The sequence below is a fragment of the Cupriavidus sp. MEYA8 genome (genome assembly GCF_059278825.1).
In genome coordinates this window covers 113166-170836 of record NZ_JCAEMD010000003.1, presented here as the reverse complement: position 1 = coordinate 170836, position 57671 = coordinate 113166, and the positions used below count along the sequence as shown (strand labels likewise).

The following is a 57671-nucleotide window of genomic DNA, read 5'->3' as shown; positions in this document are numbered from 1 at the left end:
CGAAAGCGTATAGACGATGTCGAAACCATGGTGGAGTCGTTCCCATGGGATAAGCGCAGGGGGCGACCTGCTTACTGCCTGCGCGGCATCCGGCATGAAAGCGGCGTGAAGTCGATCCAGGCTCTTGTGGGGAACGTGGGAACCTGTCACCCCGATGTTAAGGGAGAAGCGCAAGTGGAGGCCCCATGAGCGCCAGAGTACCAATGCGGGGTACAGGGGCGGAGCAAGCCGTAGTAGCGATGAAGGGTCGTAGTGGATCCGGAGCGAAGGGCTTGCCCCATTGTGCTGACGACGTGGCAGCAACCAGAGGCGGGGACGCTGACGGGAGGACTGCAACGAAACCGGCAAAGCCGCTTCCCATAGGCAAACGCCAAGTATGGGAAGCCTATAAACGAGTCAAAGCAAATCGCGGGGCGGCAGGAGTTGACGGACAGACGCTGACCGAGTTTGAGGAGAGTGTCTCAGACAATCTCTACAAGCTGTGGAACAGGCTGGCCTCCGGCAGCTATATGCCGCCAGCGGTTCGGCGTGTGGAAATTCCCAAATCGGATGGCGGTGTGCGCCCGCTCGGTATCCCTACCGTATCGGACCGAATCGCTCAGATGGTCGTCAAGCAAGTGCTCGAGCCTGTTCTGGAGCCCATGTTCCATGAAGACTCATATGGCTATCGACCGGGAAAATCCGCGCATCATGCTATTGCGCAGGCGAGGAAGCGCTGCTGGAGGTTTGCGTGGGCCGTGGAGATTGATATTAAAGGCTTCTTTGATAGCATCGATCACGCCTTGCTGCTGAAGGCGGTGCGACATCACACTCAAGAACGCTGGGTGGTGATGTACATAGAACGCTGGCTAAAGGCGCCAGTGCAAATGCTGGATGGAACAATGGTGACGCGAACGCGGGGAACGCCGCAGGGCGGTGTCATCAGCCCGTTGTTGGCCAATCTGTTCCTGCACTACGTCTTTGACATGTGGATGCAGCGTCAGTTTGCCGGAGTACCCTTCGAAAGGTACGCCGATGATGTTGTGTGCCATTGTCGTAGTCAATCGCAGGCCGAAGCACTGATTGGTGATTTGAGTCGGCGGTTCGCGCAATGTGGACTGGAATTGCATCCGCTGGAAACCCGAGTGGTCTACTGCAAGGATGCGGATCGGCGGGGGAACTACGCCGAAACGAGCTTTGACTTTCTGGCTCGTCAGCGAAATCTGTGGGTGAATCGAGGCGCGGTCAGGCGTTCGGCGACCGATTCAGATACTGGTAGAGCTTTCGGCAGGTTGCATCAAACGAATTCTGCTCAGACTCGGAGATACGTGGCCAGATGAGGGGGCCGCCGTCCTCCTCGATGAGGTTGTGCAAGAGGGTCACCACGGGCATGGCAAGCGCGTCGGGATCCTCGTAGCGTCGCCGGATCATTTCGCCGCCGAGCATCCAGAGGTGATCGCGGTGGCGAAGAAGTGTCTTGCGTGCGTATCCCAGGGTCAGCAGATGCTCGAGGAAAGGCGTGAATATGGCCACGATTGCCTGTCCTGGCGGGATATCCCTGTCTTCGACGCGCCACGATGCAGGCCATTCCTGCAGGTCGGGCACATATCGCACCAGCGTGTCTGGATCCTGCGCGACAATGGCCGGTTTGCCCTTGCCGCTCGCGGCCTTGCTAGCCATGTTGCTGACCCGCCTGCTCAATGCCTGCCATCATGTACCCGGTTTTGTTTACGAAGGTGCGCGGCTGTGCGAGCTCACCCAGTCCATCGAAATCGACGTACGTCCGCGCAAGGGTTCAAAGGCGATCTGCTCATGCTGTAGTCGGCCCGCCCGGGGCTACGACACGCTCGCACAGCGCAGGTTCGAGTTTATCCCGGTGTGGGGCTTTGCGGTGTTTCTGCTCTATGCCATGCGCCGCGTTGACTGCCGCGATTGCGGCGTGAAGGTTGAAGAGGTGCCGTGGGCCAGCGGCAAGCACACGTTGACGAAGGCTTACATGCTGTTCCTGGCGCAATGGGCTCGCAAGCTGTCCTGGAAAGAAACGGCACGAAGCTTCCGGACCAGTTGGGAGAAGGTCTTCAATGCAGTGGAATGGGTGGTGCAGTGGGGACTGGCCCATCGTGAGTTGGGCACGATCCGCGCCTTTGGGGTCGACGAGATCCAGTATGGCCGTGGACACCAGTACCTCACGCTGGTCTACCAGATCGAGGCCGGCTGCACGCGGCTGCTCTGGGTCGGGCAGGAGCGCACGAAGGAAAGCTTCGCTCGATTCTTCGGCCTGATCGGCGAACGGCTATGCGAAAGCGTCGAGTTTGTCTGCTCCGACATGTGGCAGCCCTATCTCGACATGGTTGCAAAACACTGCCCCAATGCGCTGAACATCCTCGACCGTTTCCACATCGTGGCGAAGATGAACAAGGCGATCGACGAGGTCCGTGCTGACGAAGCCCGCCGCATGAACCGCGACGGCTATGAACCGGTACTCAAGAAGACTCGCTGGTGCCTGCTCAAGCGGCAGGAAAACCTCACCGGCAAACAGCGGCTGCGCCTGCGTGAGCTGTTGCAGTACAACCTGCGTACCGTGCGCGCCTGGCTGCTCAAGGAGGAATTCCAGCAGCTATGGGAATACGTCTCGCCGGTCTGGGCCGAGAGATTCCTCGATCAGTGGTGCACCCGGGTCATGCGCTCGCGCATCGAGCCGATGAAGAAGTTCGCCCGTACTGTACGCGTGCACCGGCAACTGATCCTCAACTACTTCCGGAGATAAAGTCAAATCTGGTGTATGAAGGTTGATCGTGGCCGGTCGTCAGGCGGCGAGTTTCTGCTGAACCGGCGGATTGTCTTGCGCCGGGGCACCGTCCTTGAAGGGGACGCCCTTCAAGAGCAGTTCGATGTGTTCGGCACCTTTGATGCGGCGCCATGTTTTCTCGGCTTCCTCGATCAGCTTGAAGGCCAGGCCAAGGAAAGTCGCTCGTGACACGCAATTGCGCGTGCGCGTCGTGCGGTGACGCACGGTCGCGAAGGTCGACTCAATCGCGTTGGTCGTGCGGATGTGCTGCCAGTGCTCGGCCGGGAAGTCGTAGAAGGTCAGCAGGCTGTCTCGGTCCTTGGTGAGCACGCCGGTGGCCTTGGGGTACTTGGCGCCGTAGATCGTCGCAAAGCGATCGAAGGCAGCATAGGCATCTGCCCTGGTGGCCGCCATCCAAATCGCCTGCAGATCTGCCTTGGCGCGGCCGTGCTGGGACTTGGGCAAGGCGTTCAGGACATTGCCCATCTTGTGGAACCAGCAACGCTGGGCGCGCGTGGCCGGGAACACCTCCTCCAGGGCAGCCCAGAATCCCATGGCGCCATCGCCGACCGCCGCCAGCGGGCCAGCCTGCAGGCCGCGGGATTTCAGGTCCAACAGTACTTCCACCCACGATGCCTTCGATTCCCGATAGCCGTCACCGATCGCCACGCGCTCCTTCCTGCCGTCTGGCGTAACGCCGATGATGACCAGCAGGCATTGCCCGTCCGATCCCTCGCTACGCAGACCCGTGTGGATGCCGTCCACCCACCAATACACATGGCGCGCCGCCGACAGATCACGCTGATTCCAGCTCGCATGCTCGTCTGCCCACTGCGCCTTCAATCGGCTCACCACGTTGGCCGATAGCCCTTTGGCATCCTCACCAAGCAGCACCGACAACGCCTCGCTCATGTCGCCTGTCGATACTCCCTTCAGATACAGCCAGGGCAGCGCTGCACTCACCCGCGGCGACTTCCTCACATACGGCGGCACGATCGCCGAGTTGAACTTCACGCCAGACCCGGACCGATCGCGCACCTTGGGCACCTTCACGGCAATCGGGCCGGCCCCGTCAGCACCTCGCGCTCCGGGAGGTAGCCATTGCGAACCACGGCGCGCTGCCCGCTCAACGTCTTGACGTTACTGAACTGCTCAAGCAGCTCTGCCAGCTCCACTTCAATCGCCTCCTGGATGACCCGCCGAGCCCCGCGCCTGATCAGCTCCTCGAGCCCAAGCCCGATTTCCGATAGACCGACTGCTTCTTTCCCTTTATCCTTGCTCATGGTGGACCTTTCTTGTGCTGGTTTCCGATCTCGACAATCAGATTCTCAGCGGAAAGCTCCACCGCCCTCTACTCCGCGCCTCAAATTCCCCGCCCGTACACCAGTTTCGACTTTAGCTCCTACTTCCGCGCGCGCGGGCAGTTCTCCAGCGGCATCGTTGAGGGCTTGAACAACAAGGCCAAAGTCACCATGAGAAAAGCCTATGGATTCAAGACCTTCAAAGCGACGGAAATCGCGCTATATCATGCACTTGGCAAACTCCCTGAGCCGCCGACAACCCACACTTTTTACTGACGAACCGACTTTCTTGGCTATACGTTTCGGCCTCGCCTGTCAAAGAATCGATGGGGTAAAACCTTCGTTAACTTCAGTCCGGCGATGAGTGCCAAGGCGGGGAAAGCGATACGTCAGGAGGTCAGGAGCTGGAATCTGCAAAATCGCAGTGACAAGTCCCTGTACGACCTGGCGCATATGTTCAACGCCAAAATCAGAGGTTGGGTAAATTATTACGGTGCATTCTACAAATCCGCGCTGTACCCAACGCTGAGGCAGATTGATCGCAAACTCGTGTTGTGGCTAACTCGTAAACACAAGCGTCTTCAGGGGCATCGCCGACGAGCCAGTCACTGGCTAGCACGCGTAGCACGCAAAGAGATGCATCTGTTTGCACATTGGTCGCTGTTATGGGGACAGGCTTCAATGGGAAGAGCCGGATGAGCGGAGACGTTCACGTCCGGTTCCGTGAGCGCCTTGGGGGGAAGTTCCCCGGGGCGACTCGACTTGTGATCGTGGTCAAGGGAACCCGTGAACATGCTGAGGCAGTACGCGAAGCGTGCCGTGGGTTCCTTGAAGGCGACCTGAAGCTCACGCTAAATATGGAGAAAACCCATATCACGCATGTGAACGACGGCTTTGTCTTCCTCGGTCACCGGATTATTCGCAAGCGTGGGCCACGCGGTCGCATGCGGCCTGTGACGACCATACCGTGGGAGAAGTATCGAGGCTTTGCTGGGAGGCTCGTAAAGCAATTGTCGGGCAACTACGGATGAACAGGATGGACCTGATGGAAAGCCTGAATCGGCAGATCGCTGGCTGGGCTGCCTTCTATCAATACACCGACTATACGGCCACCATGTTCAAGAAAATAGACCGAACGGTCTTCTGGAAATTCGGATACTGGCTCGCGCGCAAGTACCGGCGCGGGTTCAGGTCGCTGATGCGCGACTGCATCCGGGCGCCGGAACCGGGACAGGCTACAACATGGGTGTTACAAGGCCAGAACAGTCGGGGGTGGTATGGGGTGGTGGCGCTTCGGCGTCTCGTTACCAGTCGCAAAGGTCGTTTTACTTGGCGGACCCTGACAGAAAATCCGTTCATCCTGCGCGATGAGACACGCCGTACCATCGAGTCGCGCTACCCCGATGTCGCCTTTGCTATGAGCAACACTTGAACGGAGAGCCGGATGCGCTGAGAGGCGCAAGTCCGGTTCGGAGAGGAGAGACAGGGAAATAGTCCGACTACGCCCTGTCTCTTACTCTACTCTCGACTTGGCAGGGGGGTGTTTCGTCTGCTGTTGCGCACACTGTAGGGATTTCTCTGCAGCCTTCGCGAGCTCGCCTTCGCCGACTTGCCAGTGCCGAACTACACAACGCTGAGTCGGCGCCGGCAGGATCTGAACGTGGTGCTGCCGGAGCAGCGTCCCGGTAGGCGCTGCATCTGGTCGTCTACAGCACGGCCCTGAAGGTCTTCGGCGAGGGCGAGTGGTGGTGTGCAAGCAAGGCTATTCGAAGCGGCGCACCTGGCGCAAGGTGCATCTGGCGATGGACGCGGAGACCAGCCAGGTATGCGCGGCTCTGATGACGCATCAGCCGATCATGCCGCCAGCCCCCGGGCGGTTGTCCACCACAACCGGTTTGCCCCAGGCCTTGGACAGGCCATCGGCCAGCACGCGGAACGCCACGTCACTGGAGCCGCCCGCCGAAAACGGCAACACCACCCGGACCGCATTCTTGGGATTCGCGCTTTCCTGTGCGACGGACGTTCCAAGCCCGATACCGCCAAAGGAGCTCGCGGCCACCCCGAGTCCGAGTTGCTTCAATACGCGACGCCTGCCTTGATGCATGTTTCAGTCTCCTGTATCAATGGCAGCGACTAACGCCAGTCGCTGGCTATTCTCCGGACAGCATACGACTTCGACACAACTGTTGTTGTCGTCGGATTGGACGAATCGCGGTGGCCATGTACCCGGCGACAGGAGCGCCGACCTGGGACGCTCAAGGCAGTTGCCGAGTGCATCGCGCAGAATGGCCACGGCTCTTCGGCCTTGTTCGATCTCGCATGAATTCCTCGATGAGCCCTATACCTCCGCAGCCATCCGTGTCGCCAGGTCGATTGCCCGCTTGGCATCGAGTTCGGCGGCCTCGTCCGCACCACCGACCATCCGGGCTCGCACGCTATCAATTGGGGGGCCAACGCCTGAGAAGCGTGACCGTTGCGCAAGCTGCTGCGACGCACTCGAATAAGTTCGCCTCGCTCCTGCATCAAGATGGAATGTGGCCGGCGAAGGGAAAGCCCCCTCCTCCGAGATGACGGCGCCCCCCTTTCCGCGCCTCAGTACGTAATCGTGACGGTGAGGGTATCCACATAGGCGCCGGCGACCGGCGTCGGCTGCGCCGGAACGCGCCCGTATACGATATAGGCCTGACTGAGGCCGGTCCCGGTGCCCGTCACAGTGGACGTGCCGCTTGTGCCATCTCCCCAGGGAAACGCATAGGCGGCGTCGCGATAGAGCTGATAGGCAACCTGGCTGCTGCCGCCAGTTCGCTGCATGCGTCGGCTCGCCACGCCAGCTCCCGTCGACGTACCCGCGCCGAGCGCAATGGCGTAATTGCTGCCATTGGTGCAACGTGCCGTGAGGCTGCCGGTGGCGGTAAGCGCGGACACGAGGACACCAACCGTGCCGAAATCCACATCGGATGCAGTGATTGTGCAATCGGGAATTACGGTCGCGCTGACAGTGAACGGAAAACGTGCCACCGGCGAGGTCAGTGTAGAGCAGCCAGGGGCAATCAGCGTATAGCTTGCATAGTTCATTTCCGTGTGCGCGCCATCGAAGCTGGATAGGTAGGTGCCGGCCCTGAGTCCGGTCTGCCCCGCGGCAATCCTTCCGTAGATGCTGACTGTTGTGCTACCCGCGCCAAGCAACATCGGGATATCGACCTGAACCACGCTGGTTGAAGGGACAGCGCGGGTGCCCCAAATAGGCGACATGCTGCTGGACTGCGACAGGTTGAAGTTGAGCAGATCGCTGCCCTGCGACAGCGTCCGCGGAACGAGGCCCGTTCCGCCACTGCCGGTACCGATGCTCAGGCAGACACGCGCGGTCGACAGGATAAAGCCGGTGCACGAGATGGAGATAGTGCTGCTGGCATTGACCTCGGCCGCGACCACGGGACTCACATTACCGAAGTTGACGGCAGTGGCCGTGGCCGTGCAGGTCTGCGCGTGCCCCGCGGCGCCATGCGTGGCCACGGCGAGCAAGGTGACAAAATACATCACCGTCTTCATGGTGCCACTCCCCGGCAAACGATACGTCCCAGCGACGGAATCGGCGAGGCCGACGCCTCCGGGTATGGAAAGCTGGCCCGGCAACGCTTGTCCGGCTCGCCGGCGACCACGTGGTTGTCTGAGACCAGGCTGTCGAAGAACACCATGCCATCGTAGCCAACCACGGACGTTGCGCCGGATTCCTCGTGTCTCACCAGCGTACCTGCTGCGATCGGTGCGCCAGACTCCGTGACCAGCGACAGTTGCGCACCCCGGAAGCGCGCGATATCGAACCGCGCCAGCGCGCCGGCGTGCCAGGACGGCGCGATGTATCGCGATGACTGATCGATGCGGGTGTTCGCCGGCAGCACGAGCGGGTCGATGGCGATGAGGTTGGCCTGGTAGGGCATCAAGTCTGGCACCAGATAGTGACCATTGGCGTCGGTAGTGCCGATGCGGCGGTTCTCCACAAGGACCGGAACATCCGGCACACCAGTAGATACCAGCGCAAAGCTATCGTTGATGCGGCGCGCGGGTAGCACGGCTGCGTCCATCACCACGACCGAACCGGTCAGGCCGAGGGCACCGGTGACATTGCGCTCGTCTGACTGCGCCGCAGCGACCAGCTCGCCATATCGCCCGCGGTATCTGGCCTGGGCAAGGTTGCGGCGCTCGCCGCCAGTCTGGCTTACCTGCGCCTGCCAACCCCAGCCCCCCTCGTACGGCGCGCTTTGCGACGCGCTGGCGTGCACGCTGGCCTTGCCGCCGTCTGCGCCGGCGGCCACGCTGGCCGAGGCGTTCGGCCCCAGCACGGCGGTCAGCGTCAGCAGTACACCGGACACGCCCCCGCGCGCAAAGTCCCTGTAGGCGCTGAGATTGACCGAGTGCCGGCTGCCGAATTGCGCGGTCCAGGCGACCGAGGCGATTTTCGAGCCAGCGGTCCCGGCATCGTCCAGCTGCACATAGGCGAGCGCGAGGCTGCCGTTGCGCGACATCGGCCACGAGAGCGTGGCCCGGTACAGGCCGTCGGGATGGCGCGCACCGCTTCGCGCGGCAAGGTCCTGGTAGGTGGCTTCGGTGCGGATGCCTTGCAGATCGACCGTGATGGCGGGCGTGCGCAACTGGTAGCCGAGGGAGAACATCGCCCCCTGTTCGCGGCCTTTCCCTAGTGAGGCTGCAGCGCTGACCACGCCCAGCCCACCAGCGCTCGCCAGTAGCCCGGCGCCAACGGTATAGGTGCCGGGCATGGCTTCGGCATGCCCCTCCAGGGTCAGGGTTTCCCCGAGCCCGTGACGGACCGACGCGCTGGCGGCAGGCTGCTTGTCATACGTTGCGGAGCGCAGGCCGTAGTCCTTGCGCAGCAAGCCCGCTTCCACCGAGAAGTCAGTCAAGCCGGCAGTCAGCAGTCGCGTATCGATATAGAGCGGTATCGTCGTCGACACATCGCGCCCGAGAGCATCGCGCACCACAATCACGGCCTGCCCGGCGCCGTTGACAGCCGGGGTGTTGCTGAGGACGAACGGTCCCGAAGGCACTTCCGCGCTGTACTGGCGCACATTGTTGACGTAGAGATCGACCGCGCTGGGGACCGAGGCCGTGGCGCTGAGCAGCGGTACGGGATAGGTGACCAGGTCGGGTCTGACGGAGAAATTCCGGCGGTACTGCAGCCCGCCCAGGCGGACCGCGCGGGACCAGTTCAGCGCTCCGGAAATCGTATCGCCCAACTGTACCGACGATAGCTGGCCGGGGTTGGTGTATGTCCATGCTGTATCCAGCCGGACATAGCGGTTCGCCACACCGCTCCATGTGGCTACCCCGCTGTTGGACAGCACGCCCCCCTGATCGTGGAATACGCGCTGCGCGCTGTACAGGCCAAGATGCTGCGTGCGGCCCGTCTCACCGTAGAGATCGTAGGTAAGGACCAGCCCGGTCCCCGCCGACAGCTTTACCTCCGGGCGCGCCATGCCTGCAAGAACCGTGGGGATCAGCAGGCCGTCCGCGGCGTCGACGGCTACTTCCTGGGCGGCAGCGCGGTAACTGATGCGAAGTCCCGGGACGTTGTCGAGCCACACCAGGCCCGTCTCATCCGCGGGCAAGCCATCAGCTCGCAAACCGATCTGCCGCAGTTCTTCCACAGTGGTGCCCAGCATGCCGTTGCGAGCTTCAAAGCGCGCGATCAAGCCACGCGGAACGCCGTTGAGCGTCACGGCGAGGTACATGGCCTGTGCGGAGCCCGCCTGTGAAGAAGATGATGCGGACTTTGGCGCGGATATCGGTGGCGATGCCTGCATCGGTGACTGTGGCATCGCCACCGGCGAGACCAGCAGCAGGCACGCTGCCTTCAGTGTGCCATGGCGGGTTCGGCGTGCAGCCCCCTGGTGCGCCGGTGCAAACACCCCAGCCTGGAACAACGTCTCCCTCACAGGCCGCTTTGCCGTGCATCTCCACCGGTCGCCAATTGCAACAGCACCAGATCGCCGTTGACCGTCGCGCGCAAGGTCAGCCCACCCGGGCGCTTCGACCCGCTTGCGACCAGGCGCTGCACCTGCGCTGCCTGCGCGCCTTCGAGCCGCCAGGACCGTTTGCTGTCGCGCAGGGCATAGCCAAGCAGGCCCTCGGCCAGCGTCAGCGCCTGTCCATCCGCGCCGACAAGCTGCACCTGGCTGATCTGCGCGTGACGGCGGCCCGCATTGCGCGCCGACAGGATCCACGCCTCATTCTCGCGCTTCAGCGAGAAGTGCAATTCCGGGCGGGCATTGCCCGGCGTGCCGGCGAAGACGGGCACGGAGTAACGCAACTGCACCCGTACGCCGGACGTTCGAGGCGCCGCGGCCGGATCCGGCAGTTCGTCGATCAGCAGGCGGTAGGTCGTCTCCCCGTCGGACATCGCTGGCCCGAGCCGCACAATGCGCACCAGTTGGTCGCCCCCCGATTCGATCCGCACAATCGGCGGACTGGCGACTACCTCGTCAGTTGCGTCCAGCAAGTCATCACCGTCCGCCTGCGTCCAGTGGAACACTCGCACTTGCGCATGGATCGGCGTGTCGCCCCGGTTGCGCAGCGTCAGGGCGGCAGCACCCGGTCCGGCGGGCAGTTCGGCGCGGATCGGCGTGATCTGTAGCGACCTGGCCAGCGCAGCGCCGTGCGGCGCGCCCAGGGCAAGTATGGCTGCAATTAGCCACCCACGCGCTAGCAATGGCCCCGCCATCCTAGAAGTTGATGGTCGCGGTAACGGTGGAAGTGTAGTTACCTGCTGCTGGTGTGGTCTGCGGTGGCACGCGGCCGTAAACCGGAATGGTCTGCGACGTGCCGTTCCCCGTACCGCTGACGGTGTCCGTGCCCTGCGTGTTGCCCCATACCTGGGAGCGCTGGGTATTGCTGTATAGCTGGTACCCGACAGTAGCGCCGCCCGGACCTACCAGCAAGCGGTTGGTGATCGTCGACCCGGCAGCGCTGCCAGCATCGAGCCCCACGGCATATGCAGCGCCGCTGGTGCACGTCACGGTAAGGGTGCTGGACTGGTCGACATTGGTGGACAACACCCCGTGCGAGCCGAAATCCAAATCCGCCGCTGATATGGCGCAATCATTCGCAAGCGTAAGACGTACCTGGAAAGTGGTAGTCGCGGTCGCAGCTTCCAGGCCTAATGGAAGCATGGCAATAAGGGCGCACGCCGCCCGGCGCAGGATAGCGACTTGTTGCATGGGATGACTCGCTAATTTCCAACAGGGAGAAGTCAGGTTATCAGGGTGCAGTGCTTTAATCAGCCTGCCAATGTCACAACAGAGACCGTTGCGTCAATTGCGCTCCGGTCAGGGTGCTGCATCCATGAGTTCCTGTCGGGTCATGGACTTGCCTTCTCGCAACGTTTTGAGAATTCGTTGCGCGCATTCCCGGGTCGTGATCTCTGCTGTCATCGTCTCAATCCACTCTTCGGCGCGACCACGGGCGCCTGCTGCACGCCTGCAAGTTGCGGTGCCATCTCAAACCGCCACTCCCGGGATGGTATTCATACCGGATGAAGGCGCGCAACCGCACGCCAGCCTTGCTCGTGCCACATCGAGCTGACTGCCCATCGGCGCCAAACGCCGCTCACCGAAGGCACTGGAAGCATATGGACTTGCAGGAGCGATGCGAGATCCGGGCGGCCTTCCCCGGAAATCGGTGAAGAACCAAAAAAAGAGCCAGACAGCGAGCGGTCTGGCGAACTCGGATCAGCAATACGCACGGGGAATACGTATTTTGCATCGATTGGTAAGTTAGCAGGTCCCGGACGCCAGGAATCTGAGGAATTCTGAATATGGCCGGCGCGCGGCGGATGCCCACATTTGTTCAGGTCTTTAACTCCCAGGAGACGCACACCCGAACGAGCAGGCAGCCAGGTGGCTGAGCCGCCACGTCCGGCAAGACCTTCAAGCCGTCCGCCTGCTATGCGTGCCACGGCGACGTGACGACCTGACGTCGATCTGCACAATGTGCACACCTGAGGCCTGTGTACTTGTCGCCGCCCTCGCGATGGGCTTGAATGGCTCCGCCTTCCGGTACAGGAAGCATGGAGACCAAGATGACCCTTTCCGCTACGGCGAGCGCCCCGGCGCGCGCCGCCCTGTCACATCTGCTTGAACCCACCTCGATCGCCATTGTCGGCGCCTCGCGCGATACCAGCCGTATCGGCGGTGTGGCGCTGGATCACCTGCAGCGTCTTGGCTATCAAGGGACGATCTATCCGGTCAATCCACGCTACCACGAGATCGCCGGGCTGGCGTGCTATCCCGATATCGAATCCTTGCCGCGAGTGCCTGACCTGGCCGTATTGGCGCTGGGCGCGGATGACGTGCTGCCGCAACTGCGTCGCTGCCATGCCTTCGGCATTCGCGCGGCCATCGTCTATGCATCGGGCTTTGCCGAAGCCGGCGAAGCCGGCGTAGAGCGCCAGGCCGCGCTATCAGCCTTCGCCCGGGAGAGCGGCATGGCCATCGCCGGGCCCAACTGCATGGGGCTGGCCAACCTGACCACGCGCGCCATCACCGCCTTCGCTACCACCTTTCGCGCCTTCCCGCCGCAGGATGGCCCCGGCACGGTCAGCCTGCTGACGCAGAGCGGCAATGTCTGCGCTATCGTCTACGCCACCGGCCGGCAGATGGATGTGGGCTTTCACCAGTTCATCAACACCGGCAATGAGGCCTGCCTCGACTACGCTGACTACCTCGACTATCTCGGCGACGATCCGCAGACCGGGGCCGTGGTCGGCTACGTGGAAGGCCTGCGCAACGGCAACCGCTTCGTGGATGCGGCGGCGCGGCTACGCGCGGCGGACAAGCCGCTGATCCTGCTGAAAGCGGGCGAGAGCGAGGCGGGTTCGGAAGCCACGCAATCTCATACCGCCGTGCTCGCCGGCAACCAGACCATCTACCGCGCGGCGTTCGCCCAACTCGGTGCCATGCAGGCGGGCGACCCGACCCACCTCACCGATCTCGCCTATCTGGCTGGGTTCCGCCATCGCAGCGCCGGGCGCCGCGTGGTGGTGGCCTCAGTGTCGGGCGCGATGGGAGCGCTGTCCGCCGACCTGCTCAGCGCGGCCGGGCTGGAAGTTCCGCGGCTTTCCGCGGCGCTGCAGCAACGCCTGCTGGCGGCGGTGCCGGAGATCGGCGGCGTGGCCAACCCAGTGGACATGACTGGCCAGCTGTTCAACCGCAACGGACTTGCCTACGCCGTGCTCGACAACCTTGCCGCCGACGACAGCCTGGATGTCATCTTCCTCTACGCCACTGCCTACCTGCTCGACCGCGTGGCCGAGGAACTGATCGAAGTGGCGGGCAAGACCGATCGCCTGATCGTGGTCGCCACAACCGGCGAGCCGGCCAGCCGCGCAAGATTGACCGACGCCGGCGTGGCGCTCTTCCCTGATTGCGCCCGCGCGGCCAGGGCCCTGGGCACCTATGTGGGCTGGCTCGGCACGGCGGCGCCGACCGCGCGCTGGATGGCGCTGCGCGCGCAGGTGGGCTACGGCGCGTCCGGCAGCGTTACGCCCGAATCGATGGACGAGTACCAGGCCAAGCAATGGCTGGCAGGCTTCGGCGTACCAATCGGTGCGGAGGCAGCCGCGGCAACGCCTGAGGACGCCGCCCGCGCTGCCGCCGCCATCGGCTTCCCGGTCGCAGTGAAAGTGCTGAGCCCCGACATCGCCCACAAGACGGAAGTGGGCGGCGTGCAGCTTGGGCTGACGGACGCTTCCCAGGTGGAAGCCGCGGCCGTGGAAGTGGTGGATGCCTCCAGGCGTGCTTTGCCCGACGCACGCCAGCGCGGCGTGCTGGTGCAGCAGATGGCACGTGGTGTGTGCGAGCTGATCGTGGGCGTAACGCGTGATCCAGTCTTCGGTCCGGCCATGACAGTGGGCCTGGGCGGGATCTTCACCGAGATCTTCCACGACGTGGCGCACCGCCTGCTGCCGGTGGACCGCATCATGGCGCGAGAAATGCTCGCCAGCCTGCGCGGCTACCCGTTGATGACCGGCTTCCGCGGCAAGCCCGTCGCCGACATTGAGGCTGCGGCGCAGGCAATTGCCGCGCTGTCCGATGCCGCCATGACCCTGGGCGACTCCCTCGTCGAAATGGAAGTCAATCCCCTGCTGGTGCGCGAGGCCGGGTCCGGTGCGGTCGCCCTTGACGCGCTGGTCCTGATGCAGCACCCAAACCAAAGCCGAGGTATGCAATGAGACAAGACACCACCGAGATTGCTGACACCATCGACCGCCGGCGTCGCGACACGCTCGCACTGCTGGTCGCGCTGGCGGCGCCCGGAGCACTCGCATCAGGCGCGGCGCTGGCCAGCAGCTTCCCTACGCGGCCGCTCACGCTGATCGTACCCTTCGCGGCCGGCGGCGCCACCGATACGCTCGCGCGCACGCTGGCCGACGGCGCCAGCAAGACGCTGGGTCAGACCGTCGTCGTGGAAAACCGGCCGGGTGCGGCTGGCGTGCTCGGTGCCAACGTGGTGGCGCGCGCCAAGCCGGACGGCTACACGCTGAGCGTGATTCCGGAGCCCGTTTTCCGCCTGCCGCACCTGCAGAAAACGCAATTCGACCCGATGCAGGACTTCACCTACATCATCCACCTGACCGGCTATGCGCTGGGCGTGGCGGTGCGCTCCGACGCGCCGTGGAAGTCCTGGCAGGACATGGTCGAAGACGCGCGGCGTCGTCCCGGCAAGATCAGCTACGGCACCACCGGCACCAACGGCACCATGCATGTGACGATGGAAGAGATCAGCCAGAAGCTCGGCATTCAATTCAATCACGTGCCGTACAAGGGCGAGTCCGAGATCATTACAGCAATGATGGGGGGCCATATTGACCTGGCGGTCACCGCCGGCGGCATCGGCCCATACGTGGACAGCGGCAAGGCGCGCTGGCTCGTGCTCTGGACCGCCGCGCACTCGCGGCGCTGGCCCCGCGTGCCGACGCTGCGCGATGTCGGCATCGATATGGTGTCGACGTCGCCGTTCGGCATCGCCGGGCCGCACGGTATGGACCCGCAGGTCGTTCAGGTGCTGCACGACGCGTTCCGCAAGGCCCTGAACGAACCCGCTATGCAGAAAATGCTGCTGCAACTCGACCAGGAAACCTCCTACCTGAACAGCGCCGACTACGCCGCTTTCGCGCGCCAGCGCTATGACAGTCAGGGCAAGCTGGTGAAGCGCCTCGGGCTGACTGCCAATCCATGATCGCCGGAGACTGACATGCAATATCGTTCTGTATTCCAAGATGGGCTGTTCGTCGGCCGCACCGTCCTTGTAACCGGCGCCGGCAGCGGCATCGGCCGGTGCACGGCACACGAGCTGGCCAGACTTGGCGCGCGTCTCGCGCTGGCTGGCCGCAAGCTGGAGAAGCTCGAACAGGTGAAGGCCGAGCTCATTGCCGCCGAGCCTGACGTCGCCAGCCGCATTACGCTACATACCTGTGACATCCGCGACGAGGCGCAGGTGCGCGACACCGTAGCCGCCGTGCTGGCCGCGCATGGCAGCATCGACGGCCTCTTCAACAACGCCGGCGGGCAGTTTCCGTCGCCGCTGCGCGACATCAGCCTGAAGGGCTGGGAAGCCGTGGTGCGCAACAACCTCACCGGTGGCTTTCTGGTGGCGCGCGAATGCTTCACGCAATGGATGGAAGCCAACGGCGGCGCCATCGTAAACATCATTGCCGATATGTGGAATGGCATGCCGGGGATGGGCCATTCGGGCGCGGCGCGTGCTGGCATGCTGTCTTTCACCGAAACGGCGGCCTGCGAATGGGCCGCCGCCGGCGTGCGCGTCAACGCCGTGGCGCCGGGCTGGATCGCTTCAAGCGGCTTCGACACCTATCCAACTGAATTCCAAACCAAAATCCGCCAGTTGGCGCGCAAGGTCCCGCTGCAGCGCCTGGGCACCGAAGCGGAAGTCTCCGCGGCGGTGGTGTTCTTGCTCTCGCCGGCAGCGGCCTTTATTACCGGCTCGACGATCCGCGTCGACGGCGGCGTGCCGAACGCCAAACATACCTGGCCGCAGCCCGAGCACCAGCGCTCGGAGCCCTTCAACGGCTTCCCGCTCTACACGCTGCCGCAGTGCCTCACGCCGTCCGACGAATGAGCGACATCATGATCCTGCAACCGCCAAATCCGCGCTACTACAGCGCCGACCACGAAGCCTTCCGAGCCAGTGTACGGCGCTTCTTCGAAAAAGAGGTGGCGCCCTATGCCGACGCCTGGGACGAAGCCGGCAGCTTTCCGCGCGAACTGTACTACAAGGCTTCTGAGGCTGGCCTGCTGCAGCCTGGTTTTCCCGAGGAATACGGTGGCGCGCCGTGCGACCCGTTCTACCGCATGATTCTCTTCGAAGAGCGAGCCTGGGGCGGCTCTGGCGGGATTGCATCAGGGCTGTTCTCGCACACCATCGGTGCGCCGCCAATCGCAGCGGTGGGAAGCGAGGCGCTGAAGGCGCGCGTGCTGCCGCACATCCTGTCCGGTGAAAAAATTTCCGCGCTGGCCATCACTGAGCCAGACGCCGGCTCCGACGTGGCGCAGCTGTCCACCAGCGCGCGGCGCGAGGGCGACCACTACGTGGTCAACGGCACCAAGCTCTACATCACCTCGGGCATGCGCGCGGACTACTTCACAGTGGCGGTCCGCACCGGCGGCCCGGGCGCGAGCGGCGTATCGCTGCTGCTGATCGAGGGCGATACACCGGGCCTCACGCGCACGCCGCTGAAGAAGATGGGCTGGTGGGCATCCGACACCGCGCAGCTGTTCTTCGACGATTGCCGCGTGCCGGTGGAAAACCTGATCGGCGAGGAAGGCAAGGGTTTTGCCGCCATCACCAAAAACTTCAACCACGAACGCCTGGCACTCGCTGCAGCCGCCTGCGGCTACGCACAGGTCTGCTTCCACGACGCACTGGCCTGGGCACGCGAGCGCCGCACCTTCGGCAAGCGGCTGGCCGACCACCAGGTGGTTCGCCACCAGTTGGTCGACATGGCCACGCGCATCGAGGCCACGCGCGCCTTGCTGGACGACCTGGCGGCGCGCCTGGACGACGGCGCCGCGCCGGTAGCACAGATCGCCATGGCCAAGAACATGGCCACGCGTACGTTCCAGTTCTGCGCGGACCGCTCGGTGCAGTTGCTGGGCGGGATGGGCTATATGCGCGGCAACCGTGTGGAACGGCTGTATCGCGAGGTCAAGGTAATGATGATCGGCGGGGGCGCCGAAGAAATCATGAAGGACCTGGCTGCGAAGCAACTGGCTCTGTAAGAGCGGATATCCAGGAGATTGCCGACTGGGTTCGGCTTTCACCTGCGCCTGTTTCGCATGAATGCGCACAGCCGTGCGTGCTCACCAAGAACCGCGCACGGCTGATCCAGCAAGATGCAATGACCACGTTGTCCTGTTCCGTCGTTGACGGATCTATGCCTCTTGCATTGATGCGCCCGGCTGCTCAGAAGCCCTGGGTTGTTGAAAGAAGACAAGGGGGATTGGCCTGACTAGTGAATTAAGGGTTGTTTGTTACAGCACTTCGCAACTTCCCAGGAAGTTTGACGCGCGGGGGATGGAGACCAACAGGAGGTTCTCCCGGGTCGTCACCAATAATTTTTATCGTGGAGATCAATGAGCATGAAGAAATCACTTCTGGCGCTGGCAGCGCTTGGCGCATTGGCTGGGGCGGCACAGGCCCAATCGAGCGTGACCCTGTATGGCGTGGTCGATGCGAACCTCGAATACGTCAGCAATATGTCGACGACAAACCCGACCAACGCCAGCGCCGCTAACCCGTTCCCGGGCCCGGCGCACAACCTGTTCCGGATGTCTTCCGGCGGCCTGTCCGGCTCGCGCTGGGGCCTGCGTGGCGTGGAAGACCTGGGCGGCGGCCTGAAGGCACTGTTCGTGCTGGAAAGCGGTTTCGGCCTTGACAATGGCGCCATGCAGCAAGGCAGCCGTCTCTTCGGTCGTCAGGCGTACGTCGGCCTGGAAAGCGACCAGGTGGGCCGCTTCACCTTCGGTCGCCAGTACACCACGCTGTTCGACCTGCTCGCCAACTTCTCCCCGTCCGGCTATGCCACCCAGTATGAACCGGTGGTCGCGCAGCTGGGCCTGAACTTCCGCTCGGACAACACCGCCAAGTACACCGGCAAGTTCGGTCCGGTCACCGCGATCGCCCACTGGACATTCGGTAACGGCGTTGCCGGCAACGGCGAAGTCCCGGGCCAATTCCGCCGCGACACAGGCTACGGTGCCGGCCTGGCCTATGCTGCCGGTCCGTTCGCCATTACCGCCGCCTACGACCAGTACAACCCGACGCTGAGCGCCGTCACCGGCGCGACCGGCACCTTCAAGAAGGCTGCCGCCGCTGCCAGCTACGCCTTCGGCCCGGCCAAGATCATGGGCGGCTACCGCTGGGGCCAGTCGAAGTCGGCCACCGACGCGACCATCCTGCGCGACGACTACTACTGGATCGGCGCCAACTACCAGGCCACCACGGCGCTGGGCCTGATGCTGCAGTACAACTACGACGACGTTAAGAACTTGGCCGGCGTCAACGTCAAGAACCCGTGGCAGGTGTCGTTCATCGCCGACTACAACCTGTCCAAGCGTACCGACGTGTACCTGACCGCGGCCTACGCCAAGAACGCAGGCCTGAACTTCGATACCTCGGCCATCGGCTTTGCCAATGCCTACTTCCTGGGCCAGGGCAAGGACAACCAGGTCGGCGCCGCCGTGGGTATCCGCCACAAGTTCTGATCGCCAGTCGCAAGGCTGAGCCTGAAAGGCACCTTCGGGTGAATGCCGTTCAGTTAAGAGCTGAACGGCATTTTTGTATGTAGCGTCAGAGGAAGTTGTAAACGTTGCGCCGAGGTGTTAACTTTCGGGCGCGATGCTCTCCAGTCACCTGACCTTCCTGCTCGAAGCGCAACAGCCGGCCGACTTAAGTCGGCTGGCCGAGCATCTTCCGTACGAGTGGATCGAGCGCGCGGTAGAGGCGACGGGAACGGCAAGTATCCGTCCCGTCGGTTGCCCGCTGAACAGGTGGTATGGCTGGTGATTGCGCTGGCGATGTACCGCCATTGGTCGATCAGCGAAGTACTCGACAATCTGGAACTGGCACTGCCTGACGAGGTGGCGCCGTTCGTCAGCAAAAGCGCGGCAGCACAAGCCCGCCAGCGCGTTGGCGAGGCGCCGCTGGCCTGGCTGTTCGAACGAACTGCGCGCGCCTGGAGTCTGCAGGACGCCAGCGACTACGCCTTCAAGGGACTCAGCTTGTGGGCGATGGATGGCACCACGCTACGCACGACCGACAGCCCCGCCAACCGCGAGCACTTCGGCGCCCAAGCTTACGCTCGCAGGGTCTCCAGCTATCCGCAGGTGCGCGTGGTGACGCTGACTGCGATCCCCACTCATCTGGTCGCGGGCGCCAGCTTCGGTCGCTATGACAGCAATGAGATGGTGTACGCCAAAGGCTTGTTGCCGCAGATACCGGATGATTCGCTGACGGTATTCGACAAAGGCTTCCTGGCTGCCGAGATCCTTTGCGGCCTGACGATGGGCGGGCACAACCGCCACTTCCTGATTCCGGCCAAATCCAACACGTGCTGGGAGGTTACGGCCGGTACGGCCGAGGACGCCACGGTACGCATGCGTGTTTCGCCGCAGGCACGCAAGAAGTGTCCGGCGCTGCCGGAATTCTGGCAGGCGCGGGCGATCCGCACGATCGATGCACGCGGACGTTGTCGAATTCTGCTGACGTCGCTGCTCGATCGCCGACGCTTCAAACCTGCTGACATCGTCGCCTGTTACGAACGTCGCTGGCAGATCGAAACGAGCTACCGGGAACTGAAGCAGTCGATGCTCGGCATGGAGCTGACCTTGCGCAGCCGAACCGTCGATGGGTATGCCAGGAAATCTGGGGCGCCTTGATCGCCTACAACCTGATTCGCCGCGAGATGGCCAGCGCCGCCCGAGAAGCGAAGCTCGCGCCGACCGACATGAGCTTCGTGCGCGCCTTCCATGTCATCCAGCACGAGATGATGTGGGCGGCCGTCACGCCAGCCTATGCCAAATTGCCTGCCTGCCTGCGGCGCCTACGCGAGCGCCTAAAGTCGCTGCCCAATGTGAAACGACCCGGCCGCTCATGCGACCGGGTCGTCAAGTCCCGCCCTTCACGCTACGCCGTTCGCTTCCTCAACAGGAACCATAACTGAACGGCATTACACCTTCGGGTGCCTTTTTTCATTGGCGCGGCGCTGCAGCCCCATAGGGCATCACCTCATCGGCGCCACGGCGGACGCCGGAATCAGGTCGAACGCTTTTTCTTGATCATCACCGCCAAGGCCATCTGTCGGGGCTCCTTCACCTCGGTCAAGGAGCTTGTGCAAAAATCGATCACTTCGTCGCTCCCTACAACCAGAATTGCAAGCCATTCAACTGGACGGCCATCGCGGATTCAATTCTCGCCAAGCTGAAGAGATTTTGCGAACGAATCAGCGGAACAGGACACTACCAGGTTCTGGCCATAGCACTGCGGAGTGCGGAAAACAGCGCGACGCGGGCCCCTTAGGCCAGCGCCGGCGATGGGAGGGCGAGTCATCGCCCCAGGGGCAGGCACTGCGAGCGCGAGCGAGAACCCGGGAAATGAACCGCCCCGGGGTTTTGAGGAGGCTCTAGTTCCTGAAAGGATGGAACAGCCATGAAGAGTTCAACAAGTTCTCGCCCTGAGGTTCGTGAGCGCGCAAGCGGGGGCGATACAAAATGCCTGATTACGATAGCCCCAGGCGTTCCTCTGACGAGGCGCTGGTTATGAAGGCCGCCAGACGCAGACTCGCTGGGCTGAAGCTCCTGGCCGTCCTATTTCGACGCCGATCCGGCAGCGTCATGGCGGACGCTGCATAGGTAAGACACCTATCGGCGCAGTCCCACGGCGGCGTATCGACAAGGAAAACAAACGCTCCCACCCGATCAGGTGGGAGCAAATCCAACTCACTTGTTGGGGAGACAGCTCAGGTCAGAATTTCCTTTAACTCAGACTTGAGCCAAAAAAATGATACCGTATGGCAGCGCGCGGAAATCTCAACAATTGCAACAATGTTACGTCCAACTGACTTATACACGCACGCGCAATCACGGGCAGATCCTAAATTTGACGCGGCAGCATAGGCGGCGGGCGCTGGCCAGCGAAAGGCCGAACCTCTACACTTAAAAAGTCATTTTATTAAAGCTAATAAGTGGAACTGATTCTCATATATGGATCAAAAGCAGGTCGGATTGTCTTGTGCCGGTGCACAGTCCTTGGAGGGGACGGCCTTCAGGAGCAGTTTGATATGTTCGGCACTTGATGCGGCGCCATGTTTTCTCGGCCTCCTCAATCGGCTTGAAGGGCGGGCCCGTGCGGTGACGCACGGTCGCGAAGGTCGACTCAATCGCGTTGGTCATGCGAATGTTCTGTCAGCGCTCGGCCGGGAAGTTGTAGAAGGTCAGCAGGTTGTCTCGGTCCTTGGTGAGCACGCCAGTCGCCTTGGGGTACTTGGCGCCGTAGATCGTCACAACGCGATCGAAGGCAGCATAGGCATCGGCCCTGGTGGCCGCCATGGGGTTTCCTTGGTTGTGAACGGGGGCAGGCGATGTGCCCTTCTACTGTTCTTGTACCAAGATGGGCACCGGATGTGGAACAGAATAGGATGCAGCTTGTGAGTTGCCCGTTACCTTCTGTCACACAGCCAAGTCAACAAATTGCACGCAGGATGACGCAACTTTTCGTATCCAAAGGGCTTTGTCAACTTGCCAATATCGAGGCGAGGCCGCGGTGAGCGTGGCCACTGTTCAGGAAGCGGTTGACGGATTTTGGGCCACGTCAGTGAATTCGTACCAGGTAGCGAATCTCGCAGCGAGGTGTTTGCGGTAGAGCGAAGCGCGCAGCAGATGCCGTTTCAGCGCGAAATGCTGCCGGATCGGCCCGAAGCTCGACAGGAAGTCCTGCGTGCGCTTCGGGTCGCGGAATCCACGCATGCGCCGCTCGCGTTCGCGGGTCGGCTGGTGGCTGTTCTCGGCGCTATTGTTCACGCGGGCGGCGGCCTTCACAAACACGTGCCTGACGCCTGCCAGCTCCGCGATGTCGGCCTTTGCGGCCGGATAGCTGCGCAACTGGTCGGTGACGATCTTGCGCGGTGCCGGGCAGGAACGCAGCACGCGCAGGAAGAAGCGTTTGGCCGCGGCCTTGTCGCGCCGCTTCTGCAGCAGGATGTCGAGTTCGGCGCCATGTTCGTCGACCGCACGCCACAGCAGGTAGGGCTCGCCGCGAACATCACGTCGAGGTGCCAGGTGGTGCCCGCCTTGCGCCGTGCGGCTTTCACACGATGGGCGTAGCCCGCGCCGAATTTGTCGCACCAGCGGCGGATGGTCTCGTAGGTCACGACGACACCGCGCTCGAACAGCAGCTCCTCGATATCGCGCAGGCTCAGGTTGAACCGGAAGTACCAGCGTACCGCGCAACTGATGATCGCCGCCGGAAACCGGTGGCCGTGATAGAGCGAGTTCCTCTTCATCGCTCCATCTTACGCGACCGGCCTCCCCACGTGACAAAGCCCGGCGAGGAAGCTCGCGCTCCTGCCCCACCACCATCAGGCTGCGGCGACGGGTATGGCGCGCCGTAGGGCAGAACGGACGTACCAAGAGTCTTGCATTATTTCAAGGTCTAGAACCGGCGCGTGACGAAAGTTTACATTTCGTTGTGTCAACGCAAAAAACCAAAAAGGGACTGGGGCTTGGTTCTGCCTTTTTCCGTTGCTCGGAATTGCCTCGTAGGGCATTAATGGCAGACACGTACCGGCAAGGCCGCGCGGGCTGGAAACCAGCCCGCGCGGCTGCCAGATAAGCATTTTCGCCACAGAGCAAGATTTTTGACATTCTCCGGGTGTCGATTTGAGTAAAATGGCGCCCGCCCAAATCCCGCCCCTCTGCCGTCCATTTTTCCAGCCATCATCATGAATCGCCCCGCCCTCCCTTTCGCTTTCGGCAGCCATTGCGGCGCGTCGTTGGCCCGCGGGTGCCCGGCCGGCGCGCAAGGCGGTCTGGCATGAGCGGCAATACCGGCGCAGTGGGGCACGACATGGCGCTCGCCTTCGGCATTCGCGCGTGGTCGGCCTGGGCCGGCGGCCTGCACGCCGCGGACGACTGGCGCGCATGGAGCGCCGCCCCGCACTTGCCAGCGGCGCCGGCAGAGGCGCCCGCGCTGCCGCAGATGGCCGCGATGCTGCGCCGGCGCCTGCCCGGCCTGGGGCGCGTGGCGCTGGCCTCGGCCTATGGCTGCGCAACCGGCGATAGTGCGGCCGAAGTGCCCGCGGTCTTTGCCTCGCGCCATGGCGATACCAGCCGGCTGGTGACGATGCTGACGGAACTGGCGGCCGGCGAGGCGCTGTCGCCGACCGCGTTCGGGCTGTCGGTGCACAACGCTATCGGCGCGCTGCGCTCGATCGACCTGGCCGATACGGGCAACCTGCTGGCCTTGTCCGCCGGGCGCGACACCGTGGAGGCGGCCGTGCTCGAAGCCTGCAGCCTGCTGGCCGACGGCGCGCCCGAAGTGCTGCTGGTCCACTATGACGAGCCTGTGGCGGCGCCCTACGCGGCGTTTGCCGACGAGACCGCCTGCCCCTATAGCTGGTGCTGGCGTATCGCCGCGCCGCGCGCGGGCGAACCTTTCTATACGCTGGCGCTCACGGATGAACCCGTGGCGGCAGTGCCGCACCTGCCCCATCTCCCGCATGGGCTGGACGTGCTGCGCTTTATGCTGGCCGGCGACGCGCAGCTGCGCTATCGCGGCGAGCATGCCAGCTGGCAGTGGCAGCGTCATGGTTGAATGCTATGGTTGAGCGCCTCGATCGCGCCTGGCGCGTCTGCGCCACCGGGCTGTGCTTTTCCGGCTTCGGGCTGGGCGGGCTGGTGCTGCGCGTGCTGGTGTTCCCGCTACTCGCACTCGCGCCGTGGAGCGCGGCGCGGCGCCAGCGCATCTGCAAGAATGTGATCCACTACGCTTTCCGGCTGTTCTTGTGGCTGATGTGCGCAGTGGGCGTGATCCGCTATGAGGTGCGCAACGCGCAGCGGCTGCAACGCGAAGGGCTGTTGATCGTGGCCAACCACCCGTCGCTGATCGACGTGGTATTCCTGATCGCGCTGACGCGCTGCGCCGATTGCGTGGTCAAGGCGGAGCTGGCGCGCAACCCGTTTACGCGCGGGCCGGTGCTGGCCACGGGCTACGTGCAGAACAATTCCGGCGCGGCCATGGTGCAGGGCTGCATCGACTCGCTGCGCGCGGGCAACAACCTCGTGATCTTTCCGGAGGGCACGCGCACCTCGGCCGACGGCAGCCTGCGGCTGCAGCGCGGCGCCGCCAATATCGCGGTGCGCGGCGGCTTTGCGCTGACGCCGGTGATCATCCGTTGCGAGCCGCCCACGCTGCGCAAGGGCGAGAAGTGGTTCCGCGTACCGGTACGCAGGCCGCGCTACGTCATCGACGTGCGTGAGGATATAGACACCCGGCAGCTCGCAACCGCGGGCGCCGACGACGCCATGGCTGTACGCGAGGTCACGCTGGCGCTCGCCGATTATTTTTCCAAGGAGATTTGCCGTGCAGGCGCTTGAACAAGAAATCAAAGAACTGATCGTTTCGTCGCTGTCGCTGGAGGAAGTGGCGCCCGCAGACATCGACAGCGAAGCGCCGCTGTTCGTCGAAGGCCTGGGCCTGGATTCGATCGATGCGCTCGAACTCGGCCTGGCGCTGCAGAAGCGCTTCGGCGTCTCCATGAGCGGCGACAAGGAGGTGGTGCGCGCCCGTTTTGCCAGCGTTGCCACGCTGGCAGCGTTCGTCACCGCGCATCGCGCCGAACAGGCTTCGGCCTGAGTACGCCCCTGGTATCCGATTGTTTCAAGCTGGTAGGCATGACCATGACCCACGACGAAATCTTTGCGCGCGTTTCGGCAGTCCTGCAGGACTCCTTTGAAATCGACGCCGACCGCATCCGTCCGGAAGCCCGGCTTTATGAAGACCTGGACATCGACAGCATCGACGCGGTCGACCTGCTGGTCAAGCTCAAGCCGATGCTGGACAAGCCGCTCAAGCCCGAGCAATTCAAATCCGTGCGCACCATTCAGGACGTGGTGCAGGCGCTGGCGCTGCTGATCGACTCCGATTCCGCTGCGACGGCCTGATGGCGTGGCGCAACTGGAGCCTGGGTGCGCTGACGCTGTGCTACCCGGTGGCGGTCTATGTCGGGCTGCAGTACTGGCCGCCGCGCATGGTGGCATTGCTGCTGGTCGCGCTGACGGTGCTGCGCCTGGCCGCAGTGCGGCACGCCGGCTGGCGCCCGCTGGCGCTTGTCGCGGGCGCGATCGCGCTGGCGGTGCTCGCCTCCGGCGAGGCGATGCCGCTCAAGCTCTACCCGGCACTGGTCAACGCGGTGCTGCTGGCGGTGTTCGGCTGGACCCTGTGGCGTCCGCCCACCGTGGTGGAGCGCCTGGCCCGGCTGCGCGACCCGGACCTGCCGCAGGCCGGCGTGGCCTACACGCGCAGGGTCACCGCTGCGTGGTGCCTGTTCTTCTGCGGCAACGGCTCGATCGCGCTGGCCACCGCCTGGTTTGCCAGCGACCGCGTGTGGGCGCTCTATAACGGCGCCATCGCCTACGTGCTGATCGGGGCGATGTTCGCGGGCGAGTGGCTGGTGCGCCAGCAGGTCATGGCAAGGAGCCGTCATGACTGAGTGGACGGGTATCCGCGGCGCGATGGCGGCGCTGGCTCGTCGCATCGCAGCGCAGCCGGGCGCCGATGCCGACGCCGCCCGCCTGCTGGCCCGCGCGGCCGCATGGCGCGCGGCCTTTGCCGTGGCGCCGGGCGCGCGCTGGGCCATCCATATCGAATCGACGCAGGAATTCGCCGCCGCCCTCTTCGGCGCATGGCATGCGGGCAAGCACGTGGTGCTGCCCGGCGACATGCGCCCGGACACGCTGCAGGCGCTACGCGTGCACACTGACGGCTGGGCCGGCGAACTGCCGGATGGCTTGCAGTCGCGGCAGGACCTCGACGGCGATGCCGGCGATTGGCCGCCGCTGTCGCCCGACGATACTGGCGTCACGCTGTTCACGTCCGGCTCCACCGGCGCGCCCGAGGCCATCCACAAGCGGCTGGCGCAGCTCGATGCGGAAACCGGCGCGCTGCAAGCCGCCTTTGGCGCGCAACTGCCGCCGGACGTTCGGCTGCTGACCACGGTTTCGCACCAGCATATCTACGGCCTGCTGTTCTGTGTGCTGTGGCCGCTGGCAGCCGGCCGCGCGTTGCCGCACGCGCGCCTCGCCTTCCATGAGGAAGTGGTCGCCGCCTGCGACAGTTCGCCGGTGGTGCTGGTCAGCAGCCCGGCGCACCTGCGCCGCATGCCGGAATCGCTGGACTGGTCCGCTGCCCGCGCGGCGGTGTGTGCGGTGTTCTCCTCCGGTGGGCCATTGCCGCCCACGGCGGCGGACGACGCGCTGCGCCATCTCGGGCAATCGCCCATCGAAGTCTTCGGCAGCTCCGAAACCGGCGGCATCGCCTGGCGCCAGCGCGCACGCCAGCAGGACCGCTGGACGGCGCTGCCCGGCGTGGCCTGGCGCCTGCAGGACGGCTTCCTGGCGGTGCGCTCGGCGCACCTGGCCACTGACGACTGGCATGTCTGCGCAGACCGTGCGCTGGCCGACGGCGAACAGGGCCTCGTGCTGGCCGGGCGCGCCGACCGCGTCGCCAAGATCGAAGAGAAGCGCGTGTCGCTGACCCGCATCGAACAGGCGCTGGCGGCATCGCCGCTGGTGCAGGATGCGCGCGTGGTGCTGGTCGACCTGGATGTCGGCACGCGCGTGGCGGCTGCGGTGGTCCTGGCCGAGGCCGGCGCCGCCATGCTGGCCGAGGCTGGCCGGCCCCCGCTGATCGCCGCGTTGAAGGCGACACTGGCCGACACCGTCGATCCGCTCGCGCTGCCGCGTCGCTGGCACCTGGCCACTCAGGCACTGCCTTGCAACGCGCAGGGCAAGACCACTGAGGCGATGCTACGCGACCTGTTCCGTCAGACCTTGCCGCGCGCGGTCTGGAGCGAAGGCAGCGGGAACGCTGCCACGGCCACGCTGGACGTCGGCGAACACCTGGCGATCTTCGACGGGCATTTCCCCGGCACGCCGATCGTGCCCGGCGTGGCGCAGCTTGACTGGGTCATGGCGCTGGCGCCGCAGCGCCTGCCGGTGCCCGCACGCGAGCGTTTCCTGCGGCTGGACGTGCTGAAGTTCCAGGGCGTGATCCGCCCCGGCAGCCAGGTGCGGCTGGACCTGGAATGGCTGCCGGACAAGCTGGCGCTGGCATTCCGCCTGACCTCGGCAGCAGGCCCGCACGCCAGCGGCCGGATCGTCTTCAGGAGCGAGCATGGCTGAGGCCGACTTCCGTCCGGTGGTACTGGTGCCGGTCTACAACCACGAGCGCGCCATCGGCGCCATGGTCGATGCGATCCTGGCGCACCCGGTGCCGTGCCTGCTGGTCGACGACGGCAGCAATGCCGAATGCGCCGTCGTGCTGCGCGAACTCGCGGCGCGCCCGGACGGCCGCGTCACGCTGGTCAGGCTCGAACTGAACCAGGGCAAGGGCGGGGCCGTGATGGCCGGCTTCGAGGCGGCCTGGCGCGCCGGCTACACCCACGCGCTGCAGATCGATGCGGACGGCCAGCACGACGCCGGCTGCATTCCCGCCTTCCTCGACATGGCGCAACGCAACCCGACGGCAATGGTTTGCGGCAATCCGGTCTACGATGCCTCGGTGCCGCGCGCGCGGCTGCTCGGGCGCTACCTGACGCACGTGTGGGTCTGGGTCCATACGCTGTCGTTCGCGGTGCGCGATTCGATGTGCGGGCTGCGCGTCTATCCGCTGGCGGATGTGGTGCCGCTTACGCGCGCGGCGCGCATCGGCCCGCGCATGGAATTCGACATCGAGATCCTGGTACGGCTGGTCTGGCGCGGCGTGCGCATCATCAACATCCCGACGCCGGTGACCTACCCCAGCGACGGCGTCTCGCACTTCCGCATCTTGCGCGACAACCTGCGCATTTCCTGGATGCATACGCGCCTGTTCTTCGGCATGCTGCGCCGCCTGCCGGCGCTGATCGGACGCAAGCTGGCATGAGCATGACCGCACCCGGCGCGGCGCCGGCCACCCCCACTGCCGCGCGCCACTGGAGCCGCATCGGCGAAGCCACCTGCGTGTGGGGAGTCTGGTGCCTGTACGCAATCCATCGCCTGTTCGGCCGCCTGGCCTTCCGCGCGGTGCTGTACCCCGTGGTCACCTATTACTGGCTGACGCACAGCGCCGCACGCCGGGCCTCGCTCGACTACCTGCGCCGCGTACACCGCGTGACCGGGGCGGCCGGCGCCGGGCCCGGCGCACGCAATACGCTACGCCATCTGTATGCGTTCGCCGACACGCTGCTCGACAAGCTGCTGGCGATCGGCGGGCGCTATGCTTTTGGCAACGTCACGCGCGAAGGCGCGGAGGTGATGCTGCGCCAGATCGAAAGCGGCCAGGGCGGCATCATCGTCACCGCCCATATGGGCTGCCTGGAGCTGTGCCGCGTACTGGCGCGCCATCGCCGCGGCCTGCGCCTGACGGTGCTGGTGCACACCGCGCATGCGCAGCGCTTCAACCGTATCCTGTCCCGCATCGATCCCAGCGCGACGCTGCAGCTGTACCAGGTCGAGGAAATCTCGCCGGCCACTGCGCAGGAGCTGGCCGACAAGGTCCGTGCCGGCGAGTTTGTCGCCATTGCCGGCGACCGCGCCCCGGCCCATGGCGGGCGTGCCGTCAGCGTCCCGTTCCTGGGCGCGCCCGCGCGCTTTCCGGTGGGACCGTACGTGCTGGCCGCGCTGATGGACTGCCCCCTGTTCGCGATGGGCTGCATCCGCCACGGCGAGGGTCACCTACTGCGCTTCACTGAACTGGCGCGCCAAGTGCGGCTGCCGCGCGCGAACCGCGTCGAGGCGCTGACCGGCTATGCCACCGCCTATGCCGACTGGCTCGCGCAACTGCTGGTGCTGTCGCCATACGACTGGTTCAACTTCTATGATTTCTGGGCCAACCCGGACAACACGCCCGGGCGCGCGCGCTGAGCCCGCGACCGACCCTCACAGTGCCATGACCCCAGACCTCAGCCACGAGATCACCCTGAGCCCCGCCTTCCACGACCTCGACCCGATGGACGTGGTGTGGCACGGCAACTATGTGCGCTACCTGGAGCAGGCGCGCTGCGCGCTGCTGGCGCGGTTCCAGTACGACTATCCCGCCATGCGCGATTCCGGCTATGCGTGGCCGGTGGTCGACCTGCGCCTGCGCTATGTGCGCCCGCTGGTCTACGGCCAGGCCGTGATCGTGCGCGCCACCATCGTCGAGTGGGAGAACCGGCTCAAGATCGATTACGCGCTGCGCGATGCCGCCACCGGCGAGCGCCTGACCAAGGGCTATTCGGTGCAGGTGGCGGTGGATATGGGCACCGGAGAGATGTGCTACGAATCCCCGCCGGTGCTGTGGGAACGACTGGGGGTGAAGCCATGAAGCGCCGCACCTTGCTGGCCGCCCTCGCGGCACTTGCCTGCCTGCCGGCGTTGCCGGTGCAGTCGGCCGATACGCTCGGCGCCATCGCCGCACGGCTGGTCGATGCCCCGGTGATCCGCGGCCGCTTCGAGCAGAAGCGCCAGCTGGCGGGCTTTACCAATCCGCTGGTCTCGCGCGGCGACTTCTTGCTCGCGCGCGAGCGCGGGCTGGCCTGGGCCACGCGCGAGCCGATCGTGTCGAGCCTCCTGGTAACGCCCACGCAACTGGTGGTGCGCGGCGCCGACGGCCAGGTGCAGCAGCGCCTTGCCGCTGACGAGCAGCCGGCGATGCGCGTGGTCGGTGAATCGATGATCGCGGTGCTGCGCGGCGACCTGTCGGCGTTGTCGAAGCGCTTTGCGCTGGATGCGAAGCTCGCCGGCAAGGACGGCTGGGCGCTGACGCTGACGCCGACCGACAACGGCATCCGGCGCGCCTTTGCCCGCATCGAACTGAGCGGCGACCGCTTCGTGCGCAGCATCCGGCTGGAAGAAGCCGGCGGCGACGCTACTCAGATCCGCCTGATCGAGCCGGTGGCGGCGCCAAAGCTCTCCGCCGCGGAGGCCCAGCGCTTTGAGTGATTCCGCCAACCGCGTTCCGGTCCGCGCCCGCGCCGGCCTGGCGGGCATGGCGCCGCTGGCTCGCGTGCTGGCGTTCGCCTGGCTGCTGGCCGTGCTGGCGCTGGCCTTGCACCAGGCCAGCTTCTGGCGCAGCGCGCGCATCGACACCGACGTGATGGCGCTGCTGCCCGGCAGCGAGCGCACCGCCACCGCCGACCGCGTGCTGCGCCAGCTGGCCGACGGGGTCTCGCGCGAGATCATCGTGCTGGTCGGCGCGCCCGACTGGCAGCAGGCAAAGACGGCCGCGCAGCGCTTCGGCCAGGCCACCGGCGCGCACCCCGAGCTGCTGCGCCCGGTCGACAAGATCGCAGCCTTCGATTTCGACGCCGCACTGGCCTTCTACCGCCCCTGGCGCGACCACCTGCTGACCGACGCGCAGCGCGCCACGCTCGGCCGCGCCGATGCCGACACGCTGGCGCAGCAGGCGCTGGGGCGGCTTTACCAGTTCTCGGCCGGCACCAGCCTGTCGGGCTGGTCCGCCGATCCGCTCGGGCTGTGGCAGGGCTGGTGGCTGTCGCGCGCCGACCTGACCCGCGTGCGCGAGCGCGACGGGCTGGCGGCGTTCTCGGCCGAAGGCATGCACTGGGTGCTGCTGACCTATCGCATCAGCAAGCCCGCGTTCTCGGTCAGCGGCGATACCGACTACGGCGACCTGCTGGCCAATGCCGATGCCAGCGCGCGCCAGGGGCAAGACGCGGTGCATGTGGTGATGGCCGGCATCCCGCTGCACGCCGAGGCGGCCGCAGCGCAGGCCAGCTTCGAGATGAACGTGATCGGGCTGGGCTCGCTGGCGGCGGTGCTGCTGCTGGTGTGGCTGGCCTTCCGCTCGCTGCGCCCGATCGTTCTGGTGGCGCTGTCGCTGTTGATCGGCACCGCCGCGGCGATCTCCGTGACCGGCGCCGTGTTCGAGCGCGTCCACCTGATCACTCTGGTGTTCGGCGCCAGCCTGGTCGGCGTGGCCGAGGACTACGGCATCCACTACTTCGTGACCCGTCAGGCCGATGGCCGGCGCACACCGGCGGGCGTGATGCGCCGGCTGCTGCCGGGCATGACGCTGGCGCTGTCGACCAGCGTGGTCGCTTACCTGGCGCTGGGCATCGCGCCGTTCCCGGGGCTGCGGCAGATGGCGCTGTTCTCGGCAGTCGGCCTGGTCGCTGCGTTCCTGACTGTGGTGATCTGGTTCCCGCTGCTGGACCGCGGCAGCCTGCGGCCGACGCGGCTGTCGGCGTGGCTGGCCGACAGCCTGGCACGCTGGCCGCGCGCCCGTGCCGATCGCCGCACGTTGCTGCTGGCTGCGGTGCTGGCCGCCTTCATCGTGCCGGGCTTGCTGCAGGTGAAGGTCGTGGACGACGTGCGCCAGTTGCAAAGCTCGCCCCCCGCGCTGATCGAAGCACAGCGCACTGCCGGCCGCCTGCTCGGCAGCCCGAGCCCGGCGCAATTCCTGCTGGTGCGCGGCGCTTCCGCCGACCAGGTGCTGCAGCGCGAAGAAGCCGCCAAGACGGCGCTCGCTGGCATCATGGCGGACGGCGGCATCGACGGCTTTGTCGCGCTGTCCGACTGGGTGCCCTCCGCGGCACGCCAGCGTGCCGACGCGGCGCTGGCATCGAAGCTGGAGGCGCAGGTGCGCGAGCGCATTGCGCACGTGACCGGCACGGCCGCCAGCCACGCTGCCGGCACGGAGATGGCCGGACCGGACGAAGTGCTGACCTTGCCGGTGTGGCTGGCCCATCCGGTCTCGGAAGCTTTGCGCCACCTGTGGGTGGGCCGCGAAGGCAAGGACGGAAATTACGCCAGCGTGATGCTGCTGCGGGGCCTGGACGACCCGAAAACCATGCCCAAGGTGCAGGTCGCCGTGGCCGGCGTGGCCGGCGTGGAATGGGTCGACCGGGTGGCGGACCTGTCCGGCTTGCTGCACCATTACCGCGTGCTGATGAGCTGGCTGCTGCTGGCCGGCGCCGCCGCGGTCTCGGTGCTGCTGGCGTGGCGTTACGGCCGCGCCGCCTGGCGCGCACTGTTGCCGACCCTGCTGGCGGCGCTGTTCAGCGTGGCGCTGCTAGGCTGGCTGCACGTGCCGCTGCAGCTGTTCCCGGTGCTGGCGCTCGCGCTGCTGCTGGGCGTCGGCGTCGACTACGGCATCTTCCTGCTGGAGCATCCCGGCGATGGCGTATCGTGGACGGCGATCGTGCTGGGCGCGGCGAGTACGCTACTCGCCTTCGGCCTGCTGGCGCTGTCGTCCACGCCTGCGCTGCATGCGTTCGGCGTCACCATGCTGGCCGGCGTCGGCGCGGTGTGGGTGCTGTCACCATGGTTCCGGCCGCTGGCGCAGCAAGGAAATTCGCATGGCGGGCACTGAGCCACGTGCCTGTGCCCGTCATCTCGCAGTCCCTGAGTATTGAGAGTTGAAGCTTATGAAAACGGAAACCACGGATGTCGTCATCATCGGCGCGGGGCCCGCGGGCTCGGTCGCGGCCGGCTTGCTGCGCAAGCATGGGATTCCGGTGCTGGTGATCGAGAAGGAGACCTTCCCGCGCTTTTCCATCGGCGAAAGCCTGCTGCCGCAGAGCATGGCCTACATCGAAGAGGCCGGCATGCTGCGCGCGGTGGTGGAAGCGGGCTTCCAGTACAAGAACGGCGCCGCCTTCTCGCGCGGCGACCAGCAGACCGCCTTCGACTTCCGCGAGAAATTCTCGCCCGGCTGGGGCACCACCTACCAGGTACAGCGCGCACGCTTTGACGACGTGCTGATCCGCGAAGCGGCGCGCCAGGGTGCCGAGGTGCGCTTCTCGCACCTGGTCGAGGACGTCGACGTCAGCGGCACGCAGCCGGTGGTGACCGTGCGTGCGCCGGACGGCAGCCGGTACATGGTGCGCGCGAAGTTCCTGCTCGATGCCTCCGGCTTTGGCCGCATCCTGCCGCGCCTGCTGCAGCTGGAATCGCCGTCCGGCTTCCCGGTGCGCAGCGCGCTCTTCACCCACGTGGAAGACCGCATCGCGCCGGGCGCCTTCGACCGCAACAAGATCCTGATCAGCGTGCATCCGCAACACCCGGACGTCTGGTACTGGACCATCCCGTTCTCGGACGGCCGCTGCTCGCAGGGCGTGGTTGCCGAGAAAGCATTCCTGGACCGCTACACCGGCACCGAGACCGAACGGCTGCGGGCGCTGGTGGCCGAGGAACCCGGCCTGGCGAAGCTGCTTGGCAATGCGCAGTGGGACACCCCCGCGCGCCAGATCGCCGGCTATTCGGCCAATGTGAAGTCACTGTGGGGCAACGGCTATGCGCTGCTTGGCAATGCCGGGGAGTTCCTGGACCCGGTGTTCTCGTCCGGCGTGACCATCGCCTTCAAGTCGGCCAGCCTGGCGGCGCAATGCCTGGTGCGCCAGCTTGCCGGCGACACCGTGGACTGGGAGAAGGACTTCGCCCAGCCGCTCAAGGCCGGCGTGGACTGCTTCCGCGTCTTTGTCGAAGCCTGGTACGAAGGCCGCTTCCAGAAGCTGATCTTCCATCCCGACGCCACCCCGGAGATCCGCGGCATGATCTCCGCGATCCTGGCCGGCTACGCGTGGGACCGCAACAACCCCTTCGTGGCCGAGCCGCGCCGCCGGCTGGCGGTGCTGGAAAAGTTCTGCAACGTCTGATGCGCCGTCTTAGCTTGTCCGCGCTGGCGTTGTCCACTGCCCTGGCAGTGGGCTGTGCATCGCCGGGTGCCGCTCCTGAACGCGCCGCTCCGCAGGCCGGCGCCACGGCGCTGCTGCGCCTGCCGCCGGCATCGCTGCAGCGCGAGCTGAAGCTGCAGCAGCACATCACCGTCGAATTCCAGATGCAGGGCCGCACCCAGCGCCGCGAGCTGATGGCGCTGCTGGAAGCCGATGGCGCGCACACGCGGCTCGCTGCCGTGGCCGGGGGGCAGGTGCTGGCGCGGCTGGACTGGGATGGCATGAAGCTGCAGGTATCGCGCTCGCCATGGGCGCCCGCGGAACTGCAACCAGAGCGCATCCTGAGCGACCTGCAGTTGTCGCTGTGGCCCGCCGATGCGATCCGTGCCGCGTTGCCCGCCGGATGGAGCTTCGACGCGACGCCCGCCTTGCGCCAGCTGCGTCAGGGCACCGAAACCGTTGCCGAGATCCGCTTTCCGAATGCGGCCACCACGCTGTTCGTGCAATACCGCGACGGCTACCGGCTGACGATCCGCAACCTGCCAGCGCAAGGCGGTGCGGCATGACGGCGTTCCTTAACACAGTGGGCCTTCGCTGCGCGCTCGGGCGCGGGCAGGACGCGGTGCGTCAAGCCATGTGGCAGGCGGACGCGCCCATGGCCGGTGAAGTCACCGACCGCTACAGCCCCGGCCGCCAGTTGCTGCTCGGCACGGTGAGCGACCTTGCCGACGATGCCGCGCCGGCGCATACCGAGCCGCGCCATCGCAGCCGCAACAACGCCATGCTGCTCGACGCACTGGCGCAGGTGCGGCCGGCGGTGGATGACGCGCTTGCGCGCGTCGGTCCCGCGCGCGTAGCGGTGGTGATGGGCACCAGCACCTCGGGCATCCGCGAAGGCGAGCTGGCGGTGCAGGGCCTGGTCCGGGACGGCGCATTGCCGCAGCACTACCACTACGGCCAGCAGGAGCTGGGCTCCCCGGCAAGCTTCCTCGCCGCAATGCTGGGAACGAAGGGGCCTGCGTACACCGTTTCGACCGCATGCTCGTCGAGCGCCAAGGCGCTTGCCGCCGGCGCACGGCTGCTGCGCCACGGGCTGGCTGACGTGGTTCTTGCCGGTGGCGTCGACACGCTGTGCGCATTTACCGTAGCCGGCTTTTCCGCCCTCGAATCGGTCAGCGCGACGCGCTGCAATCCGCTGTCGGCCAACCGCAACGGCATCAACCTTGGCGAGGGCGCCGCGCTGTTCCTGATGTCGCGCGAAGCCGGGCCGGTGCGCCTGGCCGGCTGGGGCGAATCGTCCGACGCCTACCACGTCTCCGCGCCCGACCCGAAAGGCAAGGGCGCGCGCTTGGCCATGCAGCAGGCGCTGACGCGTGCGGGCATCGGCGCCGGTGCCATCGACTACGTGAACCTGCACGGCACCGCCACGCCCGCCAACGACGTGATGGAAGCGCATGCCGTCGCCGACGTGCTCGGCCATGAGGTACCCGTCAGTTCCACCAAACCGCTGACCGGCCACACGCTCGGCGCGGCCGGCGCGATCGAAGCGGCACTGATGTGGCTCACCCTGAGGGGCAATCCGCACGGCCGGCTGCCGCCGCACTGGTGGGACGGCGCCGCTGATGCCGCGCTGCCGCCGCTGCACGTCGCCGGCCCAGGCAGCACGCTCGGACACGCGCCCCGCTACGTGATGAGCCATTCGTTCGCCTTTGGCGGCAGCAACTGCGTATTGGTGCTGGGGGAGGGATAACGCATGCAAGATTTGCCAGCTCTGCTGCCCGTCGCCGAAGTGGTGCCCCATGGTGGCGCCATGCTGCTGCTCGACGCGCTGGTGTATGCCGACGACAACGGTTGCACCGCGCGTGCGACGGTGCGGCCCGGGCAGCTCTTCGTCGATCCCGCTGGCATGCCCGGCTGGGTCGGCATCGAATACATGGCGCAGGCCATCGCCGCGTGGGCGGGCGTGCGCGACCGGCGCGCGGGACGCCCGCCAGGCATCGGCTTCCTGCTGGGTTCGCGCCGCTATGAATGCGACGTACCGGCCTTTCCGGTCAGCAGCGAACTCACGATCAGCGTGCGGGCGGAGCTGACCGGCGACAACGGCCTGGGCCAGTTCGCCTGCCGGCTGGCGCTGGATGGCCGCGAGGTCGCGCGCGCCAATGTCTCCGTCTTCCAGCCTGCGGATGCGCAGGCCTTTCTGCAAGGACAACAGGTATGACCAATCCGACCGTGCTGGTCACGGGCTCGTCCCGCGGCATCGGCCGCGCCATCGCCCTGCGGCTTGCCCGCGACGGCTATGACGTGGTGGTGCACTGCCGCGCCAGCCGCGATGAGGCCGACTCCGTCGCCGACGCGGTGCGCGCCTGCGGCCGCAAGTCCCGTGTGCTGTGCTTCGACGTGGCGCGGCGCGAGGAAGCCGCCGCCGCGCTGCTGGCCGACATCGCCGCGCACGAGTGCTACTACGGCGTGGTGTGCAACGCGGGCCTGGCGCGCGACGCGGCCTTCCCGGCCATGAGCGGCGCCGAGTGGGACGAGGTGATCCACACCAACCTCGACGCCTTCTACAACGTGCTCAACCCGGTCGTGATGCCGATGGTGCAGCGGCGCCAGCCGGGCCGCATCGTCTCACTGTCGTCGGTGTCGGGGCTGGTGGGCAACCGCGGCCAGGCCAACTACAGCGCGGCCAAGGCCGGCATCATCGGCGCCACCAAGGCGCTGGCGATCGAGCTGGCCAAGCGTTCGATCACCGTCAACTGCGTCGCGCCCGGCCTGATCGACACCGACATGGTCGAGCAACACGTGCGTGATGAAGCGCTGCGTATAATCCCGGCGCGCCGCCTGGGCACGCCGGATGAGGTAGCCGCCACGGTGGCCTTCCTGATGTCGCCCGACGCGGGCTATATCACGCGCCAGGTGATCTCGGTCAATGGAGGCATGTTCGGATGAAGCGCGTCGTCGTCACCGGAACCGGCGCAGTCTGCGCGCTGGGCAATGACTGGGCCACGGTGCGCAGCACCCTGGAATCCGGCCGCAGCGCGGTCGTGCGCATGCCGGACTGGGAAGATATCAAGGGCCTGAACACGCTGCTGGGCGCGCCCGTGCCACCGATGGTGCTGCCAGCGCACTACACGCGCAAGCTGACGCGCTCGATGGGCAAGGTGGCGTTGATGTCGGTGCTAGCAAGCGAAGCGGCGCTGGAGGACGCGGGCCTCGCGGGCGACCCGCTGCTGGCCAGCGGCAAGCTCGGCATCGCCTACGGCTCGTCCACCGGCACGCCCGAGGCGGTCGCTGACTTTGGCCGCATGCGCAGCGAGCGCACCACAGAGGATATCAGCGCGACCACCTATATTCGCATGATGCCACACACCACGGCGGTCAATATCGGCGTGTTCTTCGGCATTACAGGCCGGATCGTGACCACGTCCAGCGCCTGCACCTCCGGCAGCCAGGGCATCGGCTACGCCTATGAAGCAATCTGCTCTGGCCGCCAGGTCGCGATGCTCGCGGGCGGCGCGGAAGAGCTCGACGCCACCGAGGCGGCGGTCTTCGACACCCTCTTTGCCACCAGCACCTGCAACGACACCCCGCAGGCCACGCCGCGCCCGTTCGATAGCGCGCGCGATGGCCTGGTGCTAGGCGAAGGCGCGGGCACGCTGGTGCTCGAAGAACTCGAGCACGCGCAGGCGCGCGGCGCGCGCATCCTGGCGGAAATCGTCGGCTTCGGTACCAACAGCGACGGTGCACACGTGACGCAGCCCAAGGCCGAGACCATGGCCGTGGCAATGCGATTGGCATTGGAAGACGCGGGCCTTGAGCCCGGCCGCATCGGCTACGTCAACGCGCATGGCACCGCCACGGACCACGGCGATATTGCCGAATCGCACGCCACACACACGGTGTTCGGCCCCGACATGCCGGTCAGCTCGCTCAAGAGCTACATGGGCCATACACTGGGTGCCTGCGGCGCGCTGGAAGCCTGGATGACTATCGAAATGATGCGCGACGGCTGGTTCGCGCCCACGCTGAACCTGAGCACGCCCGATCCGCGTTGCGCGCCCCTCGACTACATCATGGACACGCCGCGCCAGCTCGACGCGGACTATGTGATGAGCAACAACTTCGCTTTTGGAGGGATCAACACCTCGCTGGTGTTCCGCCGTTGGGAAGACTGAAGTCCTTTCTAGATTGCCAACCAAGAATAAGGAAGATCTATGCAATCCGCTCTCTCTCTGTCGTTGCCATGACCCTGTGCGCCAGCGCTCTGCTGTCGGCGCCGGCGCACGCGCGCGACACCAAGTACATGCCGCCGATGCAGGAAGTGCTTGACATGCCCGAGGCCAAGGAAAAGCTCGACGATTCCTTCCGCTTCTACTTGTCCGGCCAGAAGACGTCCAAGGTGCTGCAGCGCATGGATTCGGGCGTCTCCAACCGCAAAACCAACGGCGTGGGCAAGAGCGATGAGGACGGCTGCCGCTGGGCCGCGCTGTCAGCGCTGATCGCGCTGCAGGAAACGGCCAAGTCGCAGGGCGCCAATGCGGTGATCGACATCGTTGGCGACTACAAGAAGAACGAGGTCGCCAGCCTGACCGCCTACGAATGCCACGCCGGCGCCGTGGTGGTGGGTGTCGCGCTCAAGGGCACCTACGCCAAGGTGGCGCAGTAATGACGACCTGGCTGCGCCTTGGGTGCGTGACCGAGCTTGCCGCGCAGGCACCCGAGACGCATTCGTGGATGACTGAAGGCGAACTTGCACGGCTGGCGGCGATGCAATCGGCGCGGCGGCGCGGACAATTCGTCGCCGGCCGCTGGCTCGCGCGCACGCTGTTGGCCGAAGCCTTTGGTGGCGTGTGGCAGGCCTGGACGCTGACGGGCGGCGCCGATGCGCCGCCGGCGGCTTCCGGGCCTGTTCCTGCGAGCCTGTCGATTTCGCACAGCGGTGACCTCGTTGCCTGCGCCGTGAGCGCGGCTACGCTCGGGCTCGATCTCGAACCGTGCCGCGCACGCAAGGAACTGGACTCGCTCTATGGCGCGATCACTACCGACGTCGAGCGCGCCACGCTGGCCAGCCACACGGCCGCTCCCGCGGACACCGTGCACAGTTTTGCGCACGCGTGGACGCTGAAGGAGGCGGCACTGAAGCGCCACGGTGGTGGCCTGTTTGCAACCATGCTGGGCCATGCCCTCGGTATCGCGGCCGCATCCGGCGCGCAGGACGCAAACGCCTGCACGTGGCTGCACGACGGTCATGTGCTCGCGCTCTGTGCTGACGACCTGCGCACAGTGACCGCGCCCGGGATGCCCTTTCCCCGCTACTGGCGGCTCGTGCCATCCGGCACTGCGCCGCAGCAAAGATGAATGCCTGAACCGATGTCTGAATACCTTGCCTCGGATGCCGCCCATACCGCCACATCGGTGGTCTTTGACGGCACGCCCCTCAGCCTCGAAGCGGTGACCGCACTGGCGCACCGCCGCGCTGGCGCCGTGCTGTCCGATGCGCCGGCCTTCCGCGCCCGCATCACGCGCGGCATGGCTTTCCTGGACCGGCTGCTGCAGGAGGATGGCCGCGTCTACGGCGTCACCACGGGCTATGGCGACTCGTGCGAGACCACGGTCCCGGTCGCACGCGCCTACGAGCTGCCAGTGCACCTGTACACCTTCCATGGCTGCGGGCTGGGCCGAGTGCTCAATGCCGACGAGACCCGCGCCGTGCTCGCCGCCCGGCTGGCCTCGCTGTGCCAGGGCTATTCGGCGGTCAGCCCCGCGCTGCTGGAGCAGCTGGCCGCGTTCCTCGCCCATGACGTGCTGCCGTGTATTCCCGCCGAGGGATCGGTCGGTGCCAGCGGCGACCTGACGCCGCTGTCGTATGTCGCGGCGACGCTGTGTGGCGAGCGCGAAGTGGTGTACCAGGGCCGGCGCCAGCCCGCTGGCCAAGCACTCGCCGCGATCGGGCGTGAACCACTGCGCCTGCGTCCCAAGGAAGCGCTGGCGATCATGAACGGCACTGCGGTGATGACAGGGCTCGCTTGCCTCGCATGGCAGCGCGCCGCCAACCTCGCGCGGCTTGCCGCCACGCTGACCGCCGCAGCGGTGGCGGCGGTGGACGGCAATCCCTACCACTACGACGCGGCGCTGTTCGATGCCAAGCCGCACCCCGGCCAGAAACGCGCCGCGCAGCGCATCCGCCATCTGCTCGGCGACACGCAGGCGCCGCGCAACGCCAACCGGCTGCAGGACCGCTATTCGCTGCGCTGCGCGCCACATGTGATCGGCGTGCTCGAAGACGCGCTCGACTGGTCGCGGCGCTGGATCGAGACTGAGCTGAACAGCGCCAACGACAACCCGCTGGTCGAGCCGGACGAAGAGCGCCTGCTGCACGGGGGCCACTTCTACGGGGGGCATATCGCCTTCGCCATGGACGCGCTCAAGACCGCCGTCGCCAGCGTCGCCGACCTGATGGACCGCCAGCTCGCCACGCTGGTCGACCCGCGCTATAACAACGGGCTGCCGGCCAACCTGTCGGGCGCCACCGGTGCCGACGCGCCGCTGAACCATGGCCTGAAGGCGGTGCAGATCGGCGCTTCGGCATGGACCGCCGAGGCGCTCAAGCACACCATGCCGGCCACCGCGTTCTCGCGCTCGACCGAATGCCACAACCAGGACAAGGTCAGCATGGGCACCATCGCCAGCCGCGACTGCCTGCGCGTGCTGGAACTCACAGAGCAGGTGGCGGCGGCGATGCTGGTCGCCGTGCGCCAGGGCATCGCGCTGCGGCTGCGCACCGGCTACACGCTGCCGCAGCCGCTGCGGCCGCTGGCTGTGCGGCTGGAAACGGAAATCCCGCTGGTCGTGCAGGACCGCGCGCTCGAACCCGAGCTGCGCCGCCTGCTGCAGGAAGTGCGGGAGGCGAAATGGTAAGCAACAGGAGAGCCGCGCAATGAACGCTGTCAACATCTTCTTCCTGCAGGCGATGCTGGTTGTTGCACTCCCCTACCTGCTGTGGCGCGGCGCCGGCCTGCAGTCGGTGTTCCCGCTGGTCGGCGTGCAAGTGCTGGCCGGCATCCTGCTGGGCCCATCGGTGTTCGGGCAGCTGGCCCCGCAAGGCTGGGCCGCGCTGTTCGGCCCCGACCACCTGCCGATGCTGTCCGGGCTGCAGTGGCTAGCGGTGACGCTGTTCTGCTTTCTGACCGGCCTGCACCTGCGCGAGGGCGGCGTGCCCGCGCAATGGCGCGCCACCTTCCAGATCTCGCTGGGCAGCATCGCTGTGCCGTTCGGACTCGGTGCCGTGGCGGGGTGGTGGATGTTCAGCGCCGGCTGGCCGGTTGCCGGTGAGCGGGCCGACCCCTACTGGTTTGCCTGTGCCATCGGCATTAGCACCGCCGTCACGGCGCTGCCGGTACTTGGCGCGGTGTTGCGCGAGATGCGCCTGACCGGCACAAGCATCGGCCAGCTCGCCCTGCGCTGCGCGGCGGTGAACGATGGCTGGGTGTGGCTGTTCCTGACGCTGTTGCTGCTGCAGCAAGGCGGCCAGGATGGCGCCGGCGCGCTCGCCGTCGCCGCGCGCGCCGGTGCCTACCTGGCATTGATGTTCGGCGTCGTACGGCCCGCGCTGGCCTGGCTGCTGCGCCATCGCGCACCGGAGACCGAGCTGTTGCTGGCGATCGCGTTGTTTCTGGTGCTGGCGTCGGCATTCCTTGGCGAGCTGGCTGGCCTGCACCATGTGATGGGCGGCTTCGTCGCCGGACTGGTGTGGCCCTCGCAAGCGGCGCAGCGCGTGCGCCAGCAACTGGAGCCGATGACGGTGGTGGTGCTGCTACCGTTCTTCTTCCTTGCCGCCGGGCTGCGCACCGAGATCACGCTGCAGGAGCCGATGGCGCTGTGGATCGCGGCGCTCTCGCTGGCGGTGGCCATTGCCGGCAAGATGGCCGGCGTCGCGCTTCCCGCGCTGCGCGCGGGCATGGGCTGGCACGAATCGCTGGCACTGGGTGCCCTGCTGCAGACCAAGGGGCTGGTCGAGCTGGTCGTGCTGACAGTGCTGCTGGACGCGCGCATCATCAGCACGACGGCCTTTTCCGGGCTGTTGCTGATGGCACTGGCCAGTACGCTGCTGGCGCGGCCGCTGACACTGTTGGTGGCGCGGGGGCAGTTGCACTGACCGCCCCCGCCGCGCGCTTCACACAGCCGTGAAGCCCGGCAAGCTGCGATCTCCGCCCCAAGGTAGTCGAGCAACACCCGCACCCGTGCTGGCTGGTAGCGCCGCGACGGATACACCAGGAAGGCATCCTGCGTCGGGCCGCTCCAGCGCGGCAGCACGCGCGCAGCGCGTCGCTGTCGAGCAGGTCCTGCACCAGCCAGGCCGGCGTCAAGCCGAAGCCGGTGCCGGCTAGAAAGCTCTTGCGCATCGCCACCGAGTTGTTGACGCGGTAGCGGCACGGCGTGCTGACCAGCGCCTGGCCGCCGGGGCCGTCGAGCACGATATCGTCGCCGGCGGCCAGCCAGCTAAAGCGCAGGATCTGGTGGCGGGCCAGGTCGACGGGCTGGCAGATGCGCGGATGTTGTGCCAGGTAGTCGGGAGAGGCCACCAGCATCCGCGGCGACACCGCGATCCGTCGCGCGATCACATTGGGCGGCAGCGTCGCGCCGAGCGGCACCGCGACATCGACGCGCTCCTCCACTAGGTCGATGAAACGGTCGTCGAACAGCAACTCTACCTCCACCTCCGGATAACGCTGCTGGAACTGCAGCACCAGCGCATTGTGCCGCAGCACGCCGAAGCTGGCCTGCGCTGATGCGCACGCGGCCGGCGGGTCGCTCGGACAGGCCGCGTGCGTCGCTGACCGCTAGAAGCGCCGGCCAGCCTCGGCGGCGGCATCTACTTGCAGAAGCTGAAACGGTTACGCGGGACGCTCACGAGCGGGCTATCCCCCGCGGTTAGAGCAACGATTGATGAACTCCGCGAGCAGGCCCGATATGTCCGCCGGTCGCTCCAGGCTCGGTAAGTGCGCGGCCCCGGTCAACTCATGACACGATCCGTTCAACATCATAGTTGCAACTTGACGGGATCGCTCTTGAATGTGGGGAAAGTCGAGGTCTCCCCAAATCACAAGCGCTGGCACCGATATCTCGCCCAAACGAGGGAAGGCGGGCTCGACATCAAGGCTCGCTCCGCTGGCTCTGTCGCAATAAGCCTCCGGTAGAATGGGCCGGTGTCGATTTCAGCAAGTGTTGGCAGCGGTCATGAACTTGGAAGTTGCGAAGGTATTGAAGCGTCTGCACTACCCGCTGGAGGTGATGCTGACCTGCGTGCGGTGGTATGTGGCCTAACCGCTGAGCCTGCGTCATCTCGAGCAAATGATGGCTGAGCGTGGCATCTCGGTTGACCATTCGACCGTGCACCGCTGGGCGCTGAAATTGCTGCCGGCGCTAAACAGGATCTTTCGCCGCTCCAAGCGCCCAGTGGGGAAAAGCTGGCGCATGGACGAGACCTACATCCTGGTACGCGGCCAGTGGAAGTATCTGTACCGGGCGGTCGACAAGGCGGGCAATACCATCGACTTCATGCTGCGCGCTCAGCGTGACAAGGCCGCAGCACGAACGGTTTTTCGAAAAGGCCATCGCGCAGCACGGCCAGCCTGACACGGTAACCGTCGACGGCAGCTCGGCCAACCTGGCGGTGCTGCACGACCTCAACGCCGAACGGGGAACGCCCATCGCCATTCGCCAGGTCAAGTACCTGAACAACGTCGTCGAGCAAGACCATCGGGCGATCAAGCGCATCACCCGACCGATGCTCGGGTTTAAAGCCTTTCGCTGCGCGCATCGAGTTGATGCATATGATCGCCAAGGAGCAGATGCAGCGTCCCGGTGGGGCCGCTGCGTCCGCTGCACAGCAATTCTATTCCCTCGCAACATAAGCCAGCATCAATGCCGGCTTCTTGCCGGCTGGTCTTTCTTACTGCGACAAAACCAGCTGACTCGTCCTGCAGATTGGCAGGCGTAGCGCGGCGACCGCAATCGACTCGGACGCCTACTGGCTTTGGCCTTGAACTCGGGGCTGTGCCTACGTCGACGTCGTGCAGGCGCGATCCCTTCGATAGTGCCGAACATATCGAACTGTTCCTGAAGGGCGTCCCCTCCAAGGCCTGTGCACCGGCACAAGACAATCCGCCGGTTCAGCAGAAACTCGCCGCCTGACTGCCGGCCACGATCGCCCCCGTACACCACAATTGACCGCTGAATGACCGACGGATCCGCCAGGGCGGTCTGTACGTCGCGGCCGACGCGATCCATTATCGCGGCCGACGTGCCCGCGGGGGCGAAAAAAGCCCGTCCAGGGCAGGACAGCACCCTCGCCATTCCTCTCTTCCATGGTAGATGTCCATCTTGTTCTAGGCGGACACCATCATCCCTGCTCACCGATTACCTTGATAGGGCGTCAATGAAGGACTGCTTACTTGGTTGCGACCGGCAGTCTTGGCCGCATACAACGCATCATCTGCTGCCTCCACTAGGCTCTGCGGTGATGCTCCGTCCCGCGGCCACACGCTAGCGACGCCGATGCTCACTGTCACGTGTGGTGCCACGACTGATTCCGCATGCACAATCGCCAGCTCAGCGACGGCGTCGCACAGGCGCCGCGCGACCTGTGTCGCTGCGTCGGTATCGGGCAACAAAATCGCGAATTCTTCTCCACCGTAGCGGGCCACCAAATCGCCGCCACGGTACATATTTTCGACCAGGCATGTTGCCACTGCCTTCAGACATCGATCGCCTTGCGGGTGGCCATACTGATCGTTGTAGGCCTTAAAGAAATCGACATCGATCATGAGTAGCGACAGGGGTTCGCCAGCGCGCGCGCATCGGCTCCACTCATCGCGCAAGCCCGCTTCGAAGGCACGCCGATTGCCCACTCCCGTGAGCGGATCAGTTGCTGCTAACCGGTTGAGCTCTGCCAATGCGACAACCAGGCGCGAATGCAGGACGCTGTTCTCAAGGAGCAGCAGCATTAGAACGAAACTTGCTGCCGACAACCCATAAATGCGCCCCATGTAGAAGCCAAGGTCATAACGGCCGGCATTAAACACGGCGCTGAGCGCCACATCGCACGCCCACACGCAGAGTACGACCATCAGCCATACGTCGATGGTCGAATGCGGTCGGCCGCGCCACAAGACGACCAGGGCAACCAGACTCACGCCCCACGTCAACCCGGTGACTATCGCCATCGTCGGTGTGTAGTGGTGTGCCACCATGATGGCTGGTAACCAGTTTGCGCCCACCGTAGCCAATGCGATGAATCCTGCAGCCACGGAAAACACAATGCCCACCATCCAGAGCACCGCAGACACCGTCAGGGGAGCACCTTCGGGGTCATCGGGCAAGCGCCGCTTGAGCCATACATAGCCCATCACGAAAACCGGAAAGCCCGCATGCCAGAACATGTAGATCCAGGCAGTGCTCTGCGGCCCTGAACCAAGCAGGCCACTGGGCGCGAAGAGCCCTGGGAACGACAACAGGTGCCCGCTTGCAGTCGTGGCCGTAAACAGGTAGCCGCCAGCCAGCATCAGCAAGGCGCGTGAGCGCGTGATGACGCATTGTCCAAATAGCAGAACAGCGGTGATCAAGTCATTGGCGATGAGTACCGACTCGTAAATCGGAATGAAAGCCGGCAATTGCACCAGCGGCACCGATGCAAAAGGCGCAATGACCACAAAGAACAACAACGACGACAGCACAACAACTCTGGCCATCCGGTATGTCCTGTGTCCCGGAACCTGACCCGACAGGAACTCTGACGGCGTCTCAATACTAGCCAGCGCCAAGATTCTCTCCATCTACAGTGGTAGCTGCATCAGTCATAGCGCTCCTGCGTCGCTCCGTCGTTAGGATAGGCCTGCAATCAGCGCATTGAAACGATGTGCCTGAGGCACGTCACCAATTGGAATCACTGTCAACGTGCCCGTGGCATATCGCTAGACAAGCTCACGATCTAGCAGGCTGCTGAAGTACTCCCCGCACAAACTGCATGCTTTCCGCCTGCTGCAGGTGTGCACCGCTTGATTTCACAATTCGGAAGCTACGCGCCCCCGAATCGAGTTTTTCGGCTATTGGACGCCTATTTCCGGCTCTACTTGCTCGCTTACCGCAACTGCGGGCGGATTTGTCCCAGGGTGCTCTTCTGAATCGCGGGACTGGGCGACCTCGTTTGATTGCAAATTGCTCTTACCAAGCGTACTTGAGCCCCACTTGCGCCTTGCCAGCCGTATATTCGTGCGCGCCAACCTCAAAGCCCACCGCGCCCCACACCCTGACGGCCTTGCTCACGTTACCCTGCAGGCCGATCTTTCCCTCTAGCCGATTCGCCGGCAACCCGTCTGTCACTGCGGCCCCATCAAATGCAATGCTCTGCGACGCGGGGCCATGCCACCAGTTCAACTCCGCGAACGGTAGCATCTGCCCTCGGCCAATCGCCTCGTCCTTCACGCTGCCATATAGCCGCATGCCAACGCGCGTGGTCACACTCGTTCCCGATTGTCCCGAAACCACCGTGCCGTTTTGCTCCGTGTGCGTATTTGCTTGGTAGCTAGACAAAATGACCTGCGCTTGCGGCTGCAGGAAAACGCATGCGTTCTCACTTTGGTAAATCTGGAACGAGTACCCGCCCTCAAGAGAAGCCGCCAGGTTGCTCGACTTGTAGCTCTCCGTGGGCAATCCCTGGCCGCTCACCTTGTTGTTGAACGTGCCGTACATTACCCAGCTATCCACGTAGGGCCCGATCAGAATGTCATGGCTGCCGTACCACGTCGCATACACGCCCGCGTTATATCCGTCGACCGTACCACGCGAACTCGGGCCCTCTTTGCTGGCGTGACTGTTGTCTGATCCATAGGCACCCATCACACCAACGCGCACGCGGCCTTCACCCCCATCGCTCGCACGGAGCACATCTGCGCCCGCGCGCACGATGTAGCTCGTATCCGACATGTCCAGCCCGCCCACGCCGCTCCGGGAGGCGGCTTTGCCAGCCACACTCACCCAGGCACCTGCATCGTCTGTCGCGCCCTGCCCTGCCTCGACCAACCCGGATGCCTGCCCCGAACGCTCGTGCAGCGAATGAAACTGCATCGTCTGCGCAAACAGGCGATTGCTCAGGTAGGAGCCTACCTCCGGGCGGATCTGGGAGGTCAGGTACCAGTCATTGGCCACGCCGTCCACACCACCCCGCTTCAGGCTGTAGAGGTATTGCCCCGACGCAATCATGTCGAAGCCGGAGCGGTAGCCATCCGAGGTCGACGACAGCCTGAACGCGTTCGCATCCGTGGTGCCGCCATTGGCCGTTTGCACAACCCGAATGCCCTGGCCTGTCTGTGCGCCATTACCTCCCGCATGCTTGATGACGAGTGCCGTATTGCCCGAGGCATTGCCGCTGTCGATCACCAGCTTGTCGGTGGCGGAGTTGTCACCGCCCATGACCGTGTTCAGCACTACAGTTCCGGCGTTACCCACGTAGCCATTCTTGACCACCAGTTGATTACCCACGCTCGCGCCCGCCAGGTTCACCGTGCCGCTGTTGACCAGCCCATTGGCCAGCGTCAGCGTGCCGGCGGCGGCTGACGTCGACACGCCAGTCGTACCTTCGGCGGCCGGCGTCAACGCTCCATCGCCTGGCAGCGCGTTAAGTGCGCTGACTGTGCCGGCATTCAGAACCTGTCCGCTCACCGTACCCAGGCCCGCCAAGGTTGCGCCTTGCCTTACTGTCAACGTACCGGCGCCTTGCGCCCCTAGCGTGACACCCGCCTTGGCCGCATCGCCCACAATCAGCGTGCCGGCCTGCACGTCGGTTTTGCCGCTGTAGGTGAGCGCATCGCCCACTGTCAGCTTGCCGGTGCCCTGCTTGATCAGGTCACCGGCACCTGACACCGCGTTGACCAGCCTCCAGTCCGTGTTTGTGTTCACCACCAGTCGGCCGTTATCCGCAATCGCAGCCGACCCCAGGTTTTGCTGCGTGCCCGCTGTCAGCGTCGTGCCGCTGTCGATATTGAAGGTGCCCGAGAACCCGCTGTTGTCGCCCGCCGCCCTCACGTTCGCACCATTGAGCAGGTGCACCGCACCCGCTCCGCTCACGTTGTTGGCCAGCGAACCGGCCGCACCATTGAGCGCCAGCGTGCCGTTGTCCGCGATGGCGCCGCTGCCAAGACCCGCCGCATCATGCAGCTGCACCGTGGCACCCGAGGCGATGGCCGTGTTGGCCGTGAGCCCCGCATTGGCACCCTGCACGTCCAGCAGACCACCGTTCACGTTCAACTGGCCGGCCCCCGTCAGGCTGCCCGCCGACGTGCCCCCGTTGGCGATGTTCAGCGTGCCGCCATGCACGTTCAGGGTCGAACTCGATTGGCCGTCCAGTTGCTGAATCCCCTGGGTGGTACCGTTCAGGTTTGCCGTCGCCGCATTGGCGATGTGCAGCGTGCTCGTTTTGCCCAACGCGTGGTCCACATCCGTGCGCAGCGTCCCCGACTGCACGGTCGTGTCGCCCGTGTAGTCGTTGGTGGTGTTCGACAGCGACACCACACCCACCCCCGCATCAATTGCCAGGCTGCCCAAGCCGGTGAGCTTGGCCGACAGATCGGCTGCGGCACCGCTTGCCCCCGTATTCTCGGCCAGCGTCAGCGTCTGGTTCTGCTGCAGATCCAGTTGCTTGAGGCCATAGTTGACGTACAGGCCATCGCCCGGCGCCGTGGTCAGGCCATAGTCATAGGTCGCCGTGGCCACCGTGTTGCCGCCCTGCGCGACGTCGACCACCTTTGCCGCCGAGATCGCGGCGCCATTCTGATCCACCAGTGTCAGTGCACCGCCTGTGCCGGTCGTGCTCTGGGCATTCACCAGCTTGACCCCGACGTTGGCGTCATCCTGCTGCTGCAGGTTCAGTGCGTTCGGTGTGTTCTGCGGGCTGGGCGTGTAGGGCTGCGGCACCGTGATGCCAACCTTGCCCGCGCCCCGGGCATCCAGCATGTTGGCCGTGATCGTGCTTGCGGACTGTGTCGCTTCCGGCGCGTTGGCATCGAACACCACGGTGCCGCCATTGAAGGTCAGGCCCCCGATCGTCTGGTTGCCGTCGGCCACCGTGGTCGTGCTGCCCGTATCCGCGCGCAGCGTCGCGTTGGTCAACGTGGTGGTGTTCACCCCGCCCAGGCTGAAGGCCGTGTTCTGCATCGCCAAGGTACCGGCAAAGCCCGAACCCGGTCTAGACGCAAAGTTGAACGCGTTGCCTCCCGTGTTGACCGTCAGCAGGCCATTGCCGCTGAGCTGGTTGGCCAGCGTGCCGGCACTGGCCTGGTTGATATTGAGCGTCCCAAGGTTGTTGATGACCCCCGAGCCAAGGCTCGTGATCGAGGCGGTCAGATTGCCGCCGCTCTGGATGGACCAGGGCACCACCGCAGTGGCGGGGGTTCCGGTCGCAGTCCAGTTGCCCGTACTGGCCACCGTATAGCTCGTGAAACCAAAAAACTTTGACGTGTCGAAGGTGGATGCGCTGGTGGTACCCAGAACCAGGCTGTCGCCCCCATTGGTCGCACCGCTAGTGCTGACGATATTACCGGTGAAACTGTAGCCGGCTTGGAGCGTCAGCTTATTGCCACCGCCGCTTAACTCAACCGCGTTCGCCTGGGCTCCGCTGCCCGATTTCCCACCATTCACGCTGCCGCTGGTCGTGATATTCGAGTTACCCGTGCTGACGATGCCGACGCCGCCCGCACCGGGTGTTGTCGCTTTCGCCCCCCCATTGCCGCCGCTGATCGCGCCTGTGTTGGCCAATGTGAAACTGGCGCCCCTAACACCCGCGCCACCATTTCCGCCCAATAGGCTCGGGCCAGGCGCAAGATAGGGCCCTGCTCCCCCTGACCCGCCTTTGATGGTTCCGGCATTGACGATGCTGGAACCGGCCGTTCCCGCGCTGACACCGTCTCCGCCCGAACCACCGTTGCCGCTAGGCGCTATCGTTACATTCGTCCCACCACCGCCCGCCCCCCCGTTGCCGCCGCTACCGCCCGTAATGGTGGCCCCACTGTTATTGCGCAGCGTGAATCGATCGCCACTGCTTGCAACGCCAACACCCGCCCCCCCCGAGCCGCCGTTGCCGCCAATGGCACCAACACCGGAAACCCGAGGATTGATGGCCTGACCGCCACCGCCGCCGCCGCCACCAGCAATGCTGCCGTTGTTGGTCAGGTCGGAACCATTGCCGCTGGTAACGCCATTGCCGCCAGCACCGCCGGCGCCGCCAGCGCCGCCCACAGTCGAACCCTTCAGGCCCGCACTGCCTCCGGTGCCTGCGGCGCCTCCTAGGCCGCTCGAGGCACCTGCGCCGAGGCCGCCATTGCCGCCATTGCCGCCCTTGATGACCGCGCCAATGCCATTGATCAGAGTGAAGGCGCCGTCACCGGTCGAAGAGCCGACACCTGTACCGCCAGCGCCGCCCATACCACCTGCCCCCCCTAGACCGCCATTCCCGCCATTCCCGCCATTCCCGCCGGTACCGCCAGCGCCACCGTTACCACCGTTACCACTAAGGCCACCATTGCCACCGCCGCCACCGGTGCCAGCGCTGATCGTCCCGGTATTGTTGAGAACGAAACTGGTGTCGCCCAAAATGCCATTCCCGCCAGCGCCGCCAGCCGAGCCGTTTGCCGCGTTGCCGCCATTGCCGCCATTCCCGCCAACGGCGCCAGCGCCGCCATTACCGGCATTGCCGCCAACACCACCAGCGCCACCAACGCCACCAACGCCACCGCTGATCGTCCCGGTATTGTTTACATTGAAGTTCGTACCGCCAACAGCGCCGTTAGCGCCAGCGCCGCCAGCGCCACTGGCACTCCCTGCTCCGCCCGCCCCCCCCCGGTGCCCCGGCGCTGCTATTGCTTGCACCCGCCCCACCGTTGCCACCTTTGCCACCGGCTCCACCGGCTCCACCGCTGGTAGTGCTGCTATTGGTCCAAGTAACGTTATCGCCAGCAATAACACCCGTGCCGCCCGCGCCGCCAGAGGTGCCAGATGATGGGGCGGGGCCTCCGTTGGCGCCGGTTCCTGCGACGGGGGAAGTTCCGATCCCGCCATTCAAGCCGGCGGTTCCGGCTGCCCCCGTACACGCGCTCGCGCTAGACATGGTAGTGGTTGAATCCGACGGAAGGTTACAGGCCGTCGCCATGACGCGCTGGGAGGTTGCTGCAAACCCGAAGGCGCAAATAAACACAGTCAGTAGCCGAAGGGTTCTCGAATCCACCACCACCAACGGTACGGAACAGGGCGGCAGGAACTTGGGTTGACGCTTCATATGAACTCAGGAAGGCTAACTGGAACAATCAAAAAGACGGCCGTTTGCCTGGCAACGGTTTCCAGATGACCTCGAGGGCCGTTAACTGCAATGGCAAGTGGTGAATGAACAATCAATACGGACGGGATCAGAAGGATGGCCAAGCCGTTCATGCAAGCCCGGTCTGGGCCGGCGCAATCTTCCTGCAGAGACGGGCTCCTGCTAGCGGCGCTGATGCGACTGGCAACGCGCCGGCGCTTGGCAGAGCCGTGCTGGCGGCGGCTTGCCAAAACTGCGAGCCGCCAGCCAGATCGACTTCTCTCGCGTGGTCGTCGATTTCTCGGCATTTTGCGCAAATGGGGTAGATGAAAAACAGGGATGAACGCGACGGAACGTGGGCGGCCAAGTTCCAAGCGCCACAGCGCAATCATCGCCAACTGCATTCCCGTTGCCACCATCGTGCCAGGCGCAAACGCCCGTGATGTCACGCAATTGCCGCGCTTGATACGTGGTCGCGGTATGTGCAAATTCCGTCTTTGATCGAGCGCACTCATGCCAGGTTGCTCAATTCCGTCGTCTTCGTATTCGCTTTGAGCACCGTGCGAATATCCACGGCGCCTTCCTCAAACTCGGTTGCAGCCTGATTCATGAAAATGCCGCGGCAACTTCCACTCTGCCCCTGAACGATCGCGTGTACGGGCAAAGCCTGGTCCCTGCATGGTCAGCGCCAATACACCGGACAACAACACGCAACCGACGCGCTGGGCACATCTGCCTTCCCCGCCTGTGGTCGGTCCGGGCTCGTATTGATCTTTGCCACGTGGGCCTCAAACAGATTGATCGCCATCAACATCCGATGCCACCTTCCCCGTCACCTGCTTGGCATCGTTGATGCATGACCTACGCGGCCTCGCGCTCGGCGTGTCCGTCCGCATTGGTCACCTTCTTCTGCGCGATGGCCTGCACCTCGTTGAAGTACTCGATCACAGCATCATGCTTAATCAGCCGTTCGCGGTTCTTGGTGAAGACCGTGGGCACCCAAACTGGGCGGTCCATCGACAGCCCGATGAAGCGGCGAAACAGCAGGTTGTAATGCTTCTGCTCCATCAGTTGACGTTCGAGCGGATGCTGAGGAGCGCCTGAGCGTACACGCGATTTCATACGATGGCCTGTATTACTAGCGGTATTTTGAGAAAATTTCAGATTCATTGAGTGGCGTACTGGTATTGTTTTCTCATACTTTTGTGCAGGTAACGGACTTAACAGGTCGTCGAAAATACCTCCAGCGGAGGTCAGCGTGACAACTGGCTGAAGCGTTGATTTGAGGACCCCACCCAACCCATCCCCTTATACAGAAGTAGGCTGTAAACAAGAGCGCATCCTCTTGCCATTACCCACATTTTTCACGCCCCAGCCAGTATCCGAGCTCAATGTCGATAAGACGATGCATGCCGCGCCAGATGACCTTATTTCCCCGGCGCGCGTCAAGGTAGATGTCGCCTCATTCATGCAGCCAAACGCTGGTTTTCGGCGCCTGGCTTGATACTGGTGGGCACGGCAATCTCGCGCTCCGGATTGAGCGTGACCGTGTCGATTGGCGACCAGTCTCGAGTGTTGCATGACCAGCGACGCGGGTTGTGCTCACGGGCCTGAACATACAGCGCGTGGCGCGCGGCGAGAATCTTGTCGTCTTGTCCGGCGTGGCGCTGCGCCGGGCTCACGTAGCGGATGCCGCTGTGCCGGTGCTCATGGTTGTACCAGTGGACGAAGTGGGCCGCCCACGTACGCGCCGTGGCCAGATCGGCAAAGCCTGTAGACGGGAACTCCGGCCGGTACTTGGCCGTGCGGAAGAGGCTCTCGACGAAGGCATTGTCGTCGCTCACACGCGGGCGCGAGTACGAAGGCTTGACCCCCAGCCAGTGCAGCATCGCCAGCACCGTGGTGGCCTTGAGCGTGGCGCCGTTATCGCCATGCAGCACCGGCTTGGCCTCCATGGCATGGATGCCCTCGGCCAGCGCCGTGCGCTTGACCAGATGCGCCGCGTGGTCGGCGTCGTCACGGTCGTGAACCTCGAAGCCCACGATCTTGCGGCTGTACACGTCCAGGATGAGGTACAGATAGAACCAGCGCCCGGCGACCTCAGCCGGCAAATAGGTCATGTCCCAGCACCACAGTTGGCGTGGCCCGGTGGCCACGTGCGTGGTGGGCGGACGGCTTTGGCGCGGCGCCTTGGCGCGTCCTCGGTGCCGGGTCTGCCCATGGGCGCGCAGCACCCGGCCGAAGCTCGATTCGCTGGCCAGGTAGACACCCTCATCGGCCAGCATGGGCACGATGCGCGCCGGCGGCATGTCGGCGAAGCGCGGCTCGTTGGCAACGGCCAGAATGCGTTCGCGCTCCTCGATGCTCAGCGCATGCGCGGGCGTGGGCCGCTCGGCCCCGGGGCGGCGGTCGCCGACCACCAAGCCATCGTGGGCCTTCCAGCGTTGCAGCGTGCGCACGGTTATGCCAGCTACCTCGCAGGCCAGGCGCAGGCGAGCACCGCCTGCGTGAGCGGTTTCGATATGGCGGACCATCGTTTGGCGATCTTCCAGGCCGATCATGCGTCCTCGTCCTTGTCCTTCGGGAAGATCCCCTCGAGCTTTTTTGAGAGTATCAACAGGGCGGCGGCTTCGGCCAGGGCCTTCTCCTTGCGGCGCAGCTCGCGCTCGAGTTCCTTGATGCGGCGCCGATCGGCCTTTGTCTCACGATGGGTGGCGCGCGCATCCTCGGGCTCAGCCAGCGCCTGCGTGGCGGCAGTGCGCCACTGCTCCAACTCCTGCGGATACACACCGTTCTCACGGCACCAGGCGTTCTTGCTGGCCACGTCCATCGCAGCCGTCGCCAGCACCGCCTCAAACCTGGCCGCCGCTGTCCATGCCCGCTCGCGAGCGGGCATGGACATAGCGTCTGCGCGCCAGCGCTCAAGCGTGGCCACTGCCACACCTAATTCCCTTGAAACCACTTCCACCGCCGCACTCTCCGGCGGTAACAACCGTGCTACCGCCCGGTCCTTGAATTCTTGTCCGTAACGAGCCACTTCTATCTCTTATCGCCCCCAGGGTTCAAATTCTATCGGGGCGACAAATGGTATGAACGCCCCCACCTACCGCCAGATACGGAGGCGCAAAATGAGCGATTCCCCACATTTCAACGTCATCGATGCGGCCAAAATGAAGATGATCACTGACTTCATCACCGGAGAGTTCGAAATGAAGCGTACGACGGTCGGGGTGGATATCGCGAAGAGTGTCTTCCAGCTTCACTGGGTGGATGCTGACACAGGCGAAATTGTGAACAAGCAACTAAAGCGCGCCGTGTTCCTCGAACATTTTGCGAATCGCGAACCGTGCCTTATTGGCATGGCGGCCTGTGGCGGTTCCCAGCACTGGGCACGGCGATTGACCGAGATGGGCCACCAGATCAAGCTGATGCCGGCGAAGTTCGTCAAGGCTTTCGTGATCGGCAACAAGAATGACCCGGCTGATGCGCGTGCGATCTGGATGGCCACACAGATGCCAAGCAAAGCCGTCGCAGTGAAGACCGAAGCGCAGCAGGCCGTACTAGCTTTACATCGGTTGCTGTACGCAACTGCGACTCTTCAGCCTTGCAGCCGGACTTCAGGTTCTTGTGAAACGTCTCTATTTTCCAGCGCATCGCGTACCAGTCGATCTTTTCGATAGCTTCGACACGTGAGTTCACCGACAGGTCAGTTACAAGCTTCCATTCGATACGCGGCCGGCCCGCTGGCTCGCTGCGCTCCGTCGCATGAATGACGGTCAGCCTGAGCGCCGGATAGTGCCGCTGCTTGCTGACAGGCGGTAAGATCGTAATGCGCCGGTACCGGATCTCCATAAGCGCCTTCTGGGGGCGCCCTTTTGAGTCGCGAAATTCGATCCGATGCAATCCCTTCACTCGCACTTCCGACATTTCATCTGCAACGGTGTGCTCGCCGTCGCCGGCTAGCCTGTCAGTGCAGGTACGCACCAGAAAATGCGTTCCAAGCTCACCCGCAGCGCAGAACAGTTCAAAGATGTCACTCTCTCGGTCACCAATATGCACACAGCGATCCGGATCTCCGAGTCGAGTCGTTGACTGCCGCAGATTCTCAATCCAGCGAAAGCTTTCTTTTTTCTCGATCGGTATGCGTGTGAAATTGACTTTGCTCCGTAACGTCCTGGTGTCTTTGGACTCCTTGCGGCTCCAGAACTTGATGGCTGTCAGCCCGAGCGGCAGTCCTTGCGGCGTCACCGCGAGGCTTGAATGCATCAGGATGCCGCATTGCGTGCTTGCCTTGTCGCGACCGTATCGCTCGGCTGCGGTCAGTGTGTTGCTTGCATAACCGACGCTCGGGATGTTCCCTTTCGTACGAGAACGTAGTGGTGTCCTGCAGTACAAGAATCGGGCCATCGGTCGTGGAAAAGCGCTGCGCAGTTGCCTCGAAATGCCCACTCAGAATGTCCTGCTCACTGACGCGTTCATTGTCCATGAAGCGATAGGCTGCCTTGGTATTGGCCCAGTCCTGGCAGGCAAGCGGAATGGTCTGCCCCATACCCTTCCATAGTCGGTCAAGCAGCAGTCCAAACCGCTTGCGAAGCCTGACGTCTCGGAACTCGCTTCCCGCAATCTCCTGATCCAGCCATGACTCCTCTTCTGCTTGTTCTTCTCCTGCCATTCGTCACGTAGTTATTCTGAACGGCCGCAGGTTAACAGAATTTCTCAATAAGATGTGGGTAATCACAAGGAGCGCATCCTGGGTTTACTGTCGTCTTTTTGACGGCAGGTATGGATGCGACGGTAGTGAAGTCTAGTGAAGCATGGCCGCAATGCATAACCGGGTACTCGTTTTCGCAAGAAAGGATAGACATCAATGACTTCGTCAATTGCTCTGACCAACCATACCGATATTCCTGTGCCTGAGGATATGAAAAGCGTCGCGGCGCCCGACAGCCCCGCCAATTTCCTGCTCGCGGCAAACAAGGAAACGGTTGCAAACTACGGGCGCGCCGGCAATGACCTGACCATTGAATTTACGGATGGCCGCAGCCTGCGGATCGAGGGATTCTTCACAAAAGGGGCCGACTACAACAACCTGGTCTTCATGCAGGAAGACGGGCGCTGGCTGGTCCTCTTTGACCAGGCACTGATCGATGGCGGCGATGGGATTGCCGAGGCCTCGGTGGTGTACGAGCCGATCAACGACAGCGCTTCCGCGTTGGCACTGCTGGGAATACTGGGCGCCGCAGGCATTGGCGCCGCCATTGCTGCAGGCAGTGGCGGGGATGGCGGCACCGGCCCGTTGGCCCGTCCCACCATGACTCTGTCAACGGCCGGCCGCCGGCGACGAGCGGCGCGACGACCACCAACGATTCCACGCCGACATTCCAGGGGTCTGGCGCCGCCCCCAATGGCAAGGTCGTTGTCACGGTCGACAATCAGCCGCCGGTGACGGTGACGGCCGACGGCAACGGCAACTGGACCTACACGCCGGGAACGTTGCCCGACGGGCCGCATCAGGTCACCGTCAGCCAGACAGACGGAGCGGGCAAGACCAGCGATCCAACGGTAGCTACGGTCGCCGTGGACACGACGGCACCGTCCGCACCGGCGATCACCGCTGTCACGGACGAGGGCGATCCGATTGCAAACGGGGCAACGACCAACGATACGACGCCGACCTTGTCCGGCACGGGTGAGGCTGGCGCCACGGTCACCGTCTATGACAACGGGGTCTCGATTGGGACGACGACCGTCGCTGCGGACGGCTCCTGGACCTTCACACCCGCCGCTCCGCTTTCAGATGGCTCTCATGTCTTTACCGCCGGGCTGACAGACGCCGCGGGCAATGCCAGCGCCCCCAGTCCAGCGTTTGGCCTGGCTGTGGACAGCACGGCGCCAGCCGCGCCCGTCATCGCCACCCTCACCGACGATGCCGCCCCAGCCACCGGCAACATCCCCGCCGGCGGCACCACCAACGACACCACCCCGACCATCGCCGGTACCACCGAGCCAGGCAGCACCGTCAACGTCTATGACGGCACCACGCTGATCGGCACCGTCACCGCCGACGGCGCCGGCAACTGGACGCTCACGCCGACGCTCGTCGAGGGCAACCACAGCCTTACCGCCACGACCACCGACGCGGCGGGCAACACCAGTGCCAGCACGCCGTTCGCCGTGACGGTGGATACCACGCCCCCGGCCGCGCCCGTCATCGCCACCCTCACCGACGATGCCGCCCCAACCACCGGCAACATCCCCGCCGGCGGCACCACCAACGACACCACCCCGGCCATCGCCGGC

General features: G+C 64.8%; 39 protein-coding genes and 16 pseudogenes (1 of these 55 only partly in view). 39 read left to right on the top strand and 16 right to left on the bottom strand.

The features are described 5' to 3' along the window. Positions 1-185 precede the first annotated feature (185 nt). Positions 186-1187: pseudogene (ltrA, locus tag AC5WJ1_RS28735) on the top strand (group II intron reverse transcriptase/maturase); the annotation flags it as partial. Between the two features lie 37 nt (positions 1188-1224). Here the strand turns inward: ltrA and AC5WJ1_RS28730 are convergent. Next, positions 1225-1659, bottom strand: a complete 435-nt coding sequence (locus AC5WJ1_RS28730) for a hypothetical protein (protein ID WP_483734871.1) — start codon at positions 1657-1659, stop codon at positions 1225-1227. Between AC5WJ1_RS28730 and AC5WJ1_RS28725 the strand changes: the two are divergent. Beyond that, positions 1658-2740, top strand: a pseudogene (locus AC5WJ1_RS28725) (ISL3 family transposase); the annotation flags it as partial. The gene AC5WJ1_RS28730 and the pseudogene AC5WJ1_RS28725 overlap by 2 nt on opposite strands. 45 nt (positions 2741-2785) lie before the next feature. On the opposite strand, the pseudogene AC5WJ1_RS28720 reads toward AC5WJ1_RS28725, so the two are convergent. Next, positions 2786-4050: pseudogene (locus AC5WJ1_RS28720) on the bottom strand (IS256 family transposase). 117 nt (positions 4051-4167) lie between these two features. Here AC5WJ1_RS28720 and AC5WJ1_RS28715 point away from each other — a divergent pair. The 4 genes and pseudogenes from AC5WJ1_RS28715 to AC5WJ1_RS28700 all read left to right on the top strand — a co-directional run. Continuing rightward, positions 4168-4344, top strand: a pseudogene (locus AC5WJ1_RS28715) (transposase); the annotation flags it as partial. Between the two features lie 84 nt (positions 4345-4428). Continuing rightward, positions 4429-4767, top strand: coding sequence for a group II intron maturase-specific domain-containing protein (locus tag AC5WJ1_RS28710; RefSeq protein WP_494477328.1), 339 nt, complete (start codon positions 4429-4431; stop codon positions 4765-4767). Between the two features lie 346 nt (positions 4768-5113). After that, positions 5114-5500: a group II intron maturase-specific domain-containing protein gene (locus AC5WJ1_RS28705; protein WP_494477327.1), complete on the top strand. Its 387-nt coding sequence runs from the start codon at positions 5114-5116 to the stop codon at positions 5498-5500. 96 nt (positions 5501-5596) lie between these two features. Then, a pseudogene (locus tag AC5WJ1_RS28700) lies at positions 5597-5924 on the top strand (transposase); the annotation flags it as partial. On the opposite strand, the gene AC5WJ1_RS28695 reads toward AC5WJ1_RS28700, so the two are convergent. The 5 genes from AC5WJ1_RS28695 to AC5WJ1_RS28675 form a co-directional block, all read right to left on the bottom strand. Beyond that, complete coding sequence (locus AC5WJ1_RS28695; protein ID WP_494477326.1) at positions 5915-6172, bottom strand: tripartite tricarboxylate transporter substrate-binding protein; 258 nt, start codon at positions 6170-6172, stop codon at positions 5915-5917. The pseudogene AC5WJ1_RS28700 and the gene AC5WJ1_RS28695 overlap by 10 nt on opposite strands. 488 nt (positions 6173-6660) lie before the next feature. Then, positions 6661-7617, bottom strand: coding sequence for a Csu type fimbrial protein (locus tag AC5WJ1_RS28690; RefSeq protein WP_494477325.1), 957 nt, complete (start codon positions 7615-7617; stop codon positions 6661-6663). Continuing rightward, the gene (locus tag AC5WJ1_RS28685) at positions 7614-9815 is read right to left on the bottom strand and encodes a fimbria/pilus outer membrane usher protein (RefSeq protein ID WP_494477324.1); all 2202 of its coding nucleotides are present in this window, start codon (positions 9813-9815) and stop codon (positions 7614-7616) included. Before AC5WJ1_RS28685 ends, AC5WJ1_RS28690 begins: the two co-directional genes overlap by 4 nt. Before the next feature lie 200 nt (positions 9816-10015). Further along, positions 10016-10792, bottom strand: coding sequence for a fimbrial biogenesis chaperone (locus AC5WJ1_RS28680; protein WP_494477323.1), 777 nt, complete (start codon positions 10790-10792; stop codon positions 10016-10018). 13 nt (positions 10793-10805) lie between these two features. Further along, on the bottom strand, positions 10806-11300 hold the full coding sequence (locus AC5WJ1_RS28675) for a Csu type fimbrial protein (RefSeq protein ID WP_494477322.1): 495 nt from the start codon (positions 11298-11300) through the stop codon (positions 10806-10808). Between the two features lie 860 nt (positions 11301-12160). On the opposite strand from AC5WJ1_RS28675, the gene AC5WJ1_RS28670 reads away from it, so the two are divergent. The 7 genes and pseudogenes from AC5WJ1_RS28670 to AC5WJ1_RS28640 form a co-directional block, all read left to right on the top strand. Next, a complete protein-coding gene (locus AC5WJ1_RS28670; protein WP_494477321.1) occupies positions 12161-14311 on the top strand; it encodes an acetate--CoA ligase family protein in 2151 nt (716 codons plus the stop codon). Beyond that, positions 14308-15318, top strand: a complete 1011-nt coding sequence (locus AC5WJ1_RS28665) for a tripartite tricarboxylate transporter substrate binding protein (RefSeq protein WP_494477320.1) — start codon at positions 14308-14310, stop codon at positions 15316-15318. Before AC5WJ1_RS28670 ends, AC5WJ1_RS28665 begins: the two co-directional genes overlap by 4 nt. A gap of 15 nt (positions 15319-15333) precedes the next feature. Then, positions 15334-16218, top strand: coding sequence for an SDR family oxidoreductase (locus tag AC5WJ1_RS28660; RefSeq protein WP_494477319.1), 885 nt, complete (start codon positions 15334-15336; stop codon positions 16216-16218). Between the two features lie 8 nt (positions 16219-16226). Next, a complete protein-coding gene (locus AC5WJ1_RS28655) occupies positions 16227-17378 on the top strand; it encodes an acyl-CoA dehydrogenase family protein (RefSeq protein WP_494477318.1) in 1152 nt (383 codons plus the stop codon). A 360-nt stretch (positions 17379-17738) separates the two neighbouring features. After that, entirely contained in the window at positions 17739-18863 is a 1125-nt protein-coding gene (locus AC5WJ1_RS28650) for a porin (protein ID WP_494477317.1), read from the top strand. 133 nt (positions 18864-18996) lie between these two features. Beyond that, positions 18997-20320, top strand: a pseudogene (locus AC5WJ1_RS28645) (IS4 family transposase). A gap of 90 nt (positions 20321-20410) precedes the next feature. After that, positions 20411-20616: pseudogene (locus tag AC5WJ1_RS28640) on the top strand (IS630 family transposase); the annotation flags it as partial. 748 nt (positions 20617-21364) lie between these two features. On the opposite strand, the pseudogene AC5WJ1_RS28635 reads toward AC5WJ1_RS28640, so the two are convergent. Further along, positions 21365-21704, bottom strand: a pseudogene (locus AC5WJ1_RS28635) (transposase); the annotation flags it as partial. A 231-nt stretch (positions 21705-21935) separates the two neighbouring features. Beyond that, positions 21936-22657: pseudogene (locus AC5WJ1_RS28630) on the bottom strand (IS6 family transposase). Positions 22658-23187: 530 nt separating this feature from the next. Here AC5WJ1_RS28630 and AC5WJ1_RS28625 point away from each other — a divergent pair. From AC5WJ1_RS28625 to AC5WJ1_RS28525, 21 genes are all read left to right on the top strand, one after another. Then, on the top strand, positions 23188-23967 hold the full coding sequence (locus tag AC5WJ1_RS28625) for a beta-ketoacyl synthase chain length factor (protein ID WP_494477316.1): 780 nt from the start codon (positions 23188-23190) through the stop codon (positions 23965-23967). A gap of 5 nt (positions 23968-23972) precedes the next feature. Further along, positions 23973-24749 (top strand): lysophospholipid acyltransferase family protein, encoded by a 777-nt coding sequence (locus AC5WJ1_RS28620; protein WP_494477315.1) that lies wholly within the window; start codon positions 23973-23975, stop codon positions 24747-24749. Continuing rightward, positions 24736-25008 carry a phosphopantetheine-binding protein gene (locus AC5WJ1_RS28615; RefSeq protein ID WP_414220592.1) on the top strand — a complete coding sequence of 91 codons (273 nt, stop codon included), beginning with the start codon at positions 24736-24738 and terminating at the stop codon, positions 25006-25008. The genes AC5WJ1_RS28620 and AC5WJ1_RS28615 overlap by 14 nt, the downstream gene beginning before the upstream one ends. Positions 25009-25052: 44 nt before the next feature. Beyond that, a complete protein-coding gene (locus tag AC5WJ1_RS28610; RefSeq protein ID WP_042880317.1) occupies positions 25053-25316 on the top strand; it encodes an acyl carrier protein in 264 nt (87 codons plus the stop codon). Continuing rightward, the gene (locus AC5WJ1_RS28605; RefSeq protein WP_494477314.1) at positions 25316-25864 is read left to right on the top strand and encodes a COG4648 family protein; all 549 of its coding nucleotides are present in this window, start codon (positions 25316-25318) and stop codon (positions 25862-25864) included. Before AC5WJ1_RS28610 ends, AC5WJ1_RS28605 begins: the two co-directional genes overlap by 1 nt. Next, complete coding sequence (locus tag AC5WJ1_RS28600; protein WP_494477313.1) at positions 25857-27554, top strand: ApeI family dehydratase; 1698 nt, start codon at positions 25857-25859, stop codon at positions 27552-27554. The genes AC5WJ1_RS28605 and AC5WJ1_RS28600 overlap by 8 nt, the downstream gene beginning before the upstream one ends. Beyond that, entirely contained in the window at positions 27547-28296 is a 750-nt protein-coding gene (locus AC5WJ1_RS28595) for a glycosyltransferase family 2 protein (RefSeq protein WP_494477312.1), read from the top strand. Before AC5WJ1_RS28600 ends, AC5WJ1_RS28595 begins: the two co-directional genes overlap by 8 nt. Beyond that, positions 28293-29276, top strand: coding sequence for a lysophospholipid acyltransferase family protein (locus AC5WJ1_RS28590; RefSeq protein ID WP_494477311.1), 984 nt, complete (start codon positions 28293-28295; stop codon positions 29274-29276). Before AC5WJ1_RS28595 ends, AC5WJ1_RS28590 begins: the two co-directional genes overlap by 4 nt. Positions 29277-29301: 25 nt before the next feature. After that, complete coding sequence (locus AC5WJ1_RS28585) at positions 29302-29718, top strand: acyl-CoA thioesterase (protein WP_494477310.1); 417 nt, start codon at positions 29302-29304, stop codon at positions 29716-29718. Next, on the top strand, positions 29715-30335 hold the full coding sequence (locus AC5WJ1_RS28580) for an outer membrane lipoprotein carrier protein LolA (protein ID WP_494477309.1): 621 nt from the start codon (positions 29715-29717) through the stop codon (positions 30333-30335). Before AC5WJ1_RS28585 ends, AC5WJ1_RS28580 begins: the two co-directional genes overlap by 4 nt. After that, complete coding sequence (locus AC5WJ1_RS28575) at positions 30328-32727, top strand: MMPL family transporter (RefSeq protein ID WP_494477308.1); 2400 nt, start codon at positions 30328-30330, stop codon at positions 32725-32727. The genes AC5WJ1_RS28580 and AC5WJ1_RS28575 overlap by 8 nt, the downstream gene beginning before the upstream one ends. Positions 32728-32782: 55 nt before the next feature. Then, positions 32783-34012: an NAD(P)/FAD-dependent oxidoreductase gene (locus AC5WJ1_RS28570; protein ID WP_494477307.1), complete on the top strand. Its 1230-nt coding sequence runs from the start codon at positions 32783-32785 to the stop codon at positions 34010-34012. Then, the gene (locus AC5WJ1_RS28565) at positions 34012-34596 is read left to right on the top strand and encodes a DUF3261 domain-containing protein (protein WP_494477306.1); all 585 of its coding nucleotides are present in this window, start codon (positions 34012-34014) and stop codon (positions 34594-34596) included. Before AC5WJ1_RS28570 ends, AC5WJ1_RS28565 begins: the two co-directional genes overlap by 1 nt. Then, positions 34593-35780 carry a beta-ketoacyl-ACP synthase gene (locus AC5WJ1_RS28560; RefSeq protein ID WP_494477305.1) on the top strand — a complete coding sequence of 396 codons (1188 nt, stop codon included), beginning with the start codon at positions 34593-34595 and terminating at the stop codon, positions 35778-35780. Before AC5WJ1_RS28565 ends, AC5WJ1_RS28560 begins: the two co-directional genes overlap by 4 nt. Before the next feature lie 3 nt (positions 35781-35783). Continuing rightward, a complete protein-coding gene (locus AC5WJ1_RS28555; RefSeq protein ID WP_494477304.1) occupies positions 35784-36248 on the top strand; it encodes a hotdog family protein in 465 nt (154 codons plus the stop codon). After that, the gene (fabG, locus tag AC5WJ1_RS28550; RefSeq protein ID WP_494477303.1) at positions 36245-36976 is read left to right on the top strand and encodes a 3-oxoacyl-ACP reductase FabG; all 732 of its coding nucleotides are present in this window, start codon (positions 36245-36247) and stop codon (positions 36974-36976) included. Before AC5WJ1_RS28555 ends, fabG begins: the two co-directional genes overlap by 4 nt. After that, a complete protein-coding gene (locus tag AC5WJ1_RS28545) occupies positions 36973-38202 on the top strand; it encodes a beta-ketoacyl-ACP synthase (protein WP_494477302.1) in 1230 nt (409 codons plus the stop codon). Before fabG ends, AC5WJ1_RS28545 begins: the two co-directional genes overlap by 4 nt. 68 nt (positions 38203-38270) lie before the next feature. Further along, positions 38271-38693, top strand: a complete 423-nt coding sequence (locus AC5WJ1_RS28540; protein WP_494477301.1) for an excinuclease ATPase subunit — start codon at positions 38271-38273, stop codon at positions 38691-38693. Next, a complete protein-coding gene (locus tag AC5WJ1_RS28535; protein WP_494477300.1) occupies positions 38693-39385 on the top strand; it encodes a 4'-phosphopantetheinyl transferase family protein in 693 nt (230 codons plus the stop codon). The genes AC5WJ1_RS28540 and AC5WJ1_RS28535 overlap by 1 nt, the downstream gene beginning before the upstream one ends. Positions 39386-39397: 12 nt before the next feature. Continuing rightward, positions 39398-40945, top strand: a complete 1548-nt coding sequence (locus tag AC5WJ1_RS28530; protein ID WP_494477391.1) for an HAL/PAL/TAL family ammonia-lyase — start codon at positions 39398-39400, stop codon at positions 40943-40945. A 19-nt stretch (positions 40946-40964) separates the two neighbouring features. Next, complete coding sequence (locus AC5WJ1_RS28525; RefSeq protein WP_494477299.1) at positions 40965-42182, top strand: cation:proton antiporter; 1218 nt, start codon at positions 40965-40967, stop codon at positions 42180-42182. On the opposite strand, the gene AC5WJ1_RS28520 is transcribed toward AC5WJ1_RS28525, so the two are convergent. Beyond that, positions 42082-42795, bottom strand: a complete 714-nt coding sequence (locus tag AC5WJ1_RS28520; protein WP_494477298.1) for a substrate binding domain-containing protein — start codon at positions 42793-42795, stop codon at positions 42082-42084. The genes AC5WJ1_RS28525 and AC5WJ1_RS28520 overlap by 101 nt on opposite strands. A gap of 469 nt (positions 42796-43264) precedes the next feature. On the opposite strand from AC5WJ1_RS28520, the pseudogene AC5WJ1_RS28515 reads away from it, so the two are divergent. Then, positions 43265-43941: pseudogene (locus tag AC5WJ1_RS28515) on the top strand (IS6 family transposase). 498 nt (positions 43942-44439) lie between these two features. Here AC5WJ1_RS28515 and AC5WJ1_RS28510 read toward each other — a convergent pair. Both AC5WJ1_RS28510 and AC5WJ1_RS28505 read right to left on the bottom strand, forming a co-directional pair. Further along, complete coding sequence (locus AC5WJ1_RS28510; protein WP_494477390.1) at positions 44440-45777, bottom strand: GGDEF domain-containing protein; 1338 nt, start codon at positions 45775-45777, stop codon at positions 44440-44442. Positions 45778-46249: 472 nt separating this feature from the next. After that, positions 46250-50671 carry an autotransporter outer membrane beta-barrel domain-containing protein gene (locus AC5WJ1_RS28505; protein ID WP_494477297.1) on the bottom strand — a complete coding sequence of 1474 codons (4422 nt, stop codon included), beginning with the start codon at positions 50669-50671 and terminating at the stop codon, positions 46250-46252. 950 nt (positions 50672-51621) lie between these two features. Between AC5WJ1_RS28505 and AC5WJ1_RS28500 the strand changes: the two are divergent. Beyond that, positions 51622-51978, top strand: a pseudogene (locus tag AC5WJ1_RS28500) (transposase family protein); the annotation flags it as partial. A gap of 296 nt (positions 51979-52274) precedes the next feature. Here the strand turns inward: AC5WJ1_RS28500 and AC5WJ1_RS28495 are convergent. Together AC5WJ1_RS28495 and AC5WJ1_RS28490 are read right to left on the bottom strand one after the other, a co-directional pair. Continuing rightward, positions 52275-52451, bottom strand: a pseudogene (locus tag AC5WJ1_RS28495) (transposase); the annotation flags it as partial. 386 nt (positions 52452-52837) lie between these two features. Continuing rightward, positions 52838-54408, bottom strand: a protein-coding gene (locus AC5WJ1_RS28490) for an IS3 family transposase (protein WP_494477296.1) whose coding sequence is annotated in 2 segments (ribosomal slippage) — positions 52838-53979 and positions 53979-54408 — 1572 coding nt in all. Because the reading frame shifts where the segments join, the coding sequence is not laid out codon by codon here. A 172-nt stretch (positions 54409-54580) separates the two neighbouring features. Here AC5WJ1_RS28490 and AC5WJ1_RS28485 point away from each other — a divergent pair. Beyond that, positions 54581-54949, top strand: a pseudogene (locus AC5WJ1_RS28485) (IS110 family transposase); the annotation flags it as partial. 49 nt (positions 54950-54998) lie between these two features. Here the strand turns inward: AC5WJ1_RS28485 and AC5WJ1_RS28480 are convergent. Then, positions 54999-55637, bottom strand: a pseudogene (locus AC5WJ1_RS28480) (IS4 family transposase); the annotation flags it as partial. A gap of 262 nt (positions 55638-55899) precedes the next feature. Then, positions 55900-56043: pseudogene (locus tag AC5WJ1_RS28475) on the bottom strand (transposase DNA-binding-containing protein); the annotation flags it as partial. Positions 56044-56238: 195 nt separating this feature from the next. Here AC5WJ1_RS28475 and AC5WJ1_RS28470 point away from each other — a divergent pair. Together AC5WJ1_RS28470 and AC5WJ1_RS28465 are read left to right on the top strand one after the other, a co-directional pair. After that, a complete protein-coding gene (locus tag AC5WJ1_RS28470) occupies positions 56239-56817 on the top strand; it encodes a BapA prefix-like domain-containing protein (RefSeq protein WP_494477295.1) in 579 nt (192 codons plus the stop codon). Next, positions 56784-57671, top strand: a pseudogene (locus AC5WJ1_RS28465) (Ig-like domain-containing protein) (its annotated part continues 438 nt past the right edge of the window); the annotation flags it as partial. The gene AC5WJ1_RS28470 and the pseudogene AC5WJ1_RS28465, both read left to right, overlap by 34 nt.

What these genes read in the sequence shown, in the direction of transcription:
- AC5WJ1_RS28730 (WP_483734871.1), bottom strand. Translation starts at nt 1,659, where the DNA reads ATGGCTAGCAAGGCCGCGAGCGGCAAGGGCAAACCGGCCATTGTCGCG.
- AC5WJ1_RS28710 (WP_494477328.1), top strand. Translation starts at nt 4,429, where the DNA reads ATGAGTGCCAAGGCGGGGAAAGCGATACGTCAGGAGGTCAGGAGCTGG.
- AC5WJ1_RS28705 (WP_494477327.1), top strand. Translation starts at nt 5,114, where the DNA reads ATGGAAAGCCTGAATCGGCAGATCGCTGGCTGGGCTGCCTTCTATCAA.
- AC5WJ1_RS28695 (WP_494477326.1), bottom strand. Translation starts at nt 6,172, where the DNA reads ATGCATCAAGGCAGGCGTCGCGTATTGAAGCAACTCGGACTCGGGGTG.
- AC5WJ1_RS28690 (WP_494477325.1), bottom strand. Translation starts at nt 7,617, where the DNA reads ATGAAGACGGTGATGTATTTTGTCACCTTGCTCGCCGTGGCCACGCAT.
- AC5WJ1_RS28685 (WP_494477324.1), bottom strand. Translation starts at nt 9,815, where the DNA reads ATGTACCTCGCCGTGACGCTCAACGGCGTTCCGCGTGGCTTGATCGCG.
- AC5WJ1_RS28675 (WP_494477322.1), bottom strand. Translation starts at nt 11,300, where the DNA reads ATGCAACAAGTCGCTATCCTGCGCCGGGCGGCGTGCGCCCTTATTGCC.
- AC5WJ1_RS28670 (WP_494477321.1), top strand. Translation starts at nt 12,161, where the DNA reads ATGACCCTTTCCGCTACGGCGAGCGCCCCGGCGCGCGCCGCCCTGTCA.
- AC5WJ1_RS28665 (WP_494477320.1), top strand. Translation starts at nt 14,308, where the DNA reads ATGAGACAAGACACCACCGAGATTGCTGACACCATCGACCGCCGGCGT.
- AC5WJ1_RS28660 (WP_494477319.1), top strand. Translation starts at nt 15,334, where the DNA reads ATGCAATATCGTTCTGTATTCCAAGATGGGCTGTTCGTCGGCCGCACC.
- AC5WJ1_RS28655 (WP_494477318.1), top strand. Translation starts at nt 16,227, where the DNA reads ATGATCCTGCAACCGCCAAATCCGCGCTACTACAGCGCCGACCACGAA.
- AC5WJ1_RS28650 (WP_494477317.1), top strand. Translation starts at nt 17,739, where the DNA reads ATGAAGAAATCACTTCTGGCGCTGGCAGCGCTTGGCGCATTGGCTGGG.
- AC5WJ1_RS28625 (WP_494477316.1), top strand. Translation starts at nt 23,188, where the DNA reads ATGAGCGGCAATACCGGCGCAGTGGGGCACGACATGGCGCTCGCCTTC.
- AC5WJ1_RS28620 (WP_494477315.1), top strand. Translation starts at nt 23,973, where the DNA reads ATGGTTGAGCGCCTCGATCGCGCCTGGCGCGTCTGCGCCACCGGGCTG.
- AC5WJ1_RS28610 (WP_042880317.1), top strand. Translation starts at nt 25,053, where the DNA reads ATGACCCACGACGAAATCTTTGCGCGCGTTTCGGCAGTCCTGCAGGAC.
- AC5WJ1_RS28605 (WP_494477314.1), top strand. Translation starts at nt 25,316, where the DNA reads ATGGCGTGGCGCAACTGGAGCCTGGGTGCGCTGACGCTGTGCTACCCG.
- AC5WJ1_RS28600 (WP_494477313.1), top strand. Translation starts at nt 25,857, where the DNA reads ATGACTGAGTGGACGGGTATCCGCGGCGCGATGGCGGCGCTGGCTCGT.
- AC5WJ1_RS28595 (WP_494477312.1), top strand. Translation starts at nt 27,547, where the DNA reads ATGGCTGAGGCCGACTTCCGTCCGGTGGTACTGGTGCCGGTCTACAAC.
- AC5WJ1_RS28590 (WP_494477311.1), top strand. Translation starts at nt 28,293, where the DNA reads ATGAGCATGACCGCACCCGGCGCGGCGCCGGCCACCCCCACTGCCGCG.
- AC5WJ1_RS28585 (WP_494477310.1), top strand. Translation starts at nt 29,302, where the DNA reads ATGACCCCAGACCTCAGCCACGAGATCACCCTGAGCCCCGCCTTCCAC.
- AC5WJ1_RS28580 (WP_494477309.1), top strand. Translation starts at nt 29,715, where the DNA reads ATGAAGCGCCGCACCTTGCTGGCCGCCCTCGCGGCACTTGCCTGCCTG.
- AC5WJ1_RS28570 (WP_494477307.1), top strand. Translation starts at nt 32,783, where the DNA reads ATGAAAACGGAAACCACGGATGTCGTCATCATCGGCGCGGGGCCCGCG.
- AC5WJ1_RS28565 (WP_494477306.1), top strand. Translation starts at nt 34,012, where the DNA reads ATGCGCCGTCTTAGCTTGTCCGCGCTGGCGTTGTCCACTGCCCTGGCA.
- AC5WJ1_RS28560 (WP_494477305.1), top strand. Translation starts at nt 34,593, where the DNA reads ATGACGGCGTTCCTTAACACAGTGGGCCTTCGCTGCGCGCTCGGGCGC.
- AC5WJ1_RS28555 (WP_494477304.1), top strand. Translation starts at nt 35,784, where the DNA reads ATGCAAGATTTGCCAGCTCTGCTGCCCGTCGCCGAAGTGGTGCCCCAT.
- fabG (WP_494477303.1), top strand. Translation starts at nt 36,245, where the DNA reads ATGACCAATCCGACCGTGCTGGTCACGGGCTCGTCCCGCGGCATCGGC.
- AC5WJ1_RS28545 (WP_494477302.1), top strand. Translation starts at nt 36,973, where the DNA reads ATGAAGCGCGTCGTCGTCACCGGAACCGGCGCAGTCTGCGCGCTGGGC.
- AC5WJ1_RS28540 (WP_494477301.1), top strand. Translation starts at nt 38,271, where the DNA reads ATGACCCTGTGCGCCAGCGCTCTGCTGTCGGCGCCGGCGCACGCGCGC.
- AC5WJ1_RS28535 (WP_494477300.1), top strand. Translation starts at nt 38,693, where the DNA reads ATGACGACCTGGCTGCGCCTTGGGTGCGTGACCGAGCTTGCCGCGCAG.
- AC5WJ1_RS28530 (WP_494477391.1), top strand. Translation starts at nt 39,398, where the DNA reads ATGTCTGAATACCTTGCCTCGGATGCCGCCCATACCGCCACATCGGTG.
- AC5WJ1_RS28525 (WP_494477299.1), top strand. Translation starts at nt 40,965, where the DNA reads ATGAACGCTGTCAACATCTTCTTCCTGCAGGCGATGCTGGTTGTTGCA.
- AC5WJ1_RS28510 (WP_494477390.1), bottom strand. Translation starts at nt 45,777, where the DNA reads ATGGCCAGAGTTGTTGTGCTGTCGTCGTTGTTGTTCTTTGTGGTCATT.
- AC5WJ1_RS28470 (WP_494477295.1), top strand. Translation starts at nt 56,239, where the DNA reads ATGACTTCGTCAATTGCTCTGACCAACCATACCGATATTCCTGTGCCT.